This window comes from Clostridium sp. HBUAS56017 (assembly GCF_007115085.1).
Lineage (GTDB): Bacteria > Bacillota > Clostridia > Clostridiales > Clostridiaceae > Clostridium > Clostridium cibarium.
Map to the genome: position 1 here is coordinate 9212 of NZ_SULK01000016.1, position 57671 is coordinate 66882.

Below are 57671 nucleotides of genomic sequence, written 5' to 3' on the forward strand. Positions count from 1 at the left end.
GGTGAGGAGATAAAAATTCCATTTACCAATATGCAGAAGTTAACAAGGAAGGTGTTTGGGGCGATATAGAAAAAATATAAGTTGCTTTTGCTTATAACAAATTATCTTTAATTATATCATAGATAATATTTTTTATAACAAAACTAAGATTTTATAAAGGAGAAAATATTATGGATGAGAAATTAAAAGCCCTTACGGCAGCTTTTAAAGAAACGATACCAGTTTTAACTGGATTTACATTCTTAGGAATGGCGTATGGAATATTAATGAGTACAAAAGGATATGCATTTTATTGGTCTACATTAATGAGTGCTATTGTTTTTGCGGGAAGTATGCAATATATTGCTATTACTACTTTATTAACAGCAGCATTTAATCCTTTATACGCATTATTTTTAACACTAATGATAAATGCAAGGCATTTATTTTATGGAATATCCATGTTAAAAAGATTCAAAGGAATAGGTAAAGTCAAACCTTTTTTGATTTTTTATATGTGTGATGAAACATTTTCTATAATTTTTAATAAAAAAGCACCAAAGGGAGTAAAAGAAAATTACTTCTTTTTCTTCATAGCTTTCTTAGATTATTTATATTGGGTAATTGCATCAACAATAGGAGGATTATTAGGTAAAATAGTTAACTTCAATACTGAAGGAATTGATTTTGTTTTAACAGCTTTATTTATAGTTATGTTTTTAGAACAGTGGAAGAATTCTGAAAGTCATAAAGCTGCCATAATAGGACTAGTATGCTCTATTATTTCTTTAGTTATATTTGGGGAAAATAATTTTATTATTCCAGCTATGATATGCATTTTAATAATATTAACTCTGTTTAAAACTAAACTAGAAAGGAGTAATTTAATAAATGACATTAACACCAATTCAGATTCTTATAACTATTAATGTTATTGCCTTTGGAACTATCATTACGAGATTTTTACCATTTATAATCTTTAGAGATAATAAAAAAATGCCTAAGTATATTGAATATTTAGGTGATATATTGCCTTATTCAGTTATTAGTTTATTAGTTATATATTGTTTAAAATCAGTATCATTAACAAGTAGTCCTTATTCTTTGCCAGAACTACTATCAATTATTACAATAGTAGCTTTACATAAGTGGAAGAATAGTACGCTATTAAGTATTGCCGGAGGAACTATCATTTATATGATATTAGTTCAATGTATATTTTAGAAATCAGGAGGCGTATCATTATGATATACCTCCTGATTTTTTAGTAAGGAATCGACATAATAAATACATTATTTCCACTCATTATGGTTTCAGAATTAAGCTTAGCCGATTTGATGTAAGGAAAAGTTAGTAGTCAATTATCATGATAATTAATTAAAGAATATGTGGAATATTAAAGATATGTAATTTTTATATGAAAACATATATGGTTCTAAATGTATTTCTAATTTTAGATAAACAATAAAAATATTAGGCATGAAGAAAATAAAGTAGTTATAGAAACTATCCAGGCATATGGATTTATTAAGAGATTAATAAAGATGAAATTATTTAGCAATTTCCCTGTTCTTCATGTGAAAAATGGGGAGGAATAATGAGAATGATAAAACATAATGGATTGTATTGGGAAGGTTATAAATCGTAAAGTAAAAGCATAGGTTTTTATTGGGGCCTATGCTTTTAATTCTAGTTTGTAAAGTCTTTTCACGAAGGGAGCTCGTTTCGGAGCCGTTCTTTTATAATTAAATTATGCCTTCATTTTTTAATATGTTTTCTAAATTTTTTACTTTTTCATTTAATGTTACAAACTTTTCTCTTAATAGTTCTTTTGACAAGTTTTCTTCGTTTGCAACTTTTTCTAGATCTTTTACAGTTTCTAAGGCATCGTTAATATCTTGTTGAGCCATTTTTAAGTTAGTGTCTTCCATATAGCTTCTCCTTTTTAGGTAAAAAATAAAATATATAATAATCCTATCACTACTAAAAGAGTAGTGCAAGGCATATATTTTATTAAGTAATAAGGTATGTGGAGGAAAAATGATAAATTATATTTGGTTTGGACTTATATTTTTAGGACTTCTAGTGTCATTGATTACTGGAAAGGGAGGAGACATATCAAGCAGTATAGTTAATTCAGCTGATAATACTGTAAAATTGATTATTGGACTTGTAGGAGTTATGTGCTTTTGGTGTGGAGTTATGAAGGTTGCAGAAAAAAGTGGATTGACTGAAAAATTGGCCAAGCTTATGAGGCCCATCTTAAAAATTCTATTTAAAGATGCAGCGAAAGATGAAAAGGCTCTTGGTGCGATAGTTATGAATTTAACAGCCAATATGATGGGGTTATCAAATGCAGCAACACCATTTGGAATAAAAGCTATGGAGGAAATGGACAGACTTAATCCGAAGAAAGGGAGGGCTAGTGATGATATGGCTCTTTTTTTAGTTATGAATGCAGCGTGTATTCAATTAGTTCCTTCAACTGTTATGTCAATTAGAGCAGCTTGTAATTCTCAGAGTCCTGGAATAATTATAATACCTGCTATAATATCAACGGCAACAGCAGCTGTGGTAGGAATTATTTGTTGTAAAATACTTCAAAGGTACTTTTAGGGGGTAATTTATGGATGGATATATAACTAAAAGTATAATAGGATTTATCGTTATATTAATAATTGGATATGGCATGATTAAAGGTGGCAAAGTTTATGAATGGTTTATAGAAGGTGCAAAGGATGGTTTAAAGGTATGTCTTAATATATTTCCTTATCTTTTGGCTATGATTGTAGCTGTCGAAATATTTAAACAGGCTACACTTTTAGATATTCTAAATAATTTTATAGCTCCAATAGCAGGATTAATAGGACTTCCGAAGGAAATAATACCATTGATATTAATAAAGCCTTTATCAGGAAGTGGTGCAGTAGGGATTTTTACCAATATTGTCCAAGCATATGGACCAGATAGTGCTATAGGGTTAATAGCATCAGTAATTATGGGAACTACAGAAACTATTTTTTATACAGTAACAGTATATTTTGGAGCAGTTAAGGTTAAGAAAGTTAGACATACTGTTTGGGCAGCTATTATGGCAGATTTAGTTGCTATAATAACGGCTGTAACAGTTGTAAGATTGTTCTTATTAAGTTAAATTTAAGAATAGGGTATATTAATTTGGAAAATTTAGTGATAATATATTTCTATGATGATACTTGGAGGTGAAGTTCAGTGATAAAAGTTGATGCTATAACAAAAAGTTATAATGGGGAATATAAGGCTGTAAATAATCTGAATCTGGAAATAAATGATGGAGAAATATTTGGATTATTGGGGCCAAATGGAGCTGGAAAAACAACAACTATTAAAATGATAACAGGAATTATTGAGCCTACTGTAGGGAACATAGAAATTAATGGTATAAGTATTTTAAAGGATCCAGTAAAAGCTAAAGAACAATTTGGGTATGTACCAGATAATCCAGATATGTTTTTAAGGTTAACAGGTTTAGAGTATCTAAACTTTATGGCAGATGTTTATGGTGTAGATACTAACATTAGAAAAGATAAGATAAAAGAATTAACAGAGAGATTTGAAATGACTACTGCACTTGGGGATAAGATTCAATCTTACTCACATGGTATGAGGCAAAAGATAATAGTTATGGGAGTATTAATTCATGATCCGAAAGTTTGGATACTTGATGAGCCACTAACAGGATTAGATCCAAAGTCTGCATTTACATTAAAAGAGATGATGAGAGAGCATGCTGATGCTGGAAATGTTGTGCTTTTTTCAACTCATGTATTAGAAGTAGCGGAAAAACTATGTGATAAGGTTGCTATTATTAATAAGGGGCAATTGATATTTAACGGAACCTTACAAAATCTTAGAAATGAATTTAAAGAAAATGAATCATTAGAAGATATGTTCTTGGAGCTTACAAGTAATGAGAAGGCTTAAATTAATAACAAAGTACTTTATGAAAAATGCCCTTGAAAGTAACTTTGGTAATAAAAATATGAAACCATGGTTGAGTGTATTGCTAATGCTATTTGTGGTAGGCTGCATATCTTCACCACTTGCACTTATGGTGTCAGTTTCTTACAAACCATTAGAAGCTATGGGACAAGAAGGTTTTTTATTAACTACTATATTGATATTAGGAACATTGGTTACTTTTGTTTTTGGTATAAATACAATATTAAATGTTTTTTATTTTTCTAATGATGTAGAGCATATTTTACCATTACCTTTTAAAAGTTCACATATAGTTTTTGGTAAGTTTTTAGCCGCTTTACTTGATATGTATTTTTATTCGCTCATATTACTATTTCCATTAATAGCGTATGGAATAGCAAGTAATGCTGGAGTGGTATATTATATATATGTTTTATTATCTATTCTAGTTATTCCTATACTTCCTATGATAATTGGAGCTCTTATATGTATGTTACTAATGAGATTTACATCATTATCTAAACATAAAGATGCCTTTAGGATGTTTGCTGGAACCCTTATGTTAGTTTTATTCGTTGCATTTAATTTTTTTAGTCAATCATCTGGAAGTAATGATGAGGTTTTAGTTAAGTTAGCAGCAGAGCAAGGAAATAATAGTTTAATGAACGGCATTAGCAATGTGTTAATTACAAATAAGTTAGCATCTTATGGATTGTTATATAATAAAGAGTTAAGAGGATTATTATTTATTCTAGCAGCAATAGTTATTGCAGCTGCTTTATTTGGTGTGTATTACATCATAGGGGGAAGCTTATACTATAAGGGGATTATAGGTGCTTCAGAGACATATAGTAAGAGGGAAAATGTTCTAGAGACTAAAAATGCAGATAAACTTATAAGGGCAAATTCACCTATAAAGGCGTTGGTATTAAAGGATATAAAACTTTTATTTAGGACACCACAATTCTTTATTAATTGTATAGCTATGATGTTTTATATGCCTGCTATATTTGGATTAGCTTTCTTTGCTAAAGGTTCTGATTATTTAGGGGAAAAACTTGTAGGAAAAGAAAATCTTTATGGATATGTAATTGTAGCTATATTAGTTTTTTCAATAATGTCTATATTATCAGGTGGAGCTGCATCAACAGCGATATCGAGAGAGGGAAAAGATTTAATAGTATCACAGTACATTCCTGTATCTGGTAAAGATTTTATTATGTCTAAAATTATATCTTCAATTTTGATAAATGAAATCAGTGCGATAATAGTGATAGCACTTATGATATTTTTAAAGCTACCAGTAATAATTATTGCTTTAGGAAGTGTAATTTCATTAGGTTCAGTAGCTGTAATATCACTAGTTGAGCTATATTTAGATTACAAATCTCCAAAGTTAGAGTGGGAAAATGAAAGAGATATGTTTAAAAAGAATTATATGCCATTGGTGTTAATGTTAACAGCATTAGTTCTAGGAGGAATATTCTTATTATTAACATTTGTTTTGAAAAGTTATTTAATAACATTTTTAGCTATGGTAATTGTAATAGTTGTTGTAGGTGTTGTTGTTTTAAATATGTTAAATAAGGCGTGTAAAGATTCAATTATTTAAATTATAAATAAATCTATCTTAAAGTATTTATTAAGTTACTTTGAGGTGGATTTTTTTGTATCTATATTAATTATATGAAATATAAAGAGTATAATAAACTTATATAAAGAAAAAGGGTGGTAGTTTACATGGAAAAAGGTGTTTTAAGGAAAAATAGAGATAAATTAATGAAAAATTTAGAAGATAATTCTATGGTTATATTATTTGCTGGAAGTGCACCTAAGAAAAGTGCTGATGAGATGTATGAGTTTACTCCTAATAGGAACTTTTACTACTTTACAGGAATAGAAGAAGAAGATCATATTATGATATTAACAAAATTTAAGAAAGAAGTTAAAGAGTATTTATTTCTCAAAGAAATAGATGAAGATGAAGAGAGATGGAGTGGAAAGACCTTAAGGAAAGAAGAAGGAATAGAGATTTCAGGTATAGAAAATGGATTGTATTTGAATGAATTAGAAGGATTTTTAAATAAAACTTTTAATGGACAGGAAGAAATGAATATTTACTTAGACATGGAGAGGGATTCTTTCAGTGAGTTAGATACTATTGTGGGGAGATTCGCTAATGGTATTATAGAAAAATATCCTTATTTAAGAATAAAGAATGTTTATCCAAAGATAGTTCCTTTAAGACTTATAAAGTCTGATGAAGAAGTAGAAGAAATTAAAAAGGCAATAGATATTACAATTGAAGGAGTTAAATCTCTTATGAAAAATGCTAAGGTTGGAATGAGGGAATATGAATTAGAAGCATTTTTTGACTTTACTTGTAAAAGCAATGGAATAAGGGATTATGCATTTAAAACAATAGCTGCGGCAGGAAAGAATGCAACTATATTACATTATGCAGATAATAATTGTGAGATTAAAGATGGGGATTTAATTCTATTTGATCTAGGGGCTCAATATAAATATTATAATGGTGATATTTCTAGAACTTTTCCTGTGAATGGCAAGTTTACAGATAGACAGAAGGAAGTTTATGAAGCAGTGCTTAGAGTTAACGAAGCTGTAATTAAAGAAATAAAGCCAGAAGTTAAATTTTTAGAGTTAAATAAAAAAGCAAGAACAATGATAGCTGAGGAATGTAAAAAACTTGGACTAATAAAAGCAGAAGAAGAAGTTTCAAAGTATTATTGGCATAGTATTGGACATAGTTTAGGTTTAGATACCCATGATGTTGATTCGCCAGATAGAGATACTGTATTTAAAGAAGGAATGGTATGGACAGTAGAACCAGGAATATATATAGAAGAGGAAGGGATAGGTATTAGGATAGAAGATGATGTTTTAGTAACTGATACAGGTGTAGAGGTATTAACTAAGAATATGATAAAGAGTATTGAAGATATAGAAAATTATATGTCTAAAAATTAGTATATATCATCTTATATAAGGAAAAAATAAAAGAAATACTTAAATTCAAACATTTTGATACGGGGTGATTTTATGGTCAATGATGCAAAAAAGATATTTTTAGCAGGTGTTGGAGCAGCGGCTATGACTTATGAAAAAGCAAGTGAAGTTGTGTCAACATTAGTTGAAAAAGGTAAACTTACAGTAGATGAAGGAAAAGAGTTGTCAGAAGAACTAAAGAGAGAAGTTAAAAGTTCAGCAGAAGAAGTTAAAGAAAAAGTAGCAGAAAAGATAAAACCATTAACAAGAGAAGATTTAAGATGCATTTTAGAGGAAATGAATTATGCAACTAAATCTGAAATTTTAGAATTACAAAGAAGAATAGAGGTTTTAGAACAAAAAAATAACTAACGTGGAATCCCTTGCTTAAACATTTAAGTAAGGGAATTTCTTTAGGAGTTGAAGTTATGAGAAATAAATCTACAGAACGATTTAATGAAATTATTAAGGTTTTTGCATTTTATGGATTTGGAGTAATAATAGATAATAAAGTAACCCATAGTAAGAAATCAGCAGAGAATTTAAGAAAAGTATTTGAAACACTTGGACCTACTTTTATTAAAATTGGACAAATACTAAGTACTAGAACAGATATATTACCTAATGAATATATAAATGAGCTTATTAAGTTACAAGATTCGGCGAAAGAAGAAAGTTATGATTTAATTAAAGAAGTTATTGAAATATCTTTAAATAAGAGTATAGAAAATTATTTTTCATACTTTAGTAAGGAGCCAATTGCAGCGGCATCAGTTTCACAAGTCCACGAAGGAATATTAAAAGATGGAAGAAATGTTGTTGTTAAGGTCCAAAGGCCTAATATTTATGAAAAAATGAGGATAGATATATCCATTTTAAAGAGGATGGTTAGGTTTACTAGATTTAAGTTAGAAATACCGGGAATTGATATTTTAGAAGTACTTGAGGAGCTTGAAGAAAGCTTAAAAAAAGAATTGAATTTTATACTTGAAGGGGAGAATATAAAAAGATTTAAAGAAAATAATGAGAATGTAGTAGTCTTGCATGTTCCTGAAGTGATAGATGAACTTTGGAGTATGAAAGTTTTAACCCTTGAAAAGATAGATGGCTTTAAAATAAATAATACAAAAAAGATTAAGGAAGAAGGTTATTCTAATAGGGATATAGCAAGAAAATTGGCATTATGCTATTGTAAACAAGTATTTGAAGATGGTTTCTTTCATGGAGATCCTCATCCAGGAAATATATTGATTTCTGAAGGAAAATTATGTTTTATTGACTTTGGAATTATGGGAGAATTAAATGAAACATTAAGAAATTGGTTGAATTATGCTATGTTTGCTTTGGCAACTGCAGATAAGAAAAAATTAAGTGAATTTATTTTAGCTGTAGGTATCAAAAGAGGAAAAATCGATAAGGGATTATTATATGAGGATATAAGTTATCTATTTGATAGTTATGTAACAACTAGTTTAAAGAATATAAAAATAGAGATATTATTTCGAGAGGTTTTTACAATTGCAAAAAAGAATAATATACAATTACCCAGGAAATTAGTTAGCTTAGTTAGAGGAATTATAATATTGGAAGGAGTAATTGCTGAAGTAGATCCAGAGTTTGATATTTTTTCTATAGCAATATCCTTCGTTAAATCGAAAAGTAAAACGGCACTTTTAAAGGAGTTAAAAGGTGAAGAATTAATATTAGCAACCTATTCATTTATGAGAGACCTTATAAGAATCCCAACAGAGACTTTAGAAGTACTAAATAGTATAGAAAATGGTAGAAGTAAAATAAATTTGCATATAACTGATTTAAATAAGACTATATCTAATATGCAAAACATGGTTAACAGATTGACCGGAGGACTTTTGGTTTCATCTCTTATAATATCTTCATCACTTATAATATGTAATAAGGTAGGTCCTACATATAGAGATTTATCTTTACTTGGGGTTGTTGGATATTTGGTATCAGGGATATTTGCTATCTTATTATTAGTTTCTATGATTAGAGCTGGGGATTTTAAGAGAAGGAATAAATAATATTTGACATAGAAATTTTTTTGATTTATCATAAGTATGGAAATGCTATGAAAAGAAGAGTAATAAAGGAATGTGTTTGAAGAGAGCTGATATTTGGTGAAAATCAGTAACAGAAAACTTTATGAAGATGGTCTTGGAGCAGAACTATTGAGCTGGATCTTAGTTAGATAGTTACGGGAGCAACCGTTATATTGCAAGGTGATGATAGTCAGCTAAAGAGTTTCTTATCGTGAGGTAAGAGAGAAATAGAGTGGTAACACGTAATTTAAGTTTAATACGTCTCTATATAGGTAAAATACCTATATAGAGACTTTTTTTATAAAGATATTTTAATAGAGGAGGAAAAGATATGAGTAAGAAACCATATTATATAACTACGCCAATTTATTATCCATCAACTAAATTACATATAGGGAATACCTATACAACAGTTGCAGCTGATGCAATTTCAAGATTCAAGAGATTAACAGGTTACGATGTAATGTTTTTAACAGGAACAGATGAACATGGTCAAAAGATCCAAAGGGTAGCAGAAGAAAAGGGCATAACTCCAAAGGAACATGTAGATGAAATAGTAGCTGGGATTAAAGATTTATGGAGCATGATGAATATAAGCTATGATAAATTCATAAGAACTACTGATGATTATCATATGAAAGCTGTTCAAGATATATTTAAGAAACTTTATGATCAAGGAGATATATATAAGAGTTCATATGAAGGATGGTATTGTACACCTTGTGAATCATTTTGGACAGAAACTCAACTAGTAAATAGTAATTGCCCAGATTGTGGTAGGCCTGTTGAGAGATCAAAAGAAGAAGCTTATTTCTTTAAAATGAGTAAGTATGCTGATAAATTAATTCAATATATAGAAGAACATCCTGATTTTATCCAGCCAGAATCAAGAAAAAATGAAATGTTAAATAACTTCTTAAGACCAGGATTACAAGATCTTTGTGTTTCAAGAACAAGTTTTAATTGGGGAATTCCAGTAACATTTGATGAAAGTCATGTAATTTATGTTTGGATAGATGCATTATCAAACTACATAACTGCTTTAGGTTATGGAAATGATGATACAGAATTATATAAAAAGTTCTGGCCAGCGGATGTTCATTTAATTGGAAAAGATATTTTAAGATTCCACACAATATATTGGCCAATTATGTTGATGGCTTTAGGATTACCTTTACCAAAGCAAGTATTTGGGCATGGATGGTTACTTGTTGATGGAGGCAAAATGTCAAAGTCAAAGGGAAATGTAGTAGATCCAGTGACTCTTGTAAATAGCTTTGGAGTAGATCCTGTTAGGTATTATTTATTAAGAGAAATTCCTTTTGGATCAGATGGATTGTTTAACAACGAAATATTTATAAAGAAGATTAATTCAGATTTGTGTAATGATCTTGGTAATCTTTTATCAAGAACTGTAGCTATGGTTGAAAAGTATTTTGGAGGAGTAATTCCTGCTCAGTCAGTGAAGGAAGGCATAGATGATGAATTAATAAATCTTGCTTTAGAAACACCAAAAAAGGTTGAAGAAAGCATAAATGAACTAAAGATTCCAGAAGCTTTAGAAGCTATATTTGACTTAATTGGAAGAGCAAATAAATATATAGATGAAACAACTCCTTGGATATTGGCTAAAGATGAAGCTAAAAAGGATAGGCTTGGAACTGTTTTATATAATTTGTCAGAAGCTCTAAGATTTGTTTCAATACTAATATCTTCATTTTTACCAGATACAGCGAAGAAGATAAATGAACAAATAGCTACAACTAATGTTGAGTGGGATTCTTTAAAAGAATTTAACGGAACAGTTGTAGGAACTAAGGTGGTTAAGGGTGATAACTTATTCCCAAGAATAGATGTAGATGCAAAATTAGCTGAATTAGAAGCATTAAAAGAAGCTGAATCGAAATCAAGTAAAAGAGAAATAATACCTATAAAAGAGGAAATAACTATAGATGATTTCTCGAAAATAGATCTTAGGGTAGTTAAGGTTATAGCTTGTGAACCTGTAAAAGGTGCTAAAAAATTACTTAAATTAAAGGTTGATTTAGGCAACGAAGAAAGACAGGTTGTATCAGGTATAGCAAAGGATTATAAACCGGAAGAATTGGTAGGGAAAAATGTCGTTTTAGTAGCTAACTTAAAGCCAGTAAAATTAAGAGGTGAATTATCACAAGGAATGATACTAGCTGCATCAACAGATGATGATAGTATATTAAAGGTAGTTGATCCAGGTGAATTACCAACAGGTAGTGTTGTAAGATAATTTAAATATTATTAAGAGTTCAGGAAACTGGACTCTTAATCTTAATATAAGAGGTAGAGTATGAATGTAATTATAGGTAATGCATGGCCATATGCTAATGGGCCACTTCATTTAGGAAGAATAGCAGTATTAATGCCGGGGGATGTTTTAGCGAGATACCATAGATTAATGGGTGATGATGTGGTATTTATTTCAGGAAGTGATTCCCATGGAACACCTGTAGATATGAAGGCCAAGGAAGAAGGAATATCACCTCTAGAGGTAGCAGAAAAGTATCATGAGGAGTTTTGCAGGTGTTTTAACAAGTTAGGTTTTTCTTTTGATTTATTTACTAAAACTCATACCGAATATCATAGTAGAAAAGTACAAGAATTTATATTGGATTTATATGAAAAAGGTTATATTTACGAAAAAGAGGTAGAACAAACTTTTTGTGAAAAATGTAATGAGTATTTACTAGATAAATATATAGAAGGGAAATGTCCACATTGTGGAGAAATTGCTTCAGGAGATCAATGTACTGAATGTTCAGAGATATTTGAAACGGAAGATTTAAAAGATAAAAGATGCAAGATTTGTGGATCTGAGCCAGTGGTTAAAAAAACTAAACATCTATTTTTTGCCTTATCAAAGTTTGAAAATGATGTTAGAAGGATATACATAAAGCAAAAAGGTTGGAGGGAAAATGCGGAGGTTATAACTAAAAGGTATTTAGACGAAGGCTTGAGAGATAGAGCTGTAACTAGAGATTTTAATTGGGGGATTGATGTTCCACTAGTTGGGTATGAAGATAAAAAGATATATGTGTGGATTGAAGCTGTAATGGGGTATTTAACAGCTAGCATGATGTGCATAGAGAAAAGAAATGAAAATTATATGGATTATTGGAATGGAGAGGATAGTAGAATATACTTTGTCCATGGTAAAGATAACATACCATTTCATACAATAATTTTTCCTAGTTTGTTAGCTGGATTGGGAATAAAAAATCCATGTATAAGAGAAATATCTAGCGAGTATTTGAAGTTAGAAGGTAAAAAGTTTTCTACCACTAAGAACTGGGCCATATGGATAGATTATTTAACTGATAATTATAATACAGATTTAATAAGATACTATTTAATTCTAAATGGACCTGAAAAACGAGATTCAGACTTTGTTTGGAAAGATTTTATTAGTACTAATAATAACGACTTAGTAGGTTTGTATGGGAATTTTGTTAATAGAACATTAACTTTTTTACAGAACAATTTTAACGGGAAAGTCCCAGAGGGAAAAATGCCGCAAAAATTAAAAGATGAATTGTTTAATGTTTATTTTGATGTTGGAGATAGAATTGAAGAAGGCAGATTTAAAGATGGACTTCAGCAAATTATAAATGTAGTAAAAAAGGCTAATAAGTTTTTTGATGAAGAAAAGCCTTGGGAAAGGTTGGCCGATGATAAAAAGAAGTGTGCTGAAACAATTTATATTTGTATTCAAATTATTGCAAACTTATCAAATTTGTTTGAACCATTTATGCCTTATTCATCTAAGAAAATAAGAGAATACTTAAATATAGATGAGGCCGCATGGAGTTATGTGGAAAAGAAGACTGGCAATATAAATAAAGTTGATGTCCTGTTTGAAAAAATAGATAAAAAGAATATTACGAAAGAAGTATTAAGATTAAAAAATAAGGTTATATAAAAGTTTTAGATTATTTATGAAAATATAATGTGATAATCTTATTAAGTTCGGAAACTTGTGTTTTTAATAATAATACTATAATGGAAAAAACCAGAGTATCTGCAATAGGGGATGAGATACTCTGGCCAACCATTCACACGAGAATGGTTTAGGGGTAAATAATAATGCTTTAACTACTTTACATGTATTACTATAATATACGTATATGACAATTCTGTGTCAAAAAAATTAAAAAAGAGTGTATAACAAATTTACTTATGTAAGAGAATACCTATTAAGAGGTGAAAAAAATGAGTAACAATGAGAATGTTATACATGAAATGAATAAGTTTTTAAAGGGAATTCATATGGGTGGAACCACATTTAAAGATTATTTGGAAAAAGCTAAAACACTCAAGTTAAAGCAAGAATTAGTTGAAATAATAGAGTCATTTAAACGTCATGAAGAAGCTATAACAAAGAGAGTAAATCAGTTAGGTGGTAATGCTTCTGATAGTGTTGGATTGATGGGAATGATGGGTGAGTTTTTTGAAAAAGTTAAACTAATGCCAGTAGAAACTGATGAGGAAGTTGTAGAACATGCTATTAATGCAATGAATATGGGAATTAAAAATGGAAATAAATTCATAGATGGACATAAAGATTTAGAAGAAAGTTTGTTAAAAGAAGTTAAGGCAGTTGTTGATGATTATGATGGGCATTTAATAAAATTAAAAAAACTTCTTTGATTTATTAGAAAGCTCCAATGGAGTTTTCTTTTTTATATTGAAAAACAAAAAAATAAGTTTGTTCCTTATTAATATAAAGAAGTATAATAATTATGTAAAAAGTTGAGAAATGGAGTGATTTTATGGCAAATAAGTATAAGATATTTGATAGTCATGCTCATTATGATGATGAAGCATTTGACATAGATAGAGATGAGTTGATTGAAAATCTAAATGAAGCTGGAGTAATAGGTATATTAAATTGTTCTTCAAGCTACGAAAGTATAAGAAAAACTTGTGAAATTATTAACAAGTGGAGTTTTATTTATGGAGCTGTAGGTATACATCCAGAAAATGCAAATGAATTAACGAAAAATAGATTAGAAGAAATTAAGGATATAATAAAAAGTAATCCTAAAGTTATAGCAGTAGGAGAGATAGGATTAGATTACTACTGGGAGGAAAATCCACCAAGGGATGTACAGAAAGAAGTGTTTAGGAAACACATGATTATAGCTAAGGAATTAAATTTACCTGTTATTATTCATGATAGAGATGCACATAAAGATACTTTAAGCATAATGAAGGAGTTCCCAGAAGTGAAAGGCATAGTTCATTGCTTTTCAGGGAGTGTAGAATTTGCTAGAGAATGTTTAAAATTAGGCTATTATATTGGAGTTACTGGAGTTGTAACTTTTAAGAATGCTAAGAAGTTAGTTGAAGTAATTAAAGAAGTGCCGGTTGATCGATTATTAGTAGAAACAGATTGTCCATATATGGCTCCAGAGCCTAATAGAGGTAAAAGGAACAAATCAGATTATATTGAGTATATAATAGAACGAATTGCCTTAATCAAGGAAATTGATCCTAAACAATTAAATTTGAGAGTTAACGAAAACTTTTATAGGTTGATGAAATTGGAAAAATATAGTAAAATATAGTTTGTACAGCGAATAAAAATTTAATATGTGGGAATAATAGGAATGTGGGACTTATTATATTTTTAGAGATCTTCACCAATTAGTACCTAGATGAATTGAGAATATTAGCTATTATAAATATTATTTATTTTTTTATGCATAATGTGCATTTTATTACAATTCATCATATGCAAGAGTATAGAAATTTGACAAATTAGTAATTTCTAATATATAATGCAAAAGACGCTCTTGCCAAAGGAGGGGAATAAATGGTAGAAAAATTCAGGGAATACTTGAAGAGAAGTTTTTCTAACGGTCCGAAGGCAAAGATAATGTTGGGACTAATAATTTGTATAGCGTGTATAGTCACGATTTTAGTCTCTATGAGGAAGACAGTTAATATAAGTATAGACGGAAAAGACGAAACAATTATCACATATAAAGGGACTGTTAAAGATGTGTTGCAAGAAAGAGGCTACGAAATAGTAGAAAAAGATAAAGTGCAACCATCCTTAGAATCCAATATTACGAATGATGAAACAATATCGATTAAGAAAGCTGTACCAGTTAAGGTTGTTATAGCAGGTGAAGAGCGAAATATATTAACAGCCGAAAACACAATAGAGGACATGCTACTTGCAGAAGCAGATAATCTTGCAGAAGATGGGATATACTATAAAGATACAGATATAGTTAGTCCAAGCAAAGATACTGAAATTGCACCAGATATGGACATTCAAGTAGTTAATGTTAAAGAAGAAGAAGTACAGGATATGGAGGATATACCATTCGATACGGAACAAACTATTGATTATAATAAAATTAATACCTATAGAGAGGTAACTAAAGCTGGAGAAACTGGTAAGAAAGCAGTTACTTATAAAGTTGTTAAACATAATGATGAAGTTATTGCTAAATTAAGAGTTAGTGAAACTCCAGTAAAAGACCCACAAACAGAGCATGTTACAGTTGGTGGTGCAATTCAAAAAACAAGTAGAAGTGGAGAAACTTATCTATCGAAAAAAACTTTGTATATGGAAGCTACAGCTTATTCTGGTGGTGGAAGAACTGCTACAGGAAGAACGGTAACTTATAATCCTGATGGTATAAGTACAATTGCTGTAGATCCAAGAGTAATACCTCTTGGAAGTTTAGTAGAAGTAAGTGGATATGGGCTAGCGATTGCATCGGATACAGGTGGTGTAATTAAAGGGGACATTATTGATGTTTACTTTGATTCAAACGGTGAATGTACAAGCTGGGGAAGAAAGTATAATGTTGAAGTTAACATAAAAGCATACCCAGGCGAATGGTAGAAAATGATTAAGAACTGTCTCGAAATATGAGACAGTTCTTTTATTTATTTGACATTATACAGTTATATAGGTAAATTAAGAATATATTAAAATGGAAGGAAGAATTATTTTGATTAAAGAAGTGATAGTAGTAGAAGGTAGGGATGACATAACAGCTGTAAAAAAAGCAGTTGATGCAGAAATTATAGCTACTAGTGGATTTGGTATAAATGCTAAGATTATAGATAGAATAAAAGAAGCACAAAAAAGGAAAGGTGTTATAGTCTTAACGGATCCTGATTTTGCTGGAGAGAAAATAAGAAGCATAATAGCAAAAAGAGTAAAGGGTGTAAAGCATGCATATATAGCGCAAGAAGATGGGCTAAAAGATGGAGATATAGGAGTTGAAAATGCAACACCTGAGGTTATACTAAAGGCTTTGGAAGGAGCAAAAGTAACTTTAGAAGAGAAAAGTGAAAATTTTACTATGGACGATATGTTTTATTGTAAACTAACAGGGCAAGCAGATTCGAAAAAAAGACGAATAATACTAGGCAAGGAACTAGGGATTGGATACGGAAATGCTAATCAGATGTTATCAAGATTAAATAACTATGGTATTACAGAAGAGGAATTTGTAAAGGCTATAAATAAAATAAAAGAGGAATTAGGAGATAGCTAATGGATATAAAAGATTATAAGACACAAGAGCTAGTAAAGAAATATAATTTTAAATTTTCAAAGAGTTTAGGACAAAATTTTTTAATAGATGATTCAGTGCTAAATGATATTGTAGATGGTGCAGATGTTCAGGAAGATGATTTAGTAATAGAAATAGGACCGGGAGTAGGATCTTTGACAGCTCAGCTTATAGATAAAGCTAAGAAGGTGGTATCTATAGAACTAGATAATGATCTTATTCCTATATTAGAAACAGAACTTGGTCAGTATGAGAATTTCTCATTAATACATAATGACGCGTTAAAGGTGGATTTTAATGAAATTATTGGAGAAGAAAATAGTGTTAAGTTAGTAGCAAATCTTCCTTATTACGTTACAACTCCTATTATTGTAAGACTACTTAAAGAGGGATATAAATTTAAATCTCTTACTATAATGATACAAAAGGAAGTTGCAGAGAGAATAGATGCTGAGCCAAATTGTAAGGAATATGGCTCTTTATCACTATTGGTTCAATATTATTGTAATACTAGAATAATAAGAACTGTAACACCTAGTTGTTTTATTCCTAGGCCTAAGGTTGATTCTATAGTAATTAGATTAGATAGATTAGATGAGCCGAAGGTGAAAGTTAAAGATGAAAATTTGATGTTTGAAATAATAAGAAATGCTTTTAATATGAGAAGAAAAACTCTTTGGAATGGAACAAAGTTTATAGGTATGCCAAAAGAGAAGCTTTTAGAAGCTTATGAGAAAGCAGGAATTGACCCAAAAAGAAGAGGAGAAACATTAAGTTTACAAGAGTTTGCAACGTTATCAGATTGTGTTAGTGAATTAAGATAGAAAATAGCATAATTATTAGTACTTCGCATATAATGTATTGAAATAATTTATGTGGAGGAATAGGCTTGGCACATAATAAATTGTATAGAAATTTTATAATTTTACAGGAGGATGAAAAAAGCCATGGTATTTCAGGGGAAAAGCCTCTATCGGGATATGCAAAAATAGAAGCAAAGAGCGACAAGTGCAAAATATCATTTTATGCTCAAAATTTAAATAAAGATGATAAATACACCATAGTACTTATTTGCTACAAGAAAGATATGAAACAGATAGTAGACTTAGGCTCCTTGGAAGTAACAGACGTAGGTAAAGGAGAGGCTTGTAAGGAATACTATATAAATAACATAGCAGGCTTGGATTTTTCTTATGAAAAGATATCAGGAGCTGCAATATGTAAATACAAAGATGGTGAATTATCATTTTTAATGTATGGCTTTATGAATGGAGAAAACATAAAGGATGGCTGGAAAAAGTGTAAAGTGATAAAATACGCAGATAAAGAAGATAAAACCTTTAAGAAAGATTTCAAGAAGATAGAGAAGAACTTTGATGATAAGGGTTTGAATAAAGTAGAAGATCATCATGTTGAATACCATAAGGCTGAATATGATGATAAACATGGAAAAGATTTAGAAAAACATCATAAAGAAAATAATGATGCTTACAAAGAAGATAAATGTGAGGATGAACATAAGGACTATCATAAAGAGAAACATGAAGATTATCATGATAAAAAAGAAGAATATGAAGGTGGTAAAGAAGAGCATCATGAACATCACCATGAGGAACATCATGATGAAGAAAATAAGTATAAACATAGTTGCAAAGAAGAAAATGATTATTATGATGATGAAGGTTATGGGGCTGTCGGAGAAAAATGTAGTAACATAATGGAAAAAGAATCAAAGTTTGATCAGTATGAGAAAAGTATTGAAAAGACTAAGAATAGAGAAACTATTTCAGATAAATTTGAGTTAAGTGGAGACATGGGAAAATTCTTCAATGAAATTGTTAATGGATTTGAAGAATATAGAAGTAAAGCTAATGATATAAAATATTGTAAGTGGTACAAGGTTAATGTAAATAGTTTAGATGATATGTGCAATATAAATAATTATAATAAGTATACAGTAGCTTATTATCCTATGTTGAATTATTACCCTTATATAAAGAAATATGGTTATTTTATGCTTGGGTATAAATGTGATTCTAAAGGTAATTTAAAGTATATAGTTTATGGCGTTCCAGGAAAGAAAGATGAGGATGAACAACCTTATGCAGGAAAGACAGGTTTTGTTACTTGGATGGAACTGGATAGTGGAAACGAAGGTTGTTGGTTAATGTTTTATGATTTTAGAAACTCAACAATAGTAGTGCCAATGAAGTAAGGTAAGGTTTATGAATAAAAAACAATTAACTATGACTTTAATATTAGGAGCGCTTATGCTTCTTTTAATATTTACCCAGAGATTTTTTGATAATAACTTTAAGAAAGTAGCATTAACGAATAGCAATATGGGGGAATTAAAGGAATATTCAATGGTTAATGGGCAATTTGCTTATTCTATACCCAGCAAGTGGAGTTTAAAAGATATAAATTCAGATGACTATGATGTCTTTAAGGCAGAATTTAAAGGTAATGATATAATGGGATATATCGAATTAATTAACAATAATGATGATGTAGTTTCAGTGGCACAAAAAGATTTAGATAACTTGATACTTTCTCATGATAAGGAGAAAATAGATAGATATAAGTCAGGCAAAAGAAATTGCATAAAAGTTATTTATAAGACTAAGATAAAAAATGGATATACATTTGTTAATATAAATTATTATATTCCTTTAAATGAAGGCAAGATAGGTAAAGTTACTTTTATTGTTAAAGAAGATTCTTATAAGGATGATATGTCTGTGGTTTTCAATTCTATTGTAGATAATTATATATGCAAATAAGAGTTTGCCATTAGTTCATTAAAGTATTATAATTTATATGTATATTAGGGGAAGCTAATAAGCTTCTCCTAATTAATTATATAAGTTATTATGAAGGAGAGTATTACAATTGAAGAAAAATAAATTCTTAATTATAGGATTAATAATTATTATTATAACAACTTCTCTTTCGGGATGTAGTTTAATAGACAAAGGTTTGGAAAAATTAAATTTTAAAAATAGTGACTTTGAATATATACATCAAAGTAAGGTAGATAAAATAGTTATTCAGAGTGCGCGAGATTCAGGATTTAAATTTGTTATAACTGATAATAATGCTATTAATGATATATACAATATATTAAGTAAAGGTAAAGTAAAAAGTGAGAAGACTTCTTTAGATCCAGATTATAATTTTGAAGTCTACATGGGAGACGAAGTAAAATCATATAAATATGCTGTAAGTGTTGATGAAAGAGGCGTAGGAAATTTTTATGATGATAATACTGCATATTTAATTTCGAAAGATTTAGATGATACTATCATGCAGAATTTATCTACAACAAGAAAACCTAGAGATTTTGAGGATATATATTATAATAGTATATTACAAGTAATTAACAAGAAAAAAGATGAGTTGACATCATCGGATAATAAAGTTGGAGTTAATATAAGTGGAGATGTAGATTGTTTAAAATATATGTTTTCCGTAGATCTTAAGAATTTTGAGAAAAATTTAAATAAAGCAGTACCAGGAATTAAACTTATTAATAATGATATATCTGATTTTGATACTGTTATTACAGTAAAAAATAGAGGATATAGTAGTAAAGTATTTAAAACAAGTATAGTTGTAGATAATAAGAAAGCTAAGAGTTATGAAACTTATTATGTTCAAGGAGCTTATGAATATAAGAATTGGAAAATAACTGTGAGTGAACCAAATGAAAAGCCAAAGAGTTGGTAGAGATTAAGGAGGACAAAATGGGAAGTTGTGATAATTGTGCTAGCAAGGAGCAATGTGCTTCAAAGGGAATTACATCATGTGAAACTTCAATTAAGGTATTACCTAAGTATGGGAATATAAAAAATGTAATTGGAGTGATTAGTGGTAAAGGTGGAGTGGGAAAATCTACAATAACAGGGATAATGGCTACGATGTTAAGAAAAAGAGGTTACACTGTTGGGGTTTTGGATGCAGATATTACAGGTCCTTCTATGCCTAGATTTTTTGGAATTAACAATCAAAGAGCACAGATAACACCTATAAATGAAAATGCTGTGAAGTTTTCACCGGTAGAGACTAAAAGTGGAATAAAAGTTATGTCTATGAATTTAATTACACAGGTAGAGGATCAACCAGTTATATGGAGAGGGCCGGTAATCACTGGAGTACTAAATCAAATGTATATAGATACTGAATGGGGAGAATTAGACTACTTATTAATAGATATGCCACCAGGGACAGGAGATATTGCTTTAACTGTTATGCAAGATTTCCCTATAAAAGAATTGGTGATAGTATCTACGCCTCAAAGTATGGTATCTATGATAGTTAAAAAAGTTGTTATAATGGCAGAAAAAGTTGGAATAAAAATAAGAGGGGTAGTAGAAAATATGTCTTACATAGTGTGTACTGGCTGCGAGAAGAAGGTGCATGTATTTAGTAAGAAATCAGCAGAAGAACATGCTGATTATCTAGGAATTCCTTTAATAGGGGAATTACCTATTGATTTAGAATTTACAGAAGCTTTAGAAGAAGGCAAAGCTGAAGAGTATGTATTAAGTAATTCTTTATATTCATTAATCTTTGAAGGGCTATATTAATAATTTTCATTTCTTTGGAGATAATACTTTATGAAAGTATTCTAAAGGAAGGGGAATTAAATATGAAAGCAAAAGTAGATCAAGAAGCTTGCGTTGGATGTGGATTATGTCCATCAATATGTGAAGAGGTATTTCAATTGGGGGATGATGGAAAAGCACACGCAATTGTTGATACAGTTCCAGCAAATGTTGAAGATGCAGCTAAAGATGCAGAATCTAGTTGCCCTGTTGATGCTATAGAATGTGAATAATGATATTAAAAAAGAACCTTTAATAAAGGTTCTTTTTTAATATCAAGCTTTTGCTTCTTTTAAAAATATATTTAATGGAAGTAAAGCGATTACTATAACACAGATTATTGCATCAGCAGCTACCATTGGACCATTTACAACTGCAGAGTATATCCATGGGTGCATTCCGGCAGATAGAGCATCTGATGAGAAGAATACTACTCCTGATATAAAGTGACAAACAAATTTTACGACAAACGCCATTATTGTGGCTGGAATAGGTTTATCTCTTAAATATCCTGCTAATCCTATTGCTAAAGATGGTAATGGATAATCAAATAAAATTTGAACTGGATGAACAAAATATGGATCAAGGAATAAATTTAAAAGACCATATAAAAATCCAGTTAGCATCCCTATTTCAGGACCGTAAATAAAGGCAATTAATAAAATAGGAACCATTCCTCCAAGGGTGACGCTTCCACCCATAGGAAAGTGATATATTCTAAATACTTGTAGCACGCAAGCTAAAGCTAAAGCTATTCCTATACGGCTAATCATTTTAGCATCAAGTTTTACTTTTTTAAATCTAATTAAGGCAACAATAATTATTGCTAATCCGATTAATCCAATAAATAAACTTGGATTATTAATAAGTGTTTGTGATTTATCAGAAAAACCAGTAAAATAGTTTCTTAGTCTATCCGACCAATCGCTTAAAAAATTCATAAAAAAACCTCCTAGTAATTCTGCTAGAAGGCCTAAAGCTTAATAATATAATAATTATAATTGCTTTCCTACGCTGGTATTAACCAGATCAGGTACAAGGGTTAACGATATACATTTCTCAGCCTTTAGGCACCCCTAGCAGATATTTTCATTTCTGCTTTTATTTTATGTCTTGCATTAGAAAAAGTCAATTAATTTATTGACAACCATGCTAGACGAATTTGGGGCAGTTGGACTACATACTATATTTTCATTAGGGATATTGATGGTATCTCCTATATTGAAGTTAGATATTTGATTTAAAGGAATTGATGTTATTCTTCCATCTTCAAGGGAAACATATGCATCAATACTGTTTTTATCAATAATTATTGCTTTCATTTATATGTACCTCCTATATAATAGGATGGCTATAAAAGAAAAAGATATACCTAAGTATATCTAATAAAGATCATTATAAATAATTTTGAAAACCTCTAAGGATTCTTCAATTTTAGATTTTAATAATTTTTTTTTGCTTTCAAAATTGATTCTTCCTTCTTTAGTTAATGTATATATTTTTTGAAACTTTTTCTTTGGATCGTTCCACTCGCCTATAATATCTCCTTGTTTCTCTAGTTTCTTTAAAATAGGGTATATTCCACCAGTACTAGGCACCCATAGTCCATTAGTTTTTTCACCTATTTTATGAGATATATCATTTCCATTTGACGGATTTAAACTTAAGATATAAAGAATATAAATTGGAAGCAATCCTTTTGTAAAAACCTGCCCTACGGCTTCATTTTCTTTTTTTATTTTTTTTAAATCAGCAAGTTTTTGTTTATATTCTTCATATAATCGTTTCTCCTCGGCTTTAAGATCCTTTTCATTCATGATTAGATTTAGAGTTCTTCTATAATGAAGCCTAATAATCCAGGACCAGTGTGGACTCCTAATGCAGGGCCTACAGTGGCAGTGGAAATTTCATTTATATTTTCATTTGTTTTTAAAGCATTAAGAATGGCATTACTTTCCTCGATAGCATTTCCTTCGATAATCCAAATGTTGCATTTGTTTTTGTTTAAATAGCCTTCTACAATTTCCTTTAATTTATTTATAGATTGTTTACGGCCTCTAGCTTTAGCATATGTTTGATAAATACCGTCATCTCCAACAAAAACTATTGGTTTTAAATTTAGAAGTTCTCCAATTGTTCCAGCAACTCTTCCTATTCTTCCGCCTTTTTTTAGATATTCAAGTGTATTCAATGTGAAATAGGTATGTACACTTTTTCGGTAAGTTGGAAGCAGTGATATAATTTCTTCAAAGGTTTTTCCTTCTTTAACAAGCTTTGAAGCTGATAATACAATAGAGCCTTGTGCCATGCTTAATGTTTTAGAGTCATAAACATAACTTGTTAGGTTAGGGTGGTCTTCTAAAGCCAATCTAACAGAATTACTTGTACCAGAAAGAGCACTTGATATATGTATAGCAATAACATGTGTATAGCCTTCTTCTTCAAGGTTAGTTAATATACTCTCTATTTTCTTCATACAAGGCAAAGAAGTAGTAGGTATTTCTTTTTCTAATGAGTCATATAGTTCATATGGTGTTATACTTACTCCATCTTCATATTCATTATCAGAATATATAATTCTAAAAGGAAGGGAAAATATATTATGTTCTTTTAGTAAATCTGATGATAAATCAGATCCGCTATCGGTTATTATTGCGATCTTCTGCATAGTAATACCTCCAATATATGTAACAAAATTATTATCAATAGTGATAATGTTAACTATATCAGAAGTGATAATGTTAGGCAATAAAAATATTGGACTACCTGACTTCCATAATGGAAAGTATAGTTAGCCCAACATTTAGCTAGTTTTCTGCAATATTATCATTTAGAAGGAGTTCCTATGGATATATCATTTTTTTTATCAACTATATGCCAAATTGTTTTTCCAGGAGAAAGGGGAACCTTGTTTCCTGATTTGTCATATAATATAGTTCTTGAGCCTTTGGCTGACTTTTCCCAAGTTACATCTATAACCTTACCTCCAGATAAAACATATCCCTCTCCTTTGCCTAAGAGGTCTATATTTAAATGTAAGTTATCACTGCTTAGATTTATATTTGTTTTTTGTATTACTATATTTGAAAAATTTAATTGATTATTATTTAATGCATCAATAGAAATTTTGCCATCCATAGACTTTGTATACAGACCATCCTTATAGTTATATGATGTGTTGTATCCTTTATTAATAGTGATACTTAAATTGTTTGCTTCAGTAAATTCTGAATTAGAATAATATTCACTATTAAAACTTAAAAAGGGTTTGTTTTTAATTTCTAAATTCTTACTAATAATATATTTAGTTATGTTTTCCGAGGAAGTATATAAATTGTGAGGAGCTTTTCTTTTATTATCTCTCCAGAAATAGGAGCCTTCAGAAATTTCATTTATGCTCATTAAATTTTTATCATTTGAAATTCTATTTAATGCATCTTCTGAGCCGCCGCAATGAGCAAAGGGGAGTTCAAGTTCCTCGGCAATATCTATGAAGTATGGGCGAACACTCCTTATAGGACCGATTACTTCTGGCAAATTATCATGGAATAAAGCTATAAATCTAGGAATTCCACCTTCAGCAGAAGTTTCATAGATAATATCTGCATATGAAATTCCGCTTTGTGGACGAGCTTGTGAAGAATTTTCAATCATTCCCATGAAAGAAGGTTTGTTGTTATCGTCAGCGGTACATTCCTTACCGGTATAGTAACTGTAATATTTTTCTTCTGGTTTTTCTTTAATATTATCTGTAGAAGATATGGTTTTATTTTGACAACCTATAAGTAAAACTGATAATGAAAAAATAATTAAAAAAATTTTTTTCATATTTAGCCTCCTAAAGTATTTTTGAAGTGGCGGTATAGTTTAATTCTAATGCAAACAGGAAATAAATTCCATAGAATCTAATTAAAATATTGGTCATAAAAGTAGAATACTCTAAAAAAGTGAGAAAAGAAGAACAATATAGTAATAAATAATGATATAGATGATTAATTGATTTTTTCAGTAATTTGATATATGTAATTTTATGAAGTATAATAACATTTGTGGTTTAAACCACTACTATATATTGTGTAGCGGGGGTGTAGCTGTTGCTATATGTTGTGAAGAGAGACGGAAGAGAAGTTGAGTTTAATGCTGACAAAATAACTCATGCTATAAAAGGTGCTTCCGGAGAAGAAGGTCTTAACTTAAAAACAAGTGAAATTTATGAAGCTGTACAGAAGGTCGTTATGTATATAGAGATGACTGAAAAAAATAAAATTACAGTGGAAGAAATTCAAAATTATGTTGAGAAAGCATTAGAGGATACTAATCATAAGGAAATTGCTTTAGCATATTCCAATTATAGAAAAGAAAGAACAAAGATTAGAGATATTAAGTCAGATTTAATGAAAGCAATACAAAAAATTGGTGTTGAAACAGATAGGGATAATGCTAATGTAGGAAATAATTTCAGTTCAAAACTTTTGAGAATAGCATCAGAGTCAAATAAGTGGCATAATCTTTCAGCTATGCCAAAGTATTTAGCGAAAGCTCATGAAACTGGAGATTTATATTATCATGATTTAGATAGTTACAATTTAACAACAAACTGTCTACATATACCTACTAGAGAATTATTGGAACATGGATTTAATACAGGATATGGGACTATAAATGTACCAAAAAGAATTGAGAGTGCTGCTGAGCTCTCATGTATACTTTTACAATCAACTCAAAACGATATGTTTGGAGGTCAATCACATCCGGATTTTGATAATGATATGGCTGTTTTTGTAGAACCTACAAGACAAGAAATCATAAATGAATTAAAAAGCCTAGGAGTTCAGGAAGAAAAAATAAATGAAGTGGTTGAAACAAAATTAAAGGAAAGAGTTCATCAGGCTATGCAAGGGGTTGTTTACAACCTAAATACAATGCATTCAAGAGCAGGTTCTCAAGTTCCATTTAGTTCAGTAAACTTGGGTATTCCAACTTCAAAGGATGCAGCTTTAGTATGTGAAGCTTTTTTAGAAGAATACGATAAAGGATTAGGTAAAGGGGAGCAACCAATATTCCCAAACATAATTTTTAGAGTAAAAGAAGGCGTTAATAGAGAAGAGAATGATCCATATCATTATTTATATAAGTTAGCTTGCAAGGTTGCAGCAAAGAGGATGAATCCAACATTTATGAATATAGATTCTGATTTTAATAAAGAATATTATGAAAAAGGATATATGCCTGCAACAATGGGATGCAGAACTTATCTTATGAAAAATGTTAATGGAGAGCCAGGTTGTAAGGGAAGAGGAAATATTGCTCCTACAACAATAAATTTGCCAAGAATAGGTATATTAGCTAAGAAAGATATTGATGTATTTTTTAAGTTATTTCAAGAGAAAATTGATTTGGCTAAAGAATCATTATTGCATAGATATAATGTTTTAAAGAATTTGAGGGTTAAAGATTTACCATTCGTAGCAGGACAATACTTAATGAAAGGTTCTGAAAATTTAGATCAAAATGATTCGATAGAACCAATTTTAAAACAAGGAACATGGGGAATTGGATTTATAGGCCTTGCAGAAACACTTGTTGCTTTAACAGGAAAGCATCATGGAGAAAGCGATGAAGCAAGAGAATTAGGGTATAAAATTATTTCTTACTTAAGGGAACAAGTAGATAAAATGACAGAGGAAACTCAGTTGAATTGGAGTACATATGCAACTCCAGCAGAAGGGTTATCTGGAAAGTTTATAAAGCAAGATCAAAAGCTATTTGGAATAATACCAGGAGTAACCGATAAAGAATATTATACAAATAGTTATCATGTACCAGTAGGATATGCAATATCAATTAAGAGAAAAATTGATATTGAAGCACCATATCATAAGCTATGTAATGGAGGACATATTAGTTATATAGAAGTTGATGACAATCCTACAGGCGAAGGTATAATGGATATAATTAATTATGCATACAAAAATACAAATATAAGCTATATGGGAGTGAATTTTCATATAAGATATTGTAAGGAATGTGGAGAATCGCTTCATAGTCATGAAGCAAAATGTCCTAAATGTAGTAGTACTAATATTCAAGGAATTTCAAGGGTAACTGGATATTTAAGTCTTGATGAAAGATTCGGAGCAGGAAAATCTCATGAAAGAGAAGATAGAGTTACACATACAGACAATCATGTAAATACTTACAAGGTATAAATCAATAAAAAATGTATTTAAGCTAAGTTGGGTAAAACTAACTTAGCTTTTTTAATTTTTATGAAAAAAAGATACGACATTATATTTGATTTAAGGTGACGCTTAAAGGACAAGGATGCAATTTTTTTTAAAAAACTTGCAACAATTAATATGTTAATGCAGAAAAATTAAAAAAAACACAACGATATTGAATGGAGCGTAACGATATCTTGCAAAAAAATAAATATTTCCTATCTTTTGATATTGTTATTTAATGCACTATATGATAAAATTAGTGCATAAAAATAAATTTAATATATGGAATCTTTTTTGATGTGATTGGGGAATTTATCTTAAAAGAAAAAATATATTTATAAGCAATAATTAAAAACGGGGGGATTATATATGACTGTAAAAAGGTCTAGTGATGGAAAAAGAATATATATTGTAGACACAACCCTTAGAGATGGAGAACAGACAGCGGGGGTTGTTTTTGCTAATGAAGAAAAAATTGCAATTGCTACCATGTTAAGTGATTTAGGTGTAGATCAACTTGAGGTTGGAATTCCAACAATGGGTGGAGATGAAAAGCAGGCTATTAAAGATATAGTTAAGAGAAATCTTAAGAGCAGTATCATGGCTTGGAATAGACCTGTAATATCTGATATTAACGAATCTATTGATTGTGGTGTAGATGCCGTGGCAATCTCGATATCAGTATCAGATATACACATAAAAAACAAATTAAAAAAGTCTAGAGAATGGGTACTAGAAAAGATGGTAGAAGGTGTTGAACACGCTAAGAAAAATGGATTATATGTATCTGTAAATGGAGAAGATGCTTCAAGAGCTGATAAAGATTTTTTGATTCAATTTATGAATACAGCTAAACAAGCAGGAGCAGATAGATTTAGATATTGTGATACAGTAGGGGTTATGGGGCCATTTCAAATTGAAGAGCAAATTAAATACCTTTATGAAAAAACAGGCTTTGATATAGAAATGCATACCCATAATGATTTTGGTATGGCAACAGCAAATGCTATTGCAGGCATTAGAGCTGGAGCTAACTATGTAGGGTTAACAGTAAATGGATTAGGAGAAAGAGCAGGAAATGCAGCTTTAGAAGAAGTTCTAATGGCATTGAAATATGTTTATGGAATGGAAATAGATATTGATACTACAATGTTTAGGGAAATATCTCAATATGTATCTAGAGCAGCAGGAAGAGAACTCCCAATATGGAAAGCTATTGTTGGAACAAATATGTTTGCTCATGAGTCAGGAATTCATGCAGATGGAGCTATAAAAAATCCTAAGAATTATGAAGCTTTTGATCCAAGAGTTGTAGGACTTGAAAGGCAGATAGTAATAGGTAAACACTCAGGTAAGGCTGCTATAGTGAATAAGTTTAAAGAATATAATATAGATTTAACAGATGAAGAAGCTACAGGAATTTTAGAGATGGTAAGAGCCACATCAGTAAGGCTTAAGAGAAGTCTCTTTGATAAGGAAATTGTGCAAATGTACAAAGAGTACAAAAGATTAGCTAATTCAAAATAATATTAATTATAAAAAAGCAATAAGTAGGGGGAAAAAGATGGGCGATAATTTAGTATATAAAATTCTAAAAAGTCATATTGTTGAAGGAGAATTAAAGGCATTAGAACCTATTGCTATTAAAATAGATCAGACCTTAACACAAGATTCAACTGGAACAATGGCATATTTACAACTTGAGGCAATGGGAATAGATAGAGTTAAGACTAAGAGATCTGTAGCATTTATAGATCATAATATGTTACAACAAGGATTTGAGAATGCAGATGACCATAAGTTTATACAAACAGTTGCTTCAAAATATGGAGTGCATTTTTCAAAACCAGGTAATGGAATCTGTCATCAAGTATTTTTAGAAAGATTTGCAAGGCCAACAGAAACATTAATTGGATCTGATAGTCATACACCAACAGCTGGTGGAGTGGGAATGCTTGCAATGGGTGCTGGTGGATTAGATGTTGCTCTTGCAATGGGTGGAGGAGCTTATAACATAAATACACCTAAAGTAGTTAAGATTAATCTTGTTGGAAAATTAAAAAGAATGGTAGCATCTAAAGACATTATCCTTGAAGTTTTAAGAAGATTATCTGTAAAAGGTGGAGTTAATAGAGTATTTGAATATGCAGGAGAAGGTGTTAAGACACTTTCAGTTCCAGAAAGAGCTACCATAACTAATATGGGAGCAGAACTTGGAGCTACAACTTCTATTTTTCCAAGTGATGAAAGAACTTTAGAATTCTTCAAAGCTCAAGGAAGAGAAGAAGATTGGGTAGAATTTAAACCAGATGCGGATGCGGTATATGATGAAGAAATTGAAATTAATTTAAGCGAATTAAAACCTCTTACAGCTAAACCACATAGCCCAGACAATGTTGTTCAAGTTAAAGAAGCTGGTAAGATAAAGGTTGATCAAGTATTTATAGGAAGCTGTACAAATTCTTCATATGAAGACTTAATGAAGGTTGCAAAAATACTTAAAGGAAATAAGGTTAATCCTAATGTAAGTTTAGTAATTGGACCAGGGTCAAGACAAGTTATGGAGATGATAGCTAGAAATGGAGCTTTAGCAGATATTATAAGCTCTGGAGCTAGAATACTTGAAAATTCTTGTGGACCATGTATTGGTATGGGGCAAGCACCTGGAACAAATGGAATTTCGCTTAGAACAGTAAATAGAAACTTCTATGGAAGAAGTGGAACATTAACAGGGCAAATCTATATAGTTAGTCCAGAGACAGCAGCAGTATCTGCTATTAATGGAGTTTTAACTGATCCAACAGAAAAGGATATAGATTTAACTATAGAAATGCCAGAGAAGTTTATTATAGATGACTCCATGATTTTAGCACCAGCTGAGACAAATGCTGAGGTTGAAGTTGTTAGAGGACCAAATATTAAGCCATTCCCAATAGGAAAAGAATTAGGCAATGAAGTGGATGGAAAAGTAATAATAAAGGTTGAAGATAACATTACTACTGATCACATTATGCCTTCAAATTCAAAATTACTTCCATTTAGATCTAATATTCCTTATCTTTCAGAATTCTGTTTTAATACAGTAGATACAGAATTCCCTAAGAGAGCTAAAGAGAATAATGGTGGATTTATTATTGCAGGAAGTAACTATGGGCAAGGGTCTTCAAGAGAGCATGCAGCTTTAGCACCTCTTTATTTAGGGGTTAAAGCAGTTGTTGCAAAATCTTTTGCTAGAATTCATAAGGCTAACTTAATCAACAATGGAATAATTCCTATTGATTTCAAAGATGAAGGGGATTATGACAATATTGATTTACTTGATGAATTAGTTATAGAAGGAATTCAAGATGCTTTAAGCACAGGAATAGTTAAAATAAAGAATTTAACTAAGAATGTAGAATTTGAAGCGGTTGTTGATTTAACAGAGAAAGAGATTGAAGTAATTAAAGCTGGCGGAAGACTTAATTATGTAAAGAATATGTAATATTATAAAGGCACCAAAGTCTCTTTGACGTTGGTGTCTTTAAATTTATAATCAGGGGGCAAAAAAATGAAGAGAGAAGAAAGAATAAAGTTAAATTTGGATTCGTTATGTGTGTATAAGGGGATATTTTCAGAAAAAGTTGGGGATAAATTTAAAACCCTTGTGGATAAGTTAGTTAATAGTAACACTTTGGGAGAATGCATTGTAGCCTATAATGAATTTACATATGAATTATTTAAGGAAAATAAGGACCTATCATTTAAAGAAGTTATAGTTGAAAACATGTTACTTGAAAACAACCCATTTAATATTTTTTTAGAGGAAAAAGAACAAGTTCCTGATTTTATTGTTAATGGAATTAGAGGAGAACTTGAAGTTTTATCTCAAATAGCATCAGTTAATAGTAAGGATATAAAGGACTGTCTTTTAGATAAATATGATGAGCAAGAATCGATTAAAAAAAGAATAGATTCATTGCTAGATTGGGGAGTAGGAGAAAAAAGTTATATACCAAAGAAGTGTATTGACTTTGAGGCTTTAAAAACATTATTAATTAATGGTATAGATTGGAGAGAATATACGGAAAATTTAATTGGTTTTCATAAGAAAAATGGGACAGGTAGAGCTACTGCATATGGAGCTTTTGTGTGGGAACGATTTGACAATGAGGAAGAAGGGCATTTAAGAGAAATAATCGATCCAGATCCTATTAGATTATCTAATTTAATAGGTTACGAAAGTCAAAAGAAAGAAATTGTAAGTAATACAGTTCATTTTTTAAAGGGAGTTCCAGCAAATAATCTTTTACTTTATGGATCAAGGGGGACAGGAAAGTCATCAACAGTAAAGGCGATATTAAATGAATATTACGAAGAGGGATTAAGATTAATAGAAGTAGATAAAAAACAACTTAGCGATTTTACTAGAATAATAAGGCTTCTTAAGAATAAGAAGCAGAGGTTTATTATATTTGTTGATGATTTAGTTTTTGATGAAAATGAAGATAGTTATTCTGCTTTAAAGACTATATTAGAGGGTAGAATTGAAAATAGGCCAAGTAATATATTGATTTATGCAACTACTAATAGAAGACATTTGGTTCAAGAAAAATTTTCCGATAGAGACGAAGTTAATTCTAAGGATACTATGGAAGAAAAGTTATCTCTGGCAGATAGATTTGGAATTACCATAAGCTTTTTTGCTCCAAATCAGAAAGAATTTTTAACTATAGTAGATGGAATAGTTAAAGATAGAGGATTATACATTAAGGAAGAGGAACTTCATAGAGAAGCTTTGAAATGGGAAAAGTGGCATAATGGAAGATCACCTAGATCAGCTACTCAATTTGTTGATTGGTTAGAAGGAGAATTATCTATTCTTAATAATACGGTGTTATAATATTAATATAAACTATAGATTAGGAAGTGGACATTTTGGGAAAGATGATACGATTAGCAGGAATAGCATATGAAAGTTTAGTTAATGGACCTGGACTTAGAAGGGTATTTTTCTCTCAAGGATGCAAGCATAACTGCAGAGGATGTTTTAATCCTGATACTCATGATTTTTCTAGTGGAGAAGAAAGAGATATGGATGAGTTAATTCAGGATGTAGTAGAAAATCCTATGATTAAAGGGGTAACCTTTAGCGGAGGAGATCCTTTTGAAAGAGCTCAAGAATTTGCATATATGGCGAAGAAGTTTAAGGAACATGGGTTAAATATTTGGAGTTATACTGGGTATACATATGAATATATATTAGAAAATATTGATAAAGTTCCAGGGTGGAAGGAGCTTATGGGTAACTTAGATGTTATAGTTGATGGTAGATTTGAAGAGGATAAAAAGGAAGATGGATTAAGATTTAGAGGATCAAATAATCAGAGAATTATAGATGTGAAGAAAAGCCTAAAGCTTAAGAAAGTGATAACAGTAGATTGTTAAGTAAAATTAGTTACTAGTCGATGAAAAAGTGGATTCATTAATTTGAATCCATTTTTTTATATAATTTTTACATAAAAAAATATTTACTAATTTATCAAGGAAGAGCTAAAGTTCAGATGATGGATTTAAGCCTGTTGGTAGTTGAGGGTAATTTTCTAGAGGATGTTACTTAGGTAACATGTTTCAGTTGGTATATTTACTTTTATGATGCCAAGTGTTATGATAGCTTAAATATTCAACTGGTTTATAATGGAAAATATGGCTCCTAACATATAAATCAAAGTGGAAGGAGGGAAGATGGAATAATGTTATGTGGGGGAAGTATATGAAACAGTTGAATTTGAAAAGAATTTTTGAGGAGGTAAAGTGTATGAAAAAAGTTTTAACATTTATGTTATCCATTATGGTAATGTTGGCTTCAATGTCAGCAATTGCAGCATCTGCAGTTAATAATGTAACTGTAGACAGTGCAAGCGTAATAAGGGATGTAACTCATTGTGCAAGTGGTTCGCTTTATGGAATAACTGAAACAGTACCAGCAGATATTAACAGTCTTGTAGCTCCACTTAAGCCGTATGTAATGAGAAATCCGGCTCGATCAGGTGCAGGCACTCAGCATTGGTTTGGTGCTGCTGCAATACCTGTTTCGAAAAGACTTGCTGGAATTCCCAGTGCAAAGGTCTCAATTGACTTGGCGGATATGTTGCCTGGTTGGCCATACCAATTTAAAAGTATGACAGATTGGCTTAATAAGGTAAAAGCTTTTATAGATGACAAGAAAGTATCTGGTCGCACCAATTATTATGGTTATGAAATATGGAACGAACCTGACGGTACATGGAACAATGCTAATGGGTCATTCGAAAATATGTGGCTACAAACATTCAAAACTATCCGTGCAAATGATCCAACTGAGAAGATTATAGGGCCTTGCTACAGCTACTATAATCATAATACTTTAAGTAAATTTTTGAGTTTCTGCAAGGCGAACAATTGCCTTCCAGATATAATGAGTTGGCATGAGCTTAGTGGAATCCAAAATGTATCAAATAATCTGAAAGATTATAGAACATTGGAATCTTCTCTTGGAATAAGTGCTAGGCCTATATCTATAAATGAGTATTGTGATGCAAATCATAATCTTGAGGGGCAGCCTGGATCAGCAGCACAGTTTATTGGGAAATTTGAACGTTATAAGGTAGATAGTGCATGTATATCCTGGTGGTTTGTTCCTAAGCCAGGCAGACTGGGGAGTCTCCTTGCTACTGACACACAAAAGGGAGCCGGATGGTATTTGTTTAAGTGGTATGGAGATATGACAGGTAAAATGGTGAATGTCACACCTCCAAAAGATGCCAGCACCCTTGTGGATGGAGCTGCATGTGTTGATGCAGGTGCCAAGTATATGAGCTTTATCTTCGGTGGGGGCAATGATGGTACCATAAATACAACATTTAAGAACATTCCATCTTTTATCGGATCAACTGCATCAGTTAAGGTTGAGAAGATTGATTGGACAAGCAAGGATACAGTATCTCATGGACCATCTACAATATCAACTTCTAATTATTCTGTGGTAAACGGGCAGATTACAGTAACATTGAAAGGTTGCAATGCTAGTTCAGGATATCGTATATATATTACTCCAGGAACTAGTAGTGGTAATGAAATTGTATCTGGAAAGACATACAAGCTTATCAACCGAAACAGTGGCAAGTTGCTTGATGTAGATAACAAATCAACTGCAGATGGGGGAAATGTTATTCAGTGGGCTGATAATGGTGGAAACAACCAGAGATGGGTTATTGTAAGCACAGACAATGGTTATATTCTAAAAAACGTCAATAGCAATAAATTGCTTGATGTAGATAATGGCTCAACTGCAGATGGAGGAAACGTTATCCAGTGGACAACCAATGGGAATAACAATCAAAAGTGGAATATTTTTAACTTAGGTAATGGATATTACAAACTACTTAATATTAATAGTGGGAAAGCACTAGATGTTTATAATAATTCGACTACAGATGGGGCAGATGTTGTTCAATGGACTGATAATTCGGGAACTAATCAGCAGTGGCAGCTTGTACAGCAATAATATAAAATATGTTTATTATTCTATAACTTGAGGTGGCTTCAGTGAAATAGTAATTTGTTAAAGTAAAATTTAATTTTTGTAAATTATAAGTGCTATATTATTAAAATTAGCACTTATAATTTTAATTTTCACAAAGAGTTGTTTTATCATTTCTTTAGTTCATTAATTCTATCATTTGAAAGAGAACCATATCTAAATTTATTTATATATAGTCTTTATACAATCTTAATACTATAGGATATATTTCTAACACCATCTTAATTTTTTCTGCAATATAATAATAGGCGAAAGGGAGGTGGTAATTTATGAGTATTATTATTCAATTAATAGGAATAGTAGCGTTAATGCTATTAGTTTATCTTTGTTATGTTTTATTAAGGAGTGATAAGGTATGATTAATGTAATTTTACAGTATGCTTTGTATTTATTAATTTTAGTTATACTAGCTATTCCATTAGGTAAATATATTGGAAAGATTATGAATGGAGAAAAGGTGTTTTTATCTAAGGTACTAGTTCCGATAGAAAATTTTATATACAAGATATTAAGAGTACATAAAAATGAACAAATGAATTGGAAAAAGTATGGAGTATCAGTAATAGCATTTAGTGCTTTTGGATTTATAGTACTATTTTTACTTAATACTATACAAGGCATTATGTTTTTAAATCCAGAAGGGGTTAAAGGAACTTCCTGGCATTTAAGTTTTAATACTGCTGTTAGTTTTATAACCAATACAAATTGGCAAGCCTATTCTGGAGAAAGCCAATTAAGTTATTTAACTCAGATGCTTGGTCTTACAGTTCAAAACTTTGTTTCAGCAGGTGTTGGGATAGCTGTTCTATTTGCTCTTATAAGAGGATTTGTTAAGGTAAAGGAAGAAGGATTGGGGAGTTTTTGGGTAGATATTACAAGAATAATTTTATATGTACTCATGCCATTATCAATAACTCTTTCATTAGTATTAGTATCTCAAGGAGTAGTACAAAACTTTTCTTCATATGAAAAGGTAGAGCTTATAGAGCCAATTACTCTTGAAGACGGTTCTGTGGTAACAAGTGAGGTTGTACCGGAAGGACCTGCAGCAAGTCAAATATCTATTAAGCAGCTAGGGACTAATGGTGGTGGATTCTTTGGAGTTAATTCAGCCCATCCTTTTGAAAATCCTAATGCTTTTACAAATTTATTAGAGTTAATTTCAATATTATTAATACCGGCAGCTTTATGTTTCACATTTGGAAGAAATGTTAAAGATAAAAGGCAAGGAATAGCTATATTTATAGCCATGTTTGCTATGTTAGTTGTAGCACTTGCAGTAATTGCAATTAGTGAAGCTAACTCAACACCACAGCTTTCGCAAAATGGAGCAGTTGATATATCTACGATAAATCAAGCTGGTGGAAACATGGAGGGTAAAGAAAGTAGATTTGGAATTGCTGGATCAACTACATGGGCAGCATTTACAACAGCAGCATCTAACGGGTCGGTAAATTCTATGCATGATAGCTATACTCCAATTGGAGGAATGATGACAATGCTCTTAATGCAAGTTGGAGAAGTTGTATTTGGCGGAGTAGGATGTGGACTTTATGGGATGCTTGCGTTTGCTATCGTTACAGTATTTATTGCAGGATTAATGGTAGGAAGAACTCCAGAATATTTAGGAAAGAAAATAGAACCATTTGAAATGAAAATGGCAATGCTTATGTGTTTAGCAACTCCTATAGCTATACTTATAGGAAGTGGAATAGCAGCAATGGTTCCTGAAGTTAGAGATAGTTTAAATAATTCAGGAGCACATGGTTTTTCAGAAATGCTTTATGCTTATTCATCAACAGGTGGGAATAATGGATCAGCATTTGCTGGATTTGGAGCTAATACTGCATTTATTAATGTTACAACAGGGATAGTAATGTTGTTTGCAAGGTTTGTACCTATGATAGCAACGCTAGCTATTGCAGGATCTTTGGTTAAGAAAAAGAAGGTAGCAACAAGTGTTGGAACATTACCAACTCATAATGGACTATTTATTGGACTTCTTATAATGATTGTAATCCTGGTAGGAGCATTAAGCTTTTTTCCGGCACTTGCATTAGGACCAATAGTAGAATATTTTCAAATGATATTGTAGGAGGGATGGGCATGAGTAGTAAGAAAGAAAATTCATTTGCTGATAAAAAAATGTTAAAAAGGGCCATAAAGGATTCCTTTATTAAGTTAAAGCCAAAGACTCAAATTCAAAATCCAGTAATGTTCATAGTTTACGTAGCAGCAGCTCTTACCACTGTTCTTTTTGTTCTTTCAGTATTTGGAATTAAGGATAATTCATCAGAGTTTATTTTTGGTATAGCAATATTATTATGGTTTACTGTATTATTTGCAAACTTTGCAGAAGCAATTGCAGAAGGTCGTGGAAAAGCACAGGCAGATGCTCTTCGTTCTGCAAAGAAAGATGTATTAGCAAATAAAATAAAGTCCGTGGAAGAAAAAGATAAGATAACTAAGGTTAATTCTACAGTGCTTAGAAAAGGTGATATTGTTATAGTTTATGCTGGAGAACAAATTCCAGCAGATGGAGAAGTTATAGAAGGAGCTTCTTCTGTTGATGAAAGTGCTATAACAGGAGAATCAGCACCTGTTATAAGAGAAAGTGGTGGAGATAGAAGTGCTGTAACTGGAGGGACAACGGTAATTTCAGATTGGATAATAATAAGGATTACCAATGATCCGGGAGAAAGCTTTATGGATAAAATGATTGCCATGGTAGAGGGGGCTTCAAGGAAGAAAACTCCTAATGAAATGGCTCTTCAAATTTTATTAGTTTCTCTTACTATTATATTTTTAATTGTAACAGTTACTTTATATGCTTATTCTGATTTTTCATTTAAAGAATTAAACCAAACTAATAATACTTCTGTTACGTCTTTACTAGCACTTTTAGTATGTTTAGCACCAACAACTATTGGTGCATTACTATCAGCAATAGGAATTGCAGGAATGAGTAGACTTAATGAGGCAAATGTACTAGCTATGAGCGGTAGAGCGATTGAGGCTGCTGGAGATGTTGATATATTAATGTTAGATAAAACAGGAACGATTACTCTTGGAAATCGTGAAGCTAGTGAATTTGTTCCAGTTGATGGAGTGGATATAAAGGAACTTGCAGATGCAGCACAATTATCATCTCTTGCAGATGAAACTCCAGAAGGGAGAAGTGTTGTAATACTTGCAAAAGAACAATTTGGTATAAGAGGTCGTAAAATGAGTGAGCTTAATGCAGAATTTATACCTTTCACAGCTAAAACGAGGATGAGTGGTGTTGATTTTGGAGGTAATGAAATTAGAAAAGGAGCAGCTGAGGCTATAAAACAATATGTATTATCTAAAGGTGAAAAGTACTCGCAAGAATGTGATGAAGTTGTTAAATCAGTATCTAATTTAGGTGGAACTCCTTTAGTAGTAGCTAAAAATGGCAAGGTATTAGGAGTAATCTATTTAAAGGATATAGTAAAACAAGGTGTGAAAGAAAAGTTTTCTGATCTAAGAAAGATGGGAATAAAGACTATTATGATAACTGGAGATAATCCACTTACAGCAGCAGCTATTGCAGCAGAGGCTGGAGTTGATGACTTTCTAGCTGAAGCTACTCCAGAAGGGAAGCTTGAAATGATTAGAGAATTTCAAAGAAAAGGACATCTTGTTGCCATGACAGGTGACGGCACTAATGATGCACCAGCACTTGCACAAGCAGATGTGGCCGTAGCTATGAATACAGGAACTCAAGCTGCTAAAGAGGCAGGTAATATGGTGGATCTAGATTCTTCGCCAACAAAGCTAATAGATATAGTAAGAATAGGAAAACAACTTCTTATGACAAGAGGATCATTAACTACATTTAGTATAGCAAATGATATAGCAAAGTATTTTGCGATTATACCGCCACTTTTTATAGGACTTTATCCCGAACTAAATATACTTAATATTATGAGGCTTCATAGTTCAGAAAGTGCTATATTTTCAGCTGTTATATATAATGCATTAATAATAGTTATGCTTATTCCGCTTGCATTAAAAGGAGTGAAGTATAGAGAAGTTCCAGCCAGTAAATTATTATCAAGAAATATGCTAGTATATGGACTTGGAGGAATTATAGCTCCATTTATTGCAATAAAAGTTATTGATTTAGTAATTACCTTTATAGGTATAGTATAAGGGGGAATATATATGAAACAAGTAAAATCAGTTGCAGCAAAAGCAGGTATCCTCTTATTAGTATTTACAGTTCTATGTGGGATAATCTATCCAATATTTATTACAGGAATTTCACAAATGTTTTTTAAAAATAAAGCAAATGGTAGTATTATAGAAATAGATGGGAAAAAGTATGGTAGTGTACTTTTAGAACAAAAGTTTACTAGAAATGAATACTTATGGGGACGTATAATGAATATAGATACGAGTACTTTTAAAGATGATGATGGAGCTTTGCTTATGTATTCGGCACCATCAAATTTAAGTCCAGCTAGTGATGAATATAAAAAACTTGTAGTTGAAAGAGTTGAAAAAATAGAGAAATCTAATCCAGAGGAAATAGATAAGGCGATTCCAGTAGATCTTGTAACTTGTTCAGGAAGTGGACTTGATCCACATATTTCAGTAGCAGCTGCTGAATACCAAGTTGAAAGAATTGCTAAAAGCAGAGGTATTAGTAGTGATGAAGTTAGAAAAATAATTAAGAAGTATACAAAGGGAAGGTTCCTTGGAGTGTTTGGAGAAGAGACAGTTAATGTATTAGAGGTCAATTTAGCTCTTGATGGGATATTAAAATAGTGAGGTGTTGAAGTTTATGAGTTATATGCGTCCAAATCCAGATGAATTATTGAAACAAATTAATAGTTCTGAAAGAGCCAGTAGAAGAGGAAGATTAAAGATTTTCTTTGGTTATGCAGCTGGAGTAGGAAAAACTTATGCGATGTTGGACGCAGCTCATGCGGCTCAAAGAGCAGGAATAGATGTAGTAGTTGGCTATATAGAACCACATGCAAGAAAAGATACACAAGCTTTGCTTGAGGGGTTGAAATTTATTCCTCCTCTAATAATTCCTTATAAAGGCATAAATTTAAATGAATTTAACTTAGATGCAGCTTTAGAAAGAAAGCCAAAAGTAATCTTGGTTGATGAACTTGCTCATACAAATCCACAGGGATTAAGGCATACAAAGAGATATAGTGATATAGAAGAACTTCTTGATGCTGGAATTGATGTGTATACTACAGTTAATGTACAGCATATAGAAAGCTTAAATGATATTGTAGCTTCAATCACACATATAGTAGTTAGAGAACGTATTCCAGATAGAATTTTTGATGAAGCTGACCAAGTAGAATTAATAGATGTAGAGCCTGAAGATTTGATAGAAAGATTAAATGAAGGCAAGATATATAAAGAAAAGCAAAGTAAAAAAGCACTAAGTAATTTTTTCGCAAAGGAAAATTTAGTAGCTTTACGTGAAATTGCATTAAGAAAGACAGCTGATAGGGTTAACAAAGAGGTAATTACAAATAAAAATGAAGGTAATAGTAGCTATCACACAAATGAACATATTTTAGTGTGCCTTAGTTCATCTCCGTCCAATCCAAAGGTTATAAGAACAGCAGCTAGAATGGCAGATGCATTTCATGGGAAGTTTACAGCTTTATTTGTACAAACTACTCATTCAAAAGACCTGGAAGATAAAAATATTAGTGCGATTAGGGCAAATTTAAAACTTGCAGAAGAATTGGGAGCAGAGATTACTACAACTTATGGAGATGATGTGCCATATCAAATTGCTGAATATGCTAAGGTAAGTGGAATATCAAAGGTAATATTAGGTAGAACTAATACAAGAAAGATTTTTAGGACTAAATTAGGTTTTGTTGATAAACTTGTGAGTTTAGCTCCTGATATAGATATTTACGTTATTCCAGACAAGGATACGCATAAGTATTCATTTAGAAAAAGGCATTTAACCAACTTAAAATTTTCATGTGTAGATTTTTTCAAGATGATTGGAATAATGGGGTTATCAAATATTACAAGTTTATATGTAGATAGTGTAGGTTTTAGTGAAGCTAATATAATAACTATTTTTATATTAGGAGTTTTACTTACTTCAAGTAAGACAAATGGAAAAGTGTATGGAGTAATATCATCTATTATAGGGGTTTTATCATTTGATTTTTTCTTTATAGAACCTAAGCTTACATTTACTGCTTACGATTCACAGTATCTTATTACATTTTTAATAATGCTTATTGCATCAATAATAACAAGTACTCTTACAAGTAAGGTGAAGGAACAAGCAGATACGTCAGCTATTATAGCTTATCGAACAAATATACTACTGGATGCCAGCAGGGAACTTCAGAAGGCTAATAGTTTAGAAGAAATTGCAATGAAGTCTCAGATTCAAATATATAAATTACTTAATAAGCCAATTATTTTTTATGTGGTGAAAGATGAGAAGATAGTTAAAACATATACTTATAGAGATGAAAATAATTCTAAGCTTGAAGATGAGTATCTAGAAGCAGATGAGAGGGCAGTTGCAACTTGGGTAATAAGAAATAGGAAAAAAGCAGGTGCAGGGACAGAGACTCTTCCGGGTTCAAAATCTTTGTATATACCTTTAATTGGACAAGACAAGGTGTTAGCAGTTGTAGGAATTGTTATGAAAAATAATAAGGATATAGATAGTGGCGAAAAATCCTTATATAGGGCAATGCTTAATCAAATATCCTTTGCTTTGGAGAAATATAATCTTAATGAAGTGCAAAAATTAACATTAATGCAAGCAGAAAAAGAGAGGTTTAGAGCAAATTTATTAAGAGCTGTTTCTCATGATTTAAGAACACCTCTTACAAGTATATCTGGATCAGCTAATTTATTATTGACAAATACCATTGATGAAGAATCAAGGAAACAACTAACTTTAGATATATATGATGATTCTCTTTGGCTTATTAATTTGGTTGAAAATTTATTATCGGTTTCTAGAATTGATAAAGATGGAGTTAATTTACGCACAGAACCTCAATTAGTTAGAGAAATTATAACTGAAGCATTGAATCATATAAATAGAAAAGCTAGTGAGCATATTATAAAGGTGAATTTAAAAGACGAGTTATTAATGGTTGATGTGGATGTGAGGTTGATAATCCAAGTTATAATAAATATTGTGGATAATGCTATAAAGTATACAGAAGAAGGATCAGAGATAAATATAAATGTTTGTGTTAATGGTAAAAAGGTAATTATTGAAATTGCAGATAATGGACAAGGAATTAGTAAACACAATAAAGAATGTATATTTGATATGTTCTTTACGGTTAATGGAAATAAAGGGGATAGCAGAAGAGGTCTTGGTCTTGGTCTTGCTTTGTGCAAATCAATTATAGTTGCCCACGGAGGGAAAATATATGTTAGAGATAATAACCCTCAAGGAACAATATTCGGGTTTACATTATCATTAGTGGAGGTTAGAGGCAATGAAAACATCGATTTTAGTAGTAGAGGATGATAAGGCAATAAAAAACTTTATATCAACAGCGTTAGATGCAAACTCTTATAATTGTTTAACTGCAGAGAATGGAAAGCAGGCCATATTAACAACAACCTCTAAAAGACCAGATATTATTATATTGGATTTAGGTCTTCCAGATATAGATGGAGTGGAGATAGTAAAGAAGGTAAGAAGTTGGTCAATTTGTCCTATTATAGTGGTTAGTGCTAGAAGTGAAGATAAAGATAAAATTGAAGCTTTAGATGCAGGTGCTGATGACTATTTAACTAAACCTTTTAGTGTTGATGAACTTTTAGCTAGAATAAGAGTAGCAATTAGAAAAATGAATTATGATAGTAAATCAAATAAGGAAACTAATATTTTTGTGAATGGGGATTTAAAGATAGACTATAGTGCTGGGTGTGTATTTCTTAATGATGAAGAAGTGCATTTAACTCCAATAGAATATAGACTTTTATCTGTACTTGCTAAAAATGTTGGAAAGGTCCTTACTCACTCTTACATATTAAAGGAAACCTGGGGACAGAGCTATGAAAATGAAGTGTCTTCTTTAAGAGTATTTATGGCGACCTTGAGGAAAAAGATTGAGAATGATACAAATGATCCTGTTTATATTCAAACTCACATAGGAGTGGGATATAGAATGATAAGGGTTCAAGAAGATAGGGAGTAGTTTAAGTTAAACTATTCCTTTTTTATATGCTAAAATAATTCTGGTTTTAATGGATTTTTTATTGAGGATTTTCTTAAGTCCGCATTTTGCCAGCATATTCTTAAGAATATAAGAATATTACCATATTTATGGAGAAGAATATAAGAATATTATGCATTTTTATAATTAGGTGTTATTATGAGGTTGTTTTTTTATATCTAGCGCGAAATTTCAGATGAATTATAGCATAGAAAGATTTTGTATAGAATCAATTTTAATCAAGTTTTTAGGAATTTATCATAAACCAAAAAAGGTTGGAGTTTATAATTCTCTCCAACCTTAAAATATATTTTTCTAGAAATCAGATTGTCCTGTAGTTCTAGGGAATGGTATTACGTCTCTGATATTACCCATACCAGTAACATACATAATCAATCTTTCAAATCCTAAACCAAAACCAGCGTGCTTAGTTTCTCCATATTTTCTAAGTTCTAAGTACCACCAGTAATCTTCTTCTTTAAGACCTAATTCAGCCATTCTTGATTTTAATACATCAAGTCTTTCTTCTCTTTGGCTACCACCGATGATTTCTCCGATACCAGGAACTAGACAGTCACAAGCTGCAACAGTTTTGTTATCATCATTCATTCTCATATAGAATGCTTTAATTTCTTTTGGATAATCAGTAACGAATACTGGTTTCTTAAAGTATTCTTCAGTTAAGTATCTTTCATGTTCTGTTTGAAGATCGATGCCCCATTCTACTGGATAGTCAAATTCCTTCTTGCAGTTCTTTAAGATTTCAACAGCTTCAGTATAAGTAACCTTACCAAAGTCTGAGTTTATAACGTGATTTAGTCTATCTAATAATCCTTTATCAACGAATTGATTAAAGAAAGCCATTTCTTCAGGACACTCATCTATAACATATTTTATAACATATTTAAGCATGTCTTCAGCAAGTTCCATGTCGTCAGCTAAATCGGCAAAAGCTATTTCAGGTTCAATCATCCAAAATTCAGCTGCATGCCTTGTTGTATTTGAGTTTTCAGCTCTAAATGTAGGACCAAATGTATAGATATTTCTAAAAGCTAAAGCGAAGGTTTCAGCATTTAATTGACCTGATACAGTAAGGTTAGTTTCTTTACCAAAGAAATCTTCGCTATAATCAATAGCACCTTCTTCAGTTTTTGGAACATTATTAAGGTCAAGAGTAGTTACTCTAAACATTTCTCCAGCACCTTCGCAGTCACTTCCGGTTAAAATTGGAGTGTGAGTGTATACAAACCCTTGATCTTGGAAGAACTTGTGGATTGCATAAGCTGCCACTGAACGAACTCTAAATACTGCTGAGAAAGCATTACTTCTCGGTCTTAAATGTGCTATTGTTCTTAAGTATTCAAAAGTGTGTCTTTTCTTTTGTAATGGATAGTCAGAGTGAGACATTCCTTCTATTATAACTTCTTTAGCTTGAATTTCGAAGGGTTGTTTAGCATCTGGCGTTTCAACTAAAGTCCCTACTACAGTAATAGATGAGCTTATTGGAAGTTTTGACACATCTTTAAAGTTATCTATCTTATTATCAAATACAATTTGAATATTTTTAAAGAATGATCCATCATTTACTTCGATAAAACCAAAGGCATTTGAAGCTCTTAGTGTTCTAATCCAACCAGAGATTCTTACATCTTTTGATGCATATTCCTTTGTATTTCTGTAAATTGATTTTACTAATACAGATTTATTCATAATTTTCCTCCTAAAAGTAATAAGGTATTACATTAATTTTGATTTTACAATACTTTACTAACAAATGCAACATATCAAACATACACTATATAGATCACGAATTTTGGAGGATTCTATGTTTCAAGAAAGGGTACTTAACAATAAACTAAAGGAGCTTTGTGATTTAAAATCAAAGCTGGCATCTAGGAGTGAAGAAAATAAAGAAGAAGTAGTGGAGGAAATAAAGAAAAACGTTGATGATTTGGAATTTATCTTAAGATATTTTCATTATATTGGAGGAGAGGAAGAAACTAAAAGTAGAGAATTAAAAAAGTTTACCTTGGAGGACTTAGACCAATATAATGGGGAGAATGGAATGCCTGCTTATGTAGTAGAAAATGGAACTGTTTATGATATTACAGATTTAATTAAAGATGAGGATAGAGAGAAGTGTTCTTGTCAATGCCACAATAAGACACAGGACATTACTAAACAGGCAAAGGTAGTTGGAATGTTAATAGAATAAAAAATGTACGGTGTATATAGCACCGTACATTTTTTTATTCCATACCTTCCTCAAAGCTGCGTATTAAGTTGTTAGGGAAGTTTAAGATTTGCATTTCCTTAACTAACCCCTTAAGTTCATAAGATACACGTCTTATTGAAGCTTTTGAATTTCCATTCTTATCAACATCTAAAATGCAGTAGGTAGATTCAGGAGTGCCTATTTTAGGTTTTCCTACACTACCGTCATTTATAAATAGTTTATTACCAAATTGCTTAACGGATGGAACATGGGTATGAGCACAAATTAAAATATCCTCCTCTAGTAATTCCATAACTTTAGATGTATTTTCATCATCTTCTAAAAGATATTCATTAAGAGCATTTGGGCTACCATGAACAAGTTTTATTTTCTTTCCGTTGAAATCTAAAGTCATAGATGTTGGAAGATTGTCTAAGTAGTATTTATTAGCGGCTCTTACCTCGTTAACAGCCCATGGAAGAGAAAAAGAATTAATTGTTGTTTCTCTTATATAAGTATAGCTTCCATCTACTACTGAAGCATCATAATTTCCTTTAATACAAGGGATATTCTTTCTCTTTATCATAGATACTACTTCGTTTGGATGTGGACCATATCCAACTAAGTCTCCTAAACAAACTGTAAGGTCAACCTTTTGGTCTTCTATATCCTCCAATACCTTCATTAGTGCATAAAGATTACCATGTATATCTGATATAATTGCTAACTTCATTAAAAATCCTCCTATACACTCATATTAAATTTATTATAACATAGTAGGTACAAATAATTACTCTATTGTAAATAATACTTAAAGAGCTTTGATAAGAGAACGCATAAGATTCATGAATTTGTCTTTAACCATGTTAGAGGTGCTTATAACTTCCTCATGATTTAATGGTTGTTCTAATATTCCAGCAGCCATGTTCGTTAAGCAAGAAATACCTATTACTTTCATTTTACAGTGATTTGCAACTATAACTTCAGGAACTGTAGACATTCCTACAGCATCTCCGCCCAAAATACGAACCATTCTTATTTCGGCTGGAGTTTCATAAGTTGGACCAGTCATTAAAGTATAAACCCCTTGTTCTATTTCGATATTTAGGTTTTTTGCCACGTTCTTAGTTAATGCAATTAATTCTGAGTCATATGCGGTTGACATATCAGGGAATCTTGGCCCGAACTTATCAAGATTTCTTCCAATAAGAGGACTATCACCAGAAAGATTTATATGGTCATTTATTATCATTAAATCACCTGGTTTGAAATTTGTGTTAACTGCACCAGCAGCATTTGTTACTATGATTGTTTCAACACCTAAAAGTTTCATAACTCTTACTGGAAATGTTACTTCTTGCATCTTGTAACCTTCATAGTAGTGAAATCTTCCTTGCATAGCAACGACAGTTTTACCTTGTAATGTTCCTAGTACAAGTCTACCTTCGTGCCCTTCTACTGTTGATACTGGAAAGTTTGGTATTTCCTCATAAGGGAAAAACTCAGGATTTTCAATAAGATCTGCAAGTGAGCCAAGTCCTGATCCTAGTATTAAGCCTATTTTTGGTGAATACTTGCTTTTGCTAAGTATATATTCTGAGGATGCTTCAATGTTTTTTAATAAGTCCATGTAAATCACTCCTAAATTATTTAGTTAAGTATTTTTCTCCTACGATAACTACATCTCCAGCTCCAACGGTCAATATTAAATCACCAGCTGTAGCTACTTTTTCTAAGTATGCAGTTCCTTCATCGTGGGAATGAACATTTGTACATTTTAAACCCGTCTTTCTAATAGCATCCCCTAATTCGTCAGAAGATACTAAGCCAGTGTTTTTTTCTCTAGCCGCATATATATCCATTAATATAAGTTCATCAGCATCACTAAAGGCAGTTGTAAATTCATCAAATAAAGTCTTAGTTCTTGTATAGGTATGTGGTTGGAATACACAATAGACTTTATTATGTTTTATTTTTTTAGCTGTGCTTAATGTAGCTTTTATTTCAGTAGGATGATGAGCATAATCATCAATTACAGTAACTCCATTTTTTTCACCCTTATACTCAAATCTTTTATGTGCTCCCTTGCATTTTTTTAGACCAGTGATGATATCATCATAAGGAATGTTAAAAATAAGACTAACAGCAATTGTAGAAAGTGCATTTAAAATATTGTGTTTTCCTGGATTGTTTAATATGACTTCAAATAAATCCTTGCCGTTTTCACATAAAGTGAATGTAGCACAACCTTTATTATCAAAAGATATATTTTTCGCAACTAAATTTTCGTCATCAAATCCATAAGTCACAGTGTTACAATTTGCTTTTGAGAGTATATTTTTAACTCTTTCATCACCACCATAACCAATGAGATAACCATTTTCAGGAATTAGGTGAGAAAACTTTTCGAAGGTTTCAGTAATATGATCTATGTCTCTATAATAATCTAGATGATCAGCATCAATATTCAATATTATTCCTACGTATGGAGGGAACTTTAAAAATGATTCTTTATATTCGCAAGCTTCTGTGATGAAGTACTCACTTTCACCAATTCTGTAATTTCCTCCAATTAGATCTAATTCTCCACCAACTAAAATAGTTGGATCTAAGTTTGCTTCTAAAGTAACATGAGAAATCATTGATGTACAAGTTGTTTTACCATGAGTACCAGAAACGGCTACATTATACTTATGACCTTTCATTATTAAACCTAGAAACTCGGCTCTATCCATAAGCTTAATATTTTGCTTTTTAGCTTCTGCAAGTTCCGGGTTTGAATCTGGAATTGCAGCAGTATATACAACTAGATCTACATTAACAAGATTGTTCTTGTCGTGCCCTATGTATATTTCAGCACCCTTGTCTCTAAGCTTATCTAGTATTTCGGATTCTTTAAAATCTGAACCTGAAACTCTATAACCCTTGTTAAGAAGAACAGCAGCTAATCCGCTCATGCTTATTCCACCAATTCCGATGAAATGTATTTTCATATGTTTATCATTAATAAAATCAAATGACAAAATATCAACCCCTTTTAAGTTAGTACAGTTATAATTATATACAAAAAATTAAAATTGAACACATTTTGTGAGAAAATAATAAAGAGCAGTAAAAATAGTAAATAAAAGCTATTGATAATGTAGACAATATAGAATAAAATATGAATATTAGTTAGAGTTTTTGAATGTAAAGTTCGTGTAATAAATATGCAATGTAGGTGAATTATATGGAAAAGTTAAGTAGAAATAGTAGAGTTGTGGCCATAACTAAATTATTAATAGAAAGCCCAAATAAAATAATAGGATTAAATAACTTTTCAGAGTTATTAAATGCAGCTAAGTCAACTATAAGTGAAGATATCGTTATAGTTAGAGAGATATTGCAAAAATTGGAGATGGGACGAGTTGAAACAATTTCAGGAGCAGCAGGTGGTATAAAATTTATCCCAACAATAGGATATGAAAAAGGGCAAGAATTTGCTTTAGAATTGTGTGAATTATTAAAAGATGATGGAAGAGTAATAGCTGGGAATTTCATCTATATGACTGACCTTATGTATAACCCTGAAATTATAGGGAAAGCAGGTGTGATTTTATCATCATATTTTAAAAATGTAGATGTAGATTATGTTATAACTGTGGAGACAAAAGGGATACCTTTAGCTTATGAGGTTGCTAGAAATTTAGGGGTACAATTAGTTATTGCAAGAAGAGATACTCAAGTAACTGAAGGACCTACGGTTACAATTAATTATGTGTCTGGAACGAGCGGAAGGCTACAACAGATGTCATTATCAAAAAAATCAATGAAGGCATTTAGTAAAAGTATATTTATCGATGACTTTATGAAGGGTGGAGGAACTGCTCAAGGAATAAAAGATTTACTTAAAGAGTTTGATAGTGAGTTAGTTGGAATAGGAGTGTTACTTGATAATAAAGAAGTGGAAAAGAAATTGGTAGATGAATATGTATCTATTGTAGAGTTCAAATCCGTTGAAAAATCAGCGATTATTGATATAAAACCCTCTAAAATGTTTCTTTAATTAAATAAAGTTATATAGTTCATTTTCATAAAAAAACAAATTTTCAAAAAAATTTCTAGTTTAAAAGAGGATTTTGGTTATATATGGAGAATTATATACTTTATCAAGCAACTTTGGGGAGGTGTAGTGAATTGCAAATTACAGACGTTAGAATCAGAAAGATAGCTACAGACGGAAAGATGAAGGCTATAGTTTCCGTTACATTTGATAATGAATTTGTAGTACACGATATTAAGATTATCGAAGGTCAAAATGGATTATTTATTGCAATGCCTAGCAGAAAGACACCAGATGGAGAGTTTAAGGATATAGCACATCCTATAAACACTGACACTAGAGAAAGAATCCAAACTTCAATTTTAGATGCTTTTGAAAAAGCTAAAAATGAAGAAGTTAATGAAGAAGCTATCGAAGAATAGAAAAGTTTATAAAAATAAAAGGAAGATTTCTTCCTTTTATTTTTTTATGAAAAAGTTTCCAAAGGTTGAAATAAAATTCTCTTTCAAATATAATAGAGTAGGTATGACCAATTTCATAAATATATAAATTGGATTAATGAAAAGTATTTTGCATAAATGAGGTGATGTTATGTATAAATGTGCGCTAGTATTGGCTGCAGGACAAGGAAAAAGAATTAAGTCAGACATCCCAAAAGTGCTACACAAAGTATGTGGCAAGGAAATGGTTAATCATGTTATAGATAATATGAGAAATGCTAATATAGAAGATGTAAATGTAATAATTGGGAAAGGTGCAGAGCTTGTTAAGAAAGAGACTGAGAATAGAAATGTATCTTATTCGCTTCAAGAAGAGCAATTAGGCACTGGGCATGCAGTAAAGTGTGCAAAGGAATTTTTAGAAGGTAAAGATGGCGTAGTTGCTATTTTTGCAGGAGATGCTCCTTTAACAAAGATTGAAACTATAAATAATTTAATGGAAGAACATATACTTAAGAAAAATTCAGCAACACTACTATCTGCTTATGTGGAAGATCCAACTGGATATGGAAGAATCATAAGGGATGGCGATGAAGTAGTTAAGATAGTTGAGCATAAAGATTGCAATGAAGAAGAGCTTAAAGTAAATGAAATGAATGCAGCAATGTATTGTTTTGATATAAAAGATTTATTATCTTCTTTGGAGAAGTTATCAAATGATAATAACCAAGGAGAATATTATTTAACAGATGTTATTGGTATTCTAAAGAATGAAGGTAAAAGAATAGGTGCAGTTGTTACTGATTATGAAGACACTATAGGTGTAAATTCAAGAGTGCAATTAGCCGAAGCTGAAGAAATATTAAGAAATAGAATAAACGAGAAACACTTAAATAATGGAGTTACTTTAATAGATCCTAGAACAACATATATTGGGGTTGACGTAAAAATTGGCAAGGATACGATTGTATACCCAAATAATATATTTGAAGGAAATACTGTAATTGCAGAAAATTGCACCATATTACAAGGGTGCAGAATAAAAGATAGCATAATAGCAAAAGGTGTTGAGATACAATCTTCTGTAATATTAGAAAGTAGAATTGGTGAGAACACAACAGTTGGTCCATTTGCTTACATTAGGCCTGAGTCTTCTATAGGAAAAGATGCTCGAATAGGAGACTTTGTTGAAATAAAAAAATCAACGATAGGTGATGGAACTAAGGTGTCTCATTTAACTTATATTGGAGATGCAGAAGTAGGAAGTGGATGTAATTTTGGTTGTGGAACTGTTGTAGTAAACTACGATGGTAAGACAAAGAATAAAACAATAATTGGAGATAATAGCTTTATAGGGTGTAATACAAATTTAGTTTCGCCAGTAGAGGTGGGCGATAACACTTATATAGCTGCTGGCTCAACAATTACTTCTAAAGTAGAAGAAGGTGACCTTGCAATAGCGAGAGCTAAGCAAAGAAACATAAAGGGCTGGGTTGAAAAAAAGGGTTTAATGAAATAATTATATATAAATTATACCAAAGTACCTAATAGTTAAAATTTAAGGAGGTCCTCACAAATATGTTAACTCACGGAAATAACATTAAAATATTTACTGGAAATTCACATCCTGAACTAGCTAAGGATATTGCTGAAATATTAGGCGTACCAGTTGGAAAGTCAAAGGTATCTACATTTAGTGATGGAGAAATATCAGTGGATATTGATGAAACTGTTAGAGGAGCAGATGTGTTTATAGTACAATCTACTTGCTCACCAGTTAATAATAATCTAATGGAACTTTTAATTATGATAGATGCATTTAAAAGAGCATCAGCAGGAAGAATAACAACAGTTATTCCATACTATGGATATGCAAGGCAAGATAGAAAAGCAAAATCAAGAGATCCTATTACTGCAAAGCTTGTAGCAGATCTTTTAACAGCTGCAGGAGCTCATAGAGTATTAACTATGGATTTACATGCTGCTCAAATTCAAGGATACTTTAATATACCTGTTGATCATTTAATGGGAGCGCCAATTCTTTCTAAACACTTTGTAGATAAGGGATTAGCTGATCAAGATGACGTAGTTGTTGTATCTCCAGATTTAGGTAGCGTTACAAGAGCAAGAAAGTTTGCAGATAGATTGCATGCACCAATAGCTATAATAGATAAGAGAAGACCAAAGGCAAATGTATCAGAAATAATGAATATAATAGGTGATGTAGAAGGTAAGAGATGTATCTTAATAGATGATATGATAGATACTGCAGGAACAATAGCAAATGCAGCAAATGCATTAAAGGATTTAGGAGCTACAGCTGTATACGCATGTTGTACTCATGGAGTTTTATCAGGACCAGCATTTGATAGATTAAATAGTTCTGCTATTGAAGAATTAGTAATGTTAAATACAATTACATTACCAGAAGAAGCAGATACAGAAAAAATAACATCACTTTCAGTTGCTCCATTGTTTGCTGAAGCAATACAAAGGATTTATGATGATGAACCAATAAGTAAGTTATTTGAATCTTAGAATTACATAATATGTTTAAGGAGCACCCAGGGTGCTCCTTTTTAGGATAAGTGAATAAATTGTAACATTTATAGGAATGTATTTCTTAATTTTCAATTTAGTGATAAATTTATTATATGACAGTAAAGGAAGTGGTATTGATGAATGGCAGTTTGGGAAAAATTCTTTTAGTAGATGACGATGAGAATATATGCGAGGTTATTGATTTATACTTAAAAAGTTCAGGATTTGATACGAGGATTGTTCATGATGGAAAGAAGGCACAGGAGGAATTTATTGAATATAATCCAGATATAGTGCTTCTTGATGTAATGATTCCTATGATTGATGGGATAGATGTTCTTAAATGGATTAGGAAAGAAGGTCAAACGCCTGTTATAATGCTTACAGCTAAAGGAGATACCTTTGATAAGGTGTTAGCATTAGAGTTAGGTGCAGATGATTATGTTGTAAAACCATTTGAACCAAAGGAATTGATAGCAAGAATTAAAGCTGTTATGAGAAGATATTCTTCAGATAATTCGGGGAAAGAAATCCTTCATTACAATCAAATAGTTATTGATTCAAACTCTTATAGTGTAGTATACAAGGGGAAAGAAGTTAAGATGCCGCCTAAAGAATTTGAACTTCTTTACTATTTAGCAAGTAATAAGAACAAAGTATTTACTAGAGAACAGCTATTATGTGAAGTCTGGGGATATGATTATCCAGGAGATTCAAGAACTGTGGATGTTCATATTAAGAGAGTTAGAGAAAAGGTTAATGGCGGTGAAAATTGGAGCTTAGAGACTGTATGGGGAGTAGGATATAAGTTCGAGGTGAAATAGATGAAAAGAACTAGCTTGATTAGTAAGCTCATTGCTGCATTTATAGGAGTGTTATCAATAGGATTAATAGCACTTGGAGCAACTTTGAATTCATGGTTTAAAAGTTACTATTTGGAACTTAGAAAGACTGATCTAGATAATCAAGGTTATTCAGTAGCATCGGCAGCCTCTTCTTACTTTGAATGTCGGGAAAATTCTAGTTTGGATAACTTAAAAAATGTAATAAGCATAGTTAATAATTCTATTAAAGGGGATATATATATAACAAATACTTCAGGAAATATCTATGTAAAATCAAATTATGAGGATGGAGAATCAGATGTTTCTAAAGTTAATGTATCTCAAAAGGATATAGAGTTGTTAAAGGAAGGAAATGTATTAGATTATAAAGCGGAAGAAAAGATAGAAGTTTATAAATATAGTAGACCTATATTTAGTGATGGTACTTTTGTAGGAATTTTAATTATTGATAAGCCTGCAGAACAGATAGATTCTGTGATAGATAAAGTTAAACAAATCGTATGGACATTTATTTTTGTAACTATAGCAGGAACTACTGTAATGGCAGGTGCATTTACAAGAAGATTTGTAGTTAACCCAATTAATGAGATAAATAAAATAGCAAATAAGTTTGCTAGAGGCGAAGTTGAAAATAGGGTCCGTGTTAAGAATATAGACGAAATTGGTGAACTTGCACGGTCATTTAACACAATGGCAGAATATCTGGAAAGAGTAGATGCTAATAGACGAGATTTTATATCAAATGTGTCTCATGAACTAAGGTCGCCTATAACATCTATGAAAGGTTTTATAGCTGGAATATTAGATGGAATAATACCAAAAGATAAAGAAAATTATTACTTAAGTATTGTATATGATGAAATAACTAGGTTATCAAGGCTAGTAAACGATTTGTTAGATATTTCAGCTATAGAAGATGGAAAGTATAGTCTTAGCATGGTAGAAGTGGATATTAATGTTTTGATTAAGCTTTGTGTAGCAAATGCGGAATCTAGTTTTATTAAAAAAAGATTAAAATGCGAAGTTTCATTGGATGATAAACATAAAATTGTGTATGCCGATAGCGATAGGATTATGCAAGTAATAACAAATCTTTTGGACAATGCTATAAAGTATAGCTATGATGGTGGCAATATTAGTATTAGAACTAAAGAAAAATCAACTAAGATTTATGTAAAAATTAAAAATGAGGGACCAATTTTAACAAAAGAGGAGTTAGTAAGGATTTGGGATAGGTTTTATAAAGCAGACAAATCACGAACTAATAAAGAAAGTACAGGGTTAGGCCTTCCTATAGTTAGGTCAATTTTAGCACAACATGGTGAAGAAGTTTGGGCTAAGAATGAGAAGGATGGGGTAAGTTTTATATTTACTTTATCTGAGTATAAGCAGTAAATTAATTTATGTTTCCATATAGTACATAAAATTTATGAAAGTGGAAAAACTATTAATAGTTAATTAATTTAGATAAAAAGTAAAATGTTGATATATAACTCTTAATTATAGGAATAACTAAGAGGACCTAACAAGTTAATGAAGCTTAAAGATAAAATCACATAATATTGATGCTTATCTGTAAGTTACAAGTTAATTATGTTCTGTCCTCTTTGTTATGCTATAAATAATTTAGTATAATGTTAATAATTATATAATTGCAAAGAAGGAGTAAGTAAATATGTTTCTTATAGTTGGTCTGGGAAACCCAGGTAGAGAATATGAAAATACAAGACATAATATAGGATTTGATGCTATAGATGCTATAGCAAAAAAGTATAATATAGAAGTTAATAGGATAAAATTTAAAGGAGTTTGTGGTGAAGGGTTCATAGGAGGTAAAAAAGTAATTTTACTTAAACCATCTACATATATGAATTTAAGTGGAGAAAGTGTTCGTGAAGTAATGGACTTTTACAAACTTTCAGAGGAAGAAGTATTAGTTGTATACGATGATATAAGTCTAGAAGTAGGAAGATTAAGAATTAGAGAAAAAGGCAGTGCAGGCGGGCATAACGGAATAAAAAGTTTAATTAGTCATATGGGGACGGATGTATTCTCAAGAATTAAAATAGGAGTAGGACAACCTGAAGGCAACTTAGTTAACCATGTGCTAGGAAATTTTTCCAAGGAAGATAGAAAGTATTTAGAAGAAGTTTTAGATGTAGTAGTGTCTGCTGCTGGAGTTATTCTTAATGATGATACAAAAGAAGCTATGAATAAGTTTAATGGATTTAATATAAATAAAACTAGTTAAGGATGGTGCTTGAAATGAGATTAAAGGGGTTAATGGAGCCCTTAATAAATAGTAAGGAATTCTCTAATGTAAAGCAATTTATAGAAAGTGGAAAGAATCCTATTGAAATAGAAGGATTATCAGAGTCAGCAAAAGCATATTTTACAAATGCGATATATGAAAGTTTAAATAAATCTGTTGTAATGATTACGCATAATGATATGGAAGCTAAGAATCTATATGAAGATCTTAATTTATATACCAGTAATGTCTGTTACTTTCCCGCAAAAGAAGTGGTTTTCTATAATATTGATGCTATATCAGGAGATTTAAGATGGGCTAGGTTAAAAGTAATAAAAGAAATACTTAGTAAAAAGAAGAATATAGTAGTTACTTCTATAGAAGCGTTTGCTTCGTTGTATACCCCAAGAAAGTTGTTTTCAGAACATAGAATCTCATTAGAAGTTGGTCAAGAAGTTGAATTTAAAGAAATATCAAAACTTCTAGTTGAGGGAGGATATGAAAGGGTAGATATGGTTGAAGGTAAAGGAGAGTTCTCACTTCGTGGAGGGCTCTTAGATGTTTTTCCTCCGGATTCCATATATCCTTATAGAATAGAACTTTTTGGAGATGAAATAGATTCCATAAGAACCTTTAATAAGGAATCTCAAAGAAGTATAGATAAGGTAAACGGTATAGATATATTTCCTGCTAAAGAAATGGTAATGAGTGAGGAAATAATAAGTAATGCTATTGAGTCTATTAAAATAGAACTTGAAGATACCTTAAAGAAAAACAAAGATAAGGAAAGAGAAAATAAGCTTAGAAATAATATTGGAAATAATCTGGAGAATTTAGAGCAAATACATTCTTTTGAAACTATTGATAGTTATTTGCCTTTCTTTTATAAAGAAGAAGAAACTCTTTTTGACTATTTAGAAGATTATATATTTATAATGGATGATAAAGTTAGGGCTTTAGGGAAGTTAGAAAGTACATTTCTTGAGTTTGATGAGAATTATTCTATATTTTTAGAAAGAGGAGACATACTGCCTTCTCAAGGAAAACTTCTATTACAAAAAGAAAAGATAATAGAATTATTAGAAGATAAAGTTCATTTAACTTTAGAAGTTATAAGTAAGAATAATGAGTTTTTAAGGCCAAGGCATAGTATAGAAATAAGCGGAACTACTTTACATCATTATCAAGGCCAATTAGATATACTTATTGATGATATCATAAACAAGAAGAGTGAAGATTATAGAACCGTTATTTTATCAGGAACTAGAGCTCGTGGAGAGAGGCTAGTTAATACCCTTAGAGATAGGGGGGTGGAAAGTGTTTATAAAGATACTGTTGATGAAGTGGCCTTGGGAGAAGTTGTAATAACTTTTGGAAACCTTTTGAAGGGGTTTGAATGTCCAGCGTACAAAGTTTGTGTTATATCGGATAAAGAAGTATTTGGTGAAGCAAAAAGAAAATTGAAGAAGACAAAAAAGAAAAGTAAAGGTGTTTCTAAAATAAAAAGTTTTGCTGAGCTAAAGCCTGGAGATTACGTAGTCCATGTTAATCATGGTATAGGAGTTTATAAAGGTATAAAACAAATTGAAGTTGGAGGACACAAAAGAGATTATTTAGATATTATTTATGATAAAGGAGATAAACTCTATGTGCCTGTAGATCAATTAGATCTTGTGCAAAAATATATTGGAAGTGAAGGAAAATCACCAAAAGTTAATAAACTTGGTGGCGCAGAATGGCAAAAAGCAAAATCAAAAGTAAGAAAATCAATTAATGAAATTGCTCAGGATTTAGTTAAACTATATGCAGCAAGATCAACTATGAAAGGGCATAAGTTTGGAAAAGATACCGAATGGCAGAGGCAGTTTGAAGATGAATTTCCATTTGAAGAAACGCCGGATCAATTGACAAGTATTGAAGAAATTAAAAAGGATATGGAGTCAAACAAATCCATGGATAGGCTTCTTTGCGGGGATGTAGGTTATGGCAAAACTGAGGTTGCTGTGAGAGCAGCTTTTAAGGCTGTAATGGAAGGCAAACAAGTAGCATTTTTAGTACCAACTACAATTCTAGCTGAACAACATTACAAAAACTTAAAAAGCAGATTTTCCGATTTTCCCGTTACTATAGAGATGATAAGT

The 57671-nt window shown here is 31.1% G+C and carries 52 protein-coding genes, 1 riboswitch and 1 other annotated feature (1 of these 54 cut by a window edge); of the genes, 42 read left to right on the plus strand and 10 right to left on the minus strand.

Translation table 11 applies throughout. The annotated features are described in order from the left end of the window. The first annotated feature begins 170 nt into the window (after positions 1-170). The gene (locus FAY47_RS13810) at positions 171-908 is read left to right on the plus strand and encodes an AzlC family ABC transporter permease (RefSeq protein WP_143317497.1); all 738 of its coding nucleotides are present in this window, start codon (positions 171-173) and stop codon (positions 906-908) included. Continuing rightward, positions 871-1203, plus strand: a complete 333-nt coding sequence (locus FAY47_RS13815) for an AzlD domain-containing protein (protein ID WP_143317498.1) — start codon at positions 871-873, stop codon at positions 1201-1203. Before FAY47_RS13810 ends, FAY47_RS13815 begins: the two co-directional genes overlap by 38 nt. 521 nt (positions 1204-1724) lie before the next feature. Here FAY47_RS13815 and FAY47_RS13820 read toward each other — a convergent pair. Next, complete coding sequence (locus FAY47_RS13820) at positions 1725-1910, minus strand: hypothetical protein (protein WP_143317499.1); 186 nt, start codon at positions 1908-1910, stop codon at positions 1725-1727. 109 nt (positions 1911-2019) lie between these two features. On the opposite strand from FAY47_RS13820, the gene FAY47_RS13825 reads away from it, so the two are divergent. The 19 genes from FAY47_RS13825 to FAY47_RS13915 all read left to right on the plus strand — a co-directional run bounded on the left by FAY47_RS13825 (position 2020) and on the right by FAY47_RS13915 (position 21425). Continuing rightward, on the plus strand, positions 2020-2595 hold the full coding sequence (locus FAY47_RS13825; RefSeq protein ID WP_143317500.1) for a nucleoside recognition domain-containing protein: 576 nt from the start codon (positions 2020-2022) through the stop codon (positions 2593-2595). Positions 2596-2605: 10 nt separating this feature from the next. Then, complete coding sequence (locus FAY47_RS13830) at positions 2606-3133, plus strand: nucleoside recognition domain-containing protein (protein WP_143317501.1); 528 nt, start codon at positions 2606-2608, stop codon at positions 3131-3133. Between the two features lie 77 nt (positions 3134-3210). Then, positions 3211-3942, plus strand: a complete 732-nt coding sequence (locus FAY47_RS13835) for an ABC transporter ATP-binding protein (protein WP_143317502.1) — start codon at positions 3211-3213, stop codon at positions 3940-3942. Further along, the gene (locus tag FAY47_RS13840; RefSeq protein ID WP_143317503.1) at positions 3929-5551 is read left to right on the plus strand and encodes an ABC transporter permease; all 1623 of its coding nucleotides are present in this window, start codon (positions 3929-3931) and stop codon (positions 5549-5551) included. The genes FAY47_RS13835 and FAY47_RS13840 overlap by 14 nt, the downstream gene beginning before the upstream one ends. 128 nt (positions 5552-5679) lie before the next feature. Beyond that, on the plus strand, positions 5680-6930 hold the full coding sequence (locus FAY47_RS13845) for an aminopeptidase P family protein (protein WP_143317504.1): 1251 nt from the start codon (positions 5680-5682) through the stop codon (positions 6928-6930). 72 nt (positions 6931-7002) lie between these two features. After that, complete coding sequence (locus FAY47_RS13850) at positions 7003-7320, plus strand: phasin family protein (RefSeq protein WP_143317505.1); 318 nt, start codon at positions 7003-7005, stop codon at positions 7318-7320. Positions 7321-7376: 56 nt separating this feature from the next. Beyond that, complete coding sequence (locus tag FAY47_RS13855) at positions 7377-8993, plus strand: AarF/UbiB family protein (protein ID WP_143317506.1); 1617 nt, start codon at positions 7377-7379, stop codon at positions 8991-8993. A 38-nt stretch (positions 8994-9031) separates the two neighbouring features. Continuing rightward, positions 9032-9280, plus strand: a binding site (T-box leader). A 62-nt stretch (positions 9281-9342) separates the two neighbouring features. After that, a complete protein-coding gene (gene metG, locus FAY47_RS13860; protein ID WP_143317507.1) occupies positions 9343-11274 on the plus strand; it encodes a methionine--tRNA ligase in 1932 nt (643 codons plus the stop codon). A gap of 60 nt (positions 11275-11334) precedes the next feature. Beyond that, complete coding sequence (gene metG / locus FAY47_RS13865) at positions 11335-12963, plus strand: methionine--tRNA ligase (protein ID WP_143317508.1); 1629 nt, start codon at positions 11335-11337, stop codon at positions 12961-12963. Between the two features lie 290 nt (positions 12964-13253). After that, complete coding sequence (locus tag FAY47_RS13870; RefSeq protein ID WP_143317509.1) at positions 13254-13691, plus strand: DUF2383 domain-containing protein; 438 nt, start codon at positions 13254-13256, stop codon at positions 13689-13691. 122 nt (positions 13692-13813) lie between these two features. After that, entirely contained in the window at positions 13814-14611 is a 798-nt protein-coding gene (locus FAY47_RS13875; RefSeq protein WP_143317510.1) for a TatD family hydrolase, read from the plus strand. Positions 14612-14859: 248 nt separating this feature from the next. Continuing rightward, a complete protein-coding gene (locus FAY47_RS13880) occupies positions 14860-15906 on the plus strand; it encodes a G5 and 3D domain-containing protein (RefSeq protein WP_143317511.1) in 1047 nt (348 codons plus the stop codon). Positions 15907-16015: 109 nt separating this feature from the next. After that, positions 16016-16567 carry a ribonuclease M5 gene (gene rnmV / locus FAY47_RS13885; RefSeq protein WP_143317512.1) on the plus strand — a complete coding sequence of 184 codons (552 nt, stop codon included), beginning with the start codon at positions 16016-16018 and terminating at the stop codon, positions 16565-16567. Beyond that, positions 16567-17409, plus strand: a complete 843-nt coding sequence (gene rsmA, locus FAY47_RS13890) for a 16S rRNA (adenine(1518)-N(6)/adenine(1519)-N(6))-dimethyltransferase RsmA (RefSeq protein WP_143317513.1) — start codon at positions 16567-16569, stop codon at positions 17407-17409. The genes rnmV and rsmA overlap by 1 nt, the downstream gene beginning before the upstream one ends. A gap of 65 nt (positions 17410-17474) precedes the next feature. Beyond that, entirely contained in the window at positions 17475-18800 is a 1326-nt protein-coding gene (locus tag FAY47_RS13895; protein WP_185966837.1) for a hypothetical protein, read from the plus strand. A 10-nt stretch (positions 18801-18810) separates the two neighbouring features. Beyond that, positions 18811-19368 carry a hypothetical protein gene (locus FAY47_RS13900; protein ID WP_143317515.1) on the plus strand — a complete coding sequence of 186 codons (558 nt, stop codon included), beginning with the start codon at positions 18811-18813 and terminating at the stop codon, positions 19366-19368. Between the two features lie 109 nt (positions 19369-19477). Further along, on the plus strand, positions 19478-20314 hold the full coding sequence (locus FAY47_RS13905; RefSeq protein ID WP_143317516.1) for a hypothetical protein: 837 nt from the start codon (positions 19478-19480) through the stop codon (positions 20312-20314). 17 nt (positions 20315-20331) lie between these two features. Continuing rightward, entirely contained in the window at positions 20332-21174 is an 843-nt protein-coding gene (locus tag FAY47_RS13910) for an Mrp/NBP35 family ATP-binding protein (protein ID WP_143317517.1), read from the plus strand. A 62-nt stretch (positions 21175-21236) separates the two neighbouring features. Continuing rightward, positions 21237-21425 (plus strand): ferredoxin, encoded by a 189-nt coding sequence (locus FAY47_RS13915; RefSeq protein ID WP_143317518.1) that lies wholly within the window; start codon positions 21237-21239, stop codon positions 21423-21425. Positions 21426-21467: 42 nt separating this feature from the next. Here the strand turns inward: FAY47_RS13915 and thiT are convergent, their stop codons facing one another. From thiT to FAY47_RS13940, 5 genes are all read right to left on the minus strand, one after another. Next, positions 21468-22133 carry an energy-coupled thiamine transporter ThiT gene (gene thiT, locus FAY47_RS13920; protein WP_143317519.1) on the minus strand — a complete coding sequence of 222 codons (666 nt, stop codon included), beginning with the start codon at positions 22131-22133 and terminating at the stop codon, positions 21468-21470. Between the two features lie 48 nt (positions 22134-22181). Then, positions 22182-22280: riboswitch (TPP riboswitch) on the minus strand. Positions 22281-22310: 30 nt separating this feature from the next. Next, entirely contained in the window at positions 22311-22514 is a 204-nt protein-coding gene (locus FAY47_RS13925; protein WP_143317520.1) for a hypothetical protein, read from the minus strand. 60 nt (positions 22515-22574) lie between these two features. Continuing rightward, positions 22575-23009, minus strand: a complete 435-nt coding sequence (locus FAY47_RS13930; protein ID WP_143317521.1) for a PadR family transcriptional regulator — start codon at positions 23007-23009, stop codon at positions 22575-22577. Between the two features lie 8 nt (positions 23010-23017). Next, on the minus strand, positions 23018-23860 hold the full coding sequence (locus tag FAY47_RS13935; RefSeq protein WP_143317522.1) for a DegV family protein: 843 nt from the start codon (positions 23858-23860) through the stop codon (positions 23018-23020). 158 nt (positions 23861-24018) lie between these two features. Next, positions 24019-25020 carry a DUF3048 domain-containing protein gene (locus FAY47_RS13940; protein ID WP_143317523.1) on the minus strand — a complete coding sequence of 334 codons (1002 nt, stop codon included), beginning with the start codon at positions 25018-25020 and terminating at the stop codon, positions 24019-24021. 266 nt (positions 25021-25286) lie between these two features. Between FAY47_RS13940 and FAY47_RS13945 the strand changes: the two genes are divergently transcribed. The 12 genes from FAY47_RS13945 to FAY47_RS14000 all read left to right on the plus strand — a co-directional run bounded on the left by FAY47_RS13945 (position 25287) and on the right by FAY47_RS14000 (position 43178). Further along, complete coding sequence (locus tag FAY47_RS13945; protein ID WP_143317524.1) at positions 25287-27401, plus strand: anaerobic ribonucleoside triphosphate reductase; 2115 nt, start codon at positions 25287-25289, stop codon at positions 27399-27401. A 384-nt stretch (positions 27402-27785) separates the two neighbouring features. Next, on the plus strand, positions 27786-28943 hold the full coding sequence (nifV, locus tag FAY47_RS13950; protein WP_143317525.1) for a homocitrate synthase: 1158 nt from the start codon (positions 27786-27788) through the stop codon (positions 28941-28943). Between the two features lie 37 nt (positions 28944-28980). Next, complete coding sequence (locus FAY47_RS13955; protein WP_143317526.1) at positions 28981-30900, plus strand: aconitate hydratase; 1920 nt, start codon at positions 28981-28983, stop codon at positions 30898-30900. Positions 30901-30966: 66 nt separating this feature from the next. Next, positions 30967-32298: an ATP-binding protein gene (locus FAY47_RS13960; protein ID WP_143317527.1), complete on the plus strand. Its 1332-nt coding sequence runs from the start codon at positions 30967-30969 to the stop codon at positions 32296-32298. 35 nt (positions 32299-32333) lie between these two features. Further along, positions 32334-32843, plus strand: a complete 510-nt coding sequence (gene nrdG, locus FAY47_RS13965) for an anaerobic ribonucleoside-triphosphate reductase activating protein (RefSeq protein WP_143317528.1) — start codon at positions 32334-32336, stop codon at positions 32841-32843. A 370-nt stretch (positions 32844-33213) separates the two neighbouring features. Further along, positions 33214-34941: an RICIN domain-containing protein gene (locus FAY47_RS13970; protein WP_185966838.1), complete on the plus strand. Its 1728-nt coding sequence runs from the start codon at positions 33214-33216 to the stop codon at positions 34939-34941. Between the two features lie 305 nt (positions 34942-35246). Beyond that, positions 35247-35336 (plus strand): potassium-transporting ATPase subunit F, encoded by a 90-nt coding sequence (locus FAY47_RS13975; RefSeq protein WP_143317529.1) that lies wholly within the window; start codon positions 35247-35249, stop codon positions 35334-35336. Further along, positions 35333-37072, plus strand: coding sequence for a potassium-transporting ATPase subunit KdpA (gene kdpA / locus FAY47_RS13980; RefSeq protein WP_143317530.1), 1740 nt, complete (start codon positions 35333-35335; stop codon positions 37070-37072). The genes FAY47_RS13975 and kdpA overlap by 4 nt, the downstream gene beginning before the upstream one ends. An 11-nt stretch (positions 37073-37083) precedes the next feature. Next, positions 37084-39153, plus strand: a complete 2070-nt coding sequence (kdpB, locus tag FAY47_RS13985) for a potassium-transporting ATPase subunit KdpB (RefSeq protein WP_143317531.1) — start codon at positions 37084-37086, stop codon at positions 39151-39153. A gap of 12 nt (positions 39154-39165) precedes the next feature. Then, positions 39166-39771, plus strand: a complete 606-nt coding sequence (gene kdpC / locus FAY47_RS13990) for a potassium-transporting ATPase subunit KdpC (RefSeq protein WP_143317532.1) — start codon at positions 39166-39168, stop codon at positions 39769-39771. A 16-nt stretch (positions 39772-39787) separates the two neighbouring features. Next, positions 39788-42502 (plus strand): sensor histidine kinase KdpD, encoded by a 2715-nt coding sequence (locus FAY47_RS13995; protein WP_143317533.1) that lies wholly within the window; start codon positions 39788-39790, stop codon positions 42500-42502. Then, complete coding sequence (locus tag FAY47_RS14000; RefSeq protein WP_143317534.1) at positions 42471-43178, plus strand: response regulator; 708 nt, start codon at positions 42471-42473, stop codon at positions 43176-43178. Before FAY47_RS13995 ends, FAY47_RS14000 begins: the two co-directional genes overlap by 32 nt. Positions 43179-43511: 333 nt before the next feature. Here the strand turns inward: FAY47_RS14000 and asnS are convergent, their stop codons facing one another. Further along, positions 43512-44906, minus strand: a complete 1395-nt coding sequence (gene asnS / locus FAY47_RS14005) for an asparagine--tRNA ligase (RefSeq protein WP_143317535.1) — start codon at positions 44904-44906, stop codon at positions 43512-43514. Between the two features lie 115 nt (positions 44907-45021). Here asnS and FAY47_RS14010 point away from each other — a divergent pair, with 115 nt between their 5' ends. Continuing rightward, positions 45022-45411, plus strand: coding sequence for a hypothetical protein (locus FAY47_RS14010; RefSeq protein WP_143317536.1), 390 nt, complete (start codon positions 45022-45024; stop codon positions 45409-45411). Positions 45412-45445: 34 nt separating this feature from the next. Here the strand turns inward: FAY47_RS14010 and FAY47_RS14015 are convergent, their stop codons facing one another. From FAY47_RS14015 to murC, 3 genes are all read right to left on the minus strand, one after another. Further along, complete coding sequence (locus FAY47_RS14015; RefSeq protein ID WP_143317537.1) at positions 45446-46144, minus strand: metallophosphoesterase family protein; 699 nt, start codon at positions 46142-46144, stop codon at positions 45446-45448. Positions 46145-46222: 78 nt separating this feature from the next. Next, on the minus strand, positions 46223-47041 hold the full coding sequence (locus tag FAY47_RS14020; RefSeq protein ID WP_143317538.1) for a purine-nucleoside phosphorylase: 819 nt from the start codon (positions 47039-47041) through the stop codon (positions 46223-46225). 16 nt (positions 47042-47057) lie between these two features. Then, on the minus strand, positions 47058-48434 hold the full coding sequence (gene murC, locus FAY47_RS14025; RefSeq protein ID WP_143317539.1) for a UDP-N-acetylmuramate--L-alanine ligase: 1377 nt from the start codon (positions 48432-48434) through the stop codon (positions 47058-47060). Between the two features lie 206 nt (positions 48435-48640). Here murC and purR point away from each other — a divergent pair, with 206 nt between their 5' ends. The 8 genes from purR to mfd form a co-directional block, all read left to right on the plus strand. Continuing rightward, entirely contained in the window at positions 48641-49456 is an 816-nt protein-coding gene (gene purR / locus FAY47_RS14030; RefSeq protein ID WP_143317540.1) for a pur operon repressor, read from the plus strand. Positions 49457-49587: 131 nt separating this feature from the next. Further along, complete coding sequence (spoVG, locus tag FAY47_RS14035; protein WP_143317541.1) at positions 49588-49875, plus strand: septation regulator SpoVG; 288 nt, start codon at positions 49588-49590, stop codon at positions 49873-49875. A gap of 169 nt (positions 49876-50044) precedes the next feature. Beyond that, entirely contained in the window at positions 50045-51412 is a 1368-nt protein-coding gene (gene glmU / locus FAY47_RS14040) for a bifunctional UDP-N-acetylglucosamine diphosphorylase/glucosamine-1-phosphate N-acetyltransferase GlmU (protein ID WP_143317542.1), read from the plus strand. 59 nt (positions 51413-51471) lie between these two features. Then, positions 51472-52431 carry a ribose-phosphate diphosphokinase gene (locus tag FAY47_RS14045; protein ID WP_143317543.1) on the plus strand — a complete coding sequence of 320 codons (960 nt, stop codon included), beginning with the start codon at positions 51472-51474 and terminating at the stop codon, positions 52429-52431. Between the two features lie 140 nt (positions 52432-52571). After that, positions 52572-53258: a response regulator transcription factor gene (locus FAY47_RS14050; protein WP_143317544.1), complete on the plus strand. Its 687-nt coding sequence runs from the start codon at positions 52572-52574 to the stop codon at positions 53256-53258. Beyond that, the gene (locus tag FAY47_RS14055; RefSeq protein WP_143317545.1) at positions 53259-54674 is read left to right on the plus strand and encodes a HAMP domain-containing sensor histidine kinase; all 1416 of its coding nucleotides are present in this window, start codon (positions 53259-53261) and stop codon (positions 54672-54674) included. Positions 54675-54954: 280 nt separating this feature from the next. Beyond that, the gene (pth, locus tag FAY47_RS14060) at positions 54955-55530 is read left to right on the plus strand and encodes an aminoacyl-tRNA hydrolase (protein ID WP_143317546.1); all 576 of its coding nucleotides are present in this window, start codon (positions 54955-54957) and stop codon (positions 55528-55530) included. A 14-nt stretch (positions 55531-55544) separates the two neighbouring features. After that, positions 55545-57671 carry the 5' portion of a transcription-repair coupling factor gene (mfd, locus tag FAY47_RS14065; RefSeq protein WP_143317547.1) on the plus strand. Its footprint extends 1377 nt past the window's final position, so the window shows 2127 of its 3504 coding nt (coding positions 1-2127); the start codon lies at positions 55545-55547; its stop codon lies beyond the right edge, outside the window.

What these genes read in the sequence shown, in the direction of transcription:
- rsmA (WP_143317513.1), top strand. Translation starts at nt 16,567, where the DNA reads ATGGATATAAAAGATTATAAGACACAAGAGCTAGTAAAGAAATATAAT.
- FAY47_RS14000 (WP_143317534.1), top strand. Translation starts at nt 42,471, where the DNA reads ATGAAAACATCGATTTTAGTAGTAGAGGATGATAAGGCAATAAAAAAC.
- FAY47_RS13855 (WP_143317506.1), top strand. Translation starts at nt 7,377, where the DNA reads ATGAGAAATAAATCTACAGAACGATTTAATGAAATTATTAAGGTTTTT.
- FAY47_RS14045 (WP_143317543.1), top strand. Translation starts at nt 51,472, where the DNA reads ATGTTAACTCACGGAAATAACATTAAAATATTTACTGGAAATTCACAT.
- FAY47_RS13850 (WP_143317505.1), top strand. Translation starts at nt 7,003, where the DNA reads ATGGTCAATGATGCAAAAAAGATATTTTTAGCAGGTGTTGGAGCAGCG.
- FAY47_RS13810 (WP_143317497.1), top strand. Translation starts at nt 171, where the DNA reads ATGGATGAGAAATTAAAAGCCCTTACGGCAGCTTTTAAAGAAACGATA.
- FAY47_RS14055 (WP_143317545.1), top strand. Translation starts at nt 53,259, where the DNA reads ATGAAAAGAACTAGCTTGATTAGTAAGCTCATTGCTGCATTTATAGGA.
- metG (WP_143317507.1), top strand. Translation starts at nt 9,343, where the DNA reads ATGAGTAAGAAACCATATTATATAACTACGCCAATTTATTATCCATCA.
- FAY47_RS13830 (WP_143317501.1), top strand. Translation starts at nt 2,606, where the DNA reads ATGGATGGATATATAACTAAAAGTATAATAGGATTTATCGTTATATTA.
- FAY47_RS13845 (WP_143317504.1), top strand. Translation starts at nt 5,680, where the DNA reads ATGGAAAAAGGTGTTTTAAGGAAAAATAGAGATAAATTAATGAAAAAT.
- FAY47_RS13815 (WP_143317498.1), top strand. Translation starts at nt 871, where the DNA reads ATGACATTAACACCAATTCAGATTCTTATAACTATTAATGTTATTGCC.
- FAY47_RS13900 (WP_143317515.1), top strand. Translation starts at nt 18,811, where the DNA reads ATGAATAAAAAACAATTAACTATGACTTTAATATTAGGAGCGCTTATG.
- nifV (WP_143317525.1), top strand. Translation starts at nt 27,786, where the DNA reads ATGACTGTAAAAAGGTCTAGTGATGGAAAAAGAATATATATTGTAGAC.
- metG (WP_143317508.1), top strand. Translation starts at nt 11,335, where the DNA reads ATGAATGTAATTATAGGTAATGCATGGCCATATGCTAATGGGCCACTT.
- FAY47_RS13875 (WP_143317510.1), top strand. Translation starts at nt 13,814, where the DNA reads ATGGCAAATAAGTATAAGATATTTGATAGTCATGCTCATTATGATGAT.
- FAY47_RS13840 (WP_143317503.1), top strand. Translation starts at nt 3,929, where the DNA reads ATGAGAAGGCTTAAATTAATAACAAAGTACTTTATGAAAAATGCCCTT.
- FAY47_RS14015 (WP_143317537.1), bottom strand. Translation starts at nt 46,144, where the DNA reads ATGAAGTTAGCAATTATATCAGATATACATGGTAATCTTTATGCACTA.
- FAY47_RS13940 (WP_143317523.1), bottom strand. Translation starts at nt 25,020, where the DNA reads ATGAAAAAAATTTTTTTAATTATTTTTTCATTATCAGTTTTACTTATA.
- FAY47_RS14020 (WP_143317538.1), bottom strand. Translation starts at nt 47,041, where the DNA reads ATGGACTTATTAAAAAACATTGAAGCATCCTCAGAATATATACTTAGC.
- FAY47_RS14010 (WP_143317536.1), top strand. Translation starts at nt 45,022, where the DNA reads ATGTTTCAAGAAAGGGTACTTAACAATAAACTAAAGGAGCTTTGTGAT.
- thiT (WP_143317519.1), bottom strand. Translation starts at nt 22,133, where the DNA reads ATGAATTTTTTAAGCGATTGGTCGGATAGACTAAGAAACTATTTTACT.
- FAY47_RS13955 (WP_143317526.1), top strand. Translation starts at nt 28,981, where the DNA reads ATGGGCGATAATTTAGTATATAAAATTCTAAAAAGTCATATTGTTGAA.
- FAY47_RS13820 (WP_143317499.1), bottom strand. Translation starts at nt 1,910, where the DNA reads ATGGAAGACACTAACTTAAAAATGGCTCAACAAGATATTAACGATGCC.
- FAY47_RS13975 (WP_143317529.1), top strand. Translation starts at nt 35,247, where the DNA reads ATGAGTATTATTATTCAATTAATAGGAATAGTAGCGTTAATGCTATTA.
- FAY47_RS13925 (WP_143317520.1), bottom strand. Translation starts at nt 22,514, where the DNA reads ATGAAAGCAATAATTATTGATAAAAACAGTATTGATGCATATGTTTCC.
- FAY47_RS13880 (WP_143317511.1), top strand. Translation starts at nt 14,860, where the DNA reads ATGGTAGAAAAATTCAGGGAATACTTGAAGAGAAGTTTTTCTAACGGT.
- FAY47_RS13870 (WP_143317509.1), top strand. Translation starts at nt 13,254, where the DNA reads ATGAGTAACAATGAGAATGTTATACATGAAATGAATAAGTTTTTAAAG.
- FAY47_RS13910 (WP_143317517.1), top strand. Translation starts at nt 20,332, where the DNA reads ATGGGAAGTTGTGATAATTGTGCTAGCAAGGAGCAATGTGCTTCAAAG.
- kdpB (WP_143317531.1), top strand. Translation starts at nt 37,084, where the DNA reads ATGAGTAGTAAGAAAGAAAATTCATTTGCTGATAAAAAAATGTTAAAA.
- FAY47_RS13930 (WP_143317521.1), bottom strand. Translation starts at nt 23,009, where the DNA reads ATGAATGAAAAGGATCTTAAAGCCGAGGAGAAACGATTATATGAAGAA.
- FAY47_RS13825 (WP_143317500.1), top strand. Translation starts at nt 2,020, where the DNA reads ATGATAAATTATATTTGGTTTGGACTTATATTTTTAGGACTTCTAGTG.
- pth (WP_143317546.1), top strand. Translation starts at nt 54,955, where the DNA reads ATGTTTCTTATAGTTGGTCTGGGAAACCCAGGTAGAGAATATGAAAAT.
- FAY47_RS13995 (WP_143317533.1), top strand. Translation starts at nt 39,788, where the DNA reads ATGAGTTATATGCGTCCAAATCCAGATGAATTATTGAAACAAATTAAT.
- kdpC (WP_143317532.1), top strand. Translation starts at nt 39,166, where the DNA reads ATGAAACAAGTAAAATCAGTTGCAGCAAAAGCAGGTATCCTCTTATTA.
- glmU (WP_143317542.1), top strand. Translation starts at nt 50,045, where the DNA reads ATGTATAAATGTGCGCTAGTATTGGCTGCAGGACAAGGAAAAAGAATT.
- FAY47_RS13960 (WP_143317527.1), top strand. Translation starts at nt 30,967, where the DNA reads ATGAAGAGAGAAGAAAGAATAAAGTTAAATTTGGATTCGTTATGTGTG.
- asnS (WP_143317535.1), bottom strand. Translation starts at nt 44,906, where the DNA reads ATGAATAAATCTGTATTAGTAAAATCAATTTACAGAAATACAAAGGAA.
- FAY47_RS13935 (WP_143317522.1), bottom strand. Translation starts at nt 23,860, where the DNA reads ATGCAGAAGATCGCAATAATAACCGATAGCGGATCTGATTTATCATCA.
- FAY47_RS13915 (WP_143317518.1), top strand. Translation starts at nt 21,237, where the DNA reads ATGAAAGCAAAAGTAGATCAAGAAGCTTGCGTTGGATGTGGATTATGT.
- kdpA (WP_143317530.1), top strand. Translation starts at nt 35,333, where the DNA reads ATGATTAATGTAATTTTACAGTATGCTTTGTATTTATTAATTTTAGTT.
- FAY47_RS13970 (WP_185966838.1), top strand. Translation starts at nt 33,214, where the DNA reads ATGAAAAAAGTTTTAACATTTATGTTATCCATTATGGTAATGTTGGCT.
- FAY47_RS14050 (WP_143317544.1), top strand. Translation starts at nt 52,572, where the DNA reads ATGAATGGCAGTTTGGGAAAAATTCTTTTAGTAGATGACGATGAGAAT.
- purR (WP_143317540.1), top strand. Translation starts at nt 48,641, where the DNA reads ATGGAAAAGTTAAGTAGAAATAGTAGAGTTGTGGCCATAACTAAATTA.